At 68.9% G+C, this 57,222-nt stretch carries 49 protein-coding genes and 1 pseudogene (1 of these 50 only partly in view); 35 read left to right on the top strand and 15 right to left on the bottom strand.

Features of this window, described 5'->3' with window-relative positions; all coding sequences use genetic code 11:
• Nucleotides 1-243: the 5' end (the start) of a DUF4439 domain-containing protein gene (locus ACT3SQ_RS13625; protein ID WP_441443569.1), read on the bottom strand. It extends 840 nt beyond the left edge of the window; only the first 243 of its 1,083 coding nucleotides appear in the window; it begins with the start codon at nt 241-243; the stop codon falls past the left edge of the window.
• Nucleotides 244-368: 125 nt separating this feature from the next.
• On the opposite strand from ACT3SQ_RS13625, the gene rimP reads away from it, so the two are divergent.
• From rimP to truB, 7 genes are all read left to right on the top strand, one after another.
• Nucleotides 369-995, top strand: a complete 627-nt coding sequence (rimP, locus tag ACT3SQ_RS13620) for a ribosome maturation factor RimP (protein ID WP_441443568.1) — start codon at nt 369-371, stop codon at nt 993-995.
• A gap of 1 nt (nt 996) precedes the next feature.
• On the top strand, nt 997-1,983 hold the full coding sequence (gene nusA, locus ACT3SQ_RS13615; protein ID WP_441443567.1) for a transcription termination factor NusA: 987 nt from the start codon (nt 997-999) through the stop codon (nt 1,981-1,983).
• Nucleotides 1,984-2,054: 71 nt separating this feature from the next.
• Complete coding sequence (locus tag ACT3SQ_RS13610) at nt 2,055-2,429, top strand: YlxR family protein (protein ID WP_441443566.1); 375 nt, start codon at nt 2,055-2,057, stop codon at nt 2,427-2,429.
• Between the two features lie 95 nt (nt 2,430-2,524).
• A complete protein-coding gene (infB, locus tag ACT3SQ_RS13605; RefSeq protein WP_442331943.1) occupies nt 2,525-5,419 on the top strand; it encodes a translation initiation factor IF-2 in 2,895 nt (964 codons plus the stop codon).
• Between the two features lie 61 nt (nt 5,420-5,480).
• Nucleotides 5,481-5,651, top strand: coding sequence for a hypothetical protein (locus tag ACT3SQ_RS13600; RefSeq protein ID WP_442331944.1), 171 nt, complete (start codon nt 5,481-5,483; stop codon nt 5,649-5,651).
• Nucleotides 5,648-6,148 (top strand): 30S ribosome-binding factor RbfA, encoded by a 501-nt coding sequence (gene rbfA, locus ACT3SQ_RS13595; RefSeq protein ID WP_442331945.1) that lies wholly within the window; start codon nt 5,648-5,650, stop codon nt 6,146-6,148. Before ACT3SQ_RS13600 ends, rbfA begins: the two co-directional genes overlap by 4 nt.
• On the top strand, nt 6,145-7,098 hold the full coding sequence (gene truB / locus ACT3SQ_RS13590) for a tRNA pseudouridine(55) synthase TruB (protein ID WP_442331946.1): 954 nt from the start codon (nt 6,145-6,147) through the stop codon (nt 7,096-7,098). The genes rbfA and truB overlap by 4 nt, the downstream gene beginning before the upstream one ends.
• 113 nt (nt 7,099-7,211) lie before the next feature.
• Here the strand turns inward: truB and ACT3SQ_RS13585 are convergent, their stop codons facing one another.
• Nucleotides 7,212-8,747: a L,D-transpeptidase gene (locus tag ACT3SQ_RS13585; RefSeq protein ID WP_441443561.1), complete on the bottom strand. Its 1,536-nt coding sequence runs from the start codon at nt 8,745-8,747 to the stop codon at nt 7,212-7,214.
• A gap of 393 nt (nt 8,748-9,140) precedes the next feature.
• Here ACT3SQ_RS13585 and ACT3SQ_RS13580 point away from each other — a divergent pair, with 393 nt between their 5' ends.
• The 7 genes from ACT3SQ_RS13580 (at nt 9,141) to ACT3SQ_RS13550 (ending at nt 18,113) form a co-directional block, all read left to right on the top strand.
• Nucleotides 9,141-10,157 carry a bifunctional riboflavin kinase/FAD synthetase gene (locus ACT3SQ_RS13580; RefSeq protein ID WP_441443560.1) on the top strand — a complete coding sequence of 339 codons (1,017 nt, stop codon included), beginning with the start codon at nt 9,141-9,143 and terminating at the stop codon, nt 10,155-10,157.
• 153 nt (nt 10,158-10,310) lie between these two features.
• Complete coding sequence (gene rpsO / locus ACT3SQ_RS13575; RefSeq protein WP_441443559.1) at nt 10,311-10,580, top strand: 30S ribosomal protein S15; 270 nt, start codon at nt 10,311-10,313, stop codon at nt 10,578-10,580.
• 213 nt (nt 10,581-10,793) lie between these two features.
• Entirely contained in the window at nt 10,794-13,049 is a 2,256-nt protein-coding gene (locus ACT3SQ_RS13570) for a polyribonucleotide nucleotidyltransferase (RefSeq protein WP_441443558.1), read from the top strand.
• Between the two features lie 356 nt (nt 13,050-13,405).
• A complete protein-coding gene (locus ACT3SQ_RS13565) occupies nt 13,406-15,355 on the top strand; it encodes a serine/threonine protein kinase (RefSeq protein ID WP_441443557.1) in 1,950 nt (649 codons plus the stop codon).
• Between the two features lie 59 nt (nt 15,356-15,414).
• Entirely contained in the window at nt 15,415-16,749 is a 1,335-nt protein-coding gene (locus ACT3SQ_RS13560; protein ID WP_441443556.1) for a M16 family metallopeptidase, read from the top strand.
• A 136-nt stretch (nt 16,750-16,885) separates the two neighbouring features.
• The gene (gene dapB, locus ACT3SQ_RS13555; protein ID WP_441443555.1) at nt 16,886-17,671 is read left to right on the top strand and encodes a 4-hydroxy-tetrahydrodipicolinate reductase; all 786 of its coding nucleotides are present in this window, start codon (nt 16,886-16,888) and stop codon (nt 17,669-17,671) included.
• Nucleotides 17,672-17,684: 13 nt separating this feature from the next.
• Nucleotides 17,685-18,113, top strand: a complete 429-nt coding sequence (locus ACT3SQ_RS13550; RefSeq protein ID WP_441443554.1) for a hypothetical protein — start codon at nt 17,685-17,687, stop codon at nt 18,111-18,113.
• Nucleotides 18,114-18,229: 116 nt separating this feature from the next.
• Here the strand turns inward: ACT3SQ_RS13550 and ACT3SQ_RS13545 are convergent, their stop codons facing one another.
• The gene (locus ACT3SQ_RS13545) at nt 18,230-18,544 is read right to left on the bottom strand and encodes an AzlD domain-containing protein (protein ID WP_441443553.1); all 315 of its coding nucleotides are present in this window, start codon (nt 18,542-18,544) and stop codon (nt 18,230-18,232) included.
• Complete coding sequence (locus tag ACT3SQ_RS13540; RefSeq protein ID WP_444601203.1) at nt 18,541-19,419, bottom strand: AzlC family ABC transporter permease; 879 nt, start codon at nt 19,417-19,419, stop codon at nt 18,541-18,543. The genes ACT3SQ_RS13545 and ACT3SQ_RS13540 overlap by 4 nt, the downstream gene beginning before the upstream one ends.
• Before the next feature lie 74 nt (nt 19,420-19,493).
• On the opposite strand from ACT3SQ_RS13540, the gene ACT3SQ_RS13535 reads away from it, so the two are divergent.
• The 10 genes from ACT3SQ_RS13535 (at nt 19,494) to recA (ending at nt 32,332) form a co-directional block, all read left to right on the top strand.
• Complete coding sequence (locus tag ACT3SQ_RS13535; RefSeq protein ID WP_441443551.1) at nt 19,494-20,225, top strand: HAD-IA family hydrolase; 732 nt, start codon at nt 19,494-19,496, stop codon at nt 20,223-20,225.
• Nucleotides 20,226-20,397: 172 nt separating this feature from the next.
• Nucleotides 20,398-23,175 (top strand): asparagine synthase (glutamine-hydrolyzing), encoded by a 2,778-nt coding sequence (gene asnB / locus ACT3SQ_RS13530; RefSeq protein ID WP_442332495.1) that lies wholly within the window; start codon nt 20,398-20,400, stop codon nt 23,173-23,175.
• 55 nt (nt 23,176-23,230) lie between these two features.
• Nucleotides 23,231-24,139 (top strand): 4-hydroxy-tetrahydrodipicolinate synthase, encoded by a 909-nt coding sequence (gene dapA / locus ACT3SQ_RS13525; RefSeq protein WP_441443549.1) that lies wholly within the window; start codon nt 23,231-23,233, stop codon nt 24,137-24,139.
• Nucleotides 24,140-24,174: 35 nt separating this feature from the next.
• Nucleotides 24,175-25,869, top strand: a complete 1,695-nt coding sequence (locus ACT3SQ_RS13520) for a ribonuclease J (RefSeq protein WP_441443548.1) — start codon at nt 24,175-24,177, stop codon at nt 25,867-25,869.
• A 101-nt stretch (nt 25,870-25,970) separates the two neighbouring features.
• Nucleotides 25,971-28,871, top strand: a complete 2,901-nt coding sequence (locus ACT3SQ_RS13515; protein WP_441443547.1) for a DNA translocase FtsK 4TM domain-containing protein — start codon at nt 25,971-25,973, stop codon at nt 28,869-28,871.
• Between the two features lie 159 nt (nt 28,872-29,030).
• A complete protein-coding gene (pgsA, locus tag ACT3SQ_RS13510; protein WP_441443546.1) occupies nt 29,031-29,621 on the top strand; it encodes a CDP-diacylglycerol--glycerol-3-phosphate 3-phosphatidyltransferase in 591 nt (196 codons plus the stop codon).
• On the top strand, nt 29,618-30,244 hold the full coding sequence (locus ACT3SQ_RS13505; protein WP_441443545.1) for a CinA family protein: 627 nt from the start codon (nt 29,618-29,620) through the stop codon (nt 30,242-30,244). Before pgsA ends, ACT3SQ_RS13505 begins: the two co-directional genes overlap by 4 nt.
• Before the next feature lie 180 nt (nt 30,245-30,424).
• On the top strand, nt 30,425-30,730 hold the full coding sequence (locus ACT3SQ_RS13500) for a helix-turn-helix domain-containing protein (RefSeq protein ID WP_441443544.1): 306 nt from the start codon (nt 30,425-30,427) through the stop codon (nt 30,728-30,730).
• A gap of 1 nt (nt 30,731) precedes the next feature.
• A complete protein-coding gene (locus ACT3SQ_RS13495; protein WP_441443543.1) occupies nt 30,732-30,956 on the top strand; it encodes a DUF3046 domain-containing protein in 225 nt (74 codons plus the stop codon).
• A 257-nt stretch (nt 30,957-31,213) separates the two neighbouring features.
• Nucleotides 31,214-32,332, top strand: coding sequence for a recombinase RecA (recA, locus tag ACT3SQ_RS13490; protein ID WP_441443542.1), 1,119 nt, complete (start codon nt 31,214-31,216; stop codon nt 32,330-32,332).
• A 218-nt stretch (nt 32,333-32,550) separates the two neighbouring features.
• Here recA and ACT3SQ_RS13485 read toward each other — a convergent pair whose 3' ends face one another.
• From ACT3SQ_RS13485 to ACT3SQ_RS13465, 5 genes and pseudogenes are all read right to left on the bottom strand, one after another.
• Nucleotides 32,551-33,099, bottom strand: coding sequence for a GNAT family N-acetyltransferase (locus tag ACT3SQ_RS13485; protein WP_441445430.1), 549 nt, complete (start codon nt 33,097-33,099; stop codon nt 32,551-32,553).
• A gap of 136 nt (nt 33,100-33,235) precedes the next feature.
• A pseudogene (locus ACT3SQ_RS13480) lies at nt 33,236-34,591 on the bottom strand (RNA polymerase sigma factor); the annotation flags it as partial.
• Nucleotides 34,592-34,705: 114 nt separating this feature from the next.
• A complete protein-coding gene (locus ACT3SQ_RS13475; RefSeq protein WP_441445429.1) occupies nt 34,706-35,131 on the bottom strand; it encodes a universal stress protein in 426 nt (141 codons plus the stop codon).
• A gap of 55 nt (nt 35,132-35,186) precedes the next feature.
• Complete coding sequence (metX, locus tag ACT3SQ_RS13470) at nt 35,187-36,452, bottom strand: homoserine O-acetyltransferase MetX (protein WP_441445428.1); 1,266 nt, start codon at nt 36,450-36,452, stop codon at nt 35,187-35,189.
• Nucleotides 36,453-36,505: 53 nt separating this feature from the next.
• Nucleotides 36,506-37,681, bottom strand: a complete 1,176-nt coding sequence (locus tag ACT3SQ_RS13465) for a hypothetical protein (protein ID WP_441445427.1) — start codon at nt 37,679-37,681, stop codon at nt 36,506-36,508.
• Between the two features lie 147 nt (nt 37,682-37,828).
• Between ACT3SQ_RS13465 and ACT3SQ_RS13460 the strand changes: the two genes are divergently transcribed.
• Complete coding sequence (locus tag ACT3SQ_RS13460; protein WP_441445426.1) at nt 37,829-38,971, top strand: polyprenyl synthetase family protein; 1,143 nt, start codon at nt 37,829-37,831, stop codon at nt 38,969-38,971.
• A gap of 134 nt (nt 38,972-39,105) precedes the next feature.
• Here ACT3SQ_RS13460 and ACT3SQ_RS13455 read toward each other — a convergent pair whose 3' ends face one another.
• Nucleotides 39,106-39,459, bottom strand: a complete 354-nt coding sequence (locus ACT3SQ_RS13455) for an Rv2175c family DNA-binding protein (RefSeq protein WP_441445425.1) — start codon at nt 39,457-39,459, stop codon at nt 39,106-39,108.
• A 136-nt stretch (nt 39,460-39,595) separates the two neighbouring features.
• Between ACT3SQ_RS13455 and pknB the strand changes: the two genes are divergently transcribed.
• Nucleotides 39,596-41,734 (top strand): Stk1 family PASTA domain-containing Ser/Thr kinase, encoded by a 2,139-nt coding sequence (pknB, locus tag ACT3SQ_RS13450; RefSeq protein WP_441445424.1) that lies wholly within the window; start codon nt 39,596-39,598, stop codon nt 41,732-41,734.
• A gap of 135 nt (nt 41,735-41,869) precedes the next feature.
• Here the strand turns inward: pknB and ACT3SQ_RS13445 are convergent, their stop codons facing one another.
• The gene (locus ACT3SQ_RS13445) at nt 41,870-43,264 is read right to left on the bottom strand and encodes a class II 3-deoxy-7-phosphoheptulonate synthase (protein WP_441445423.1); all 1,395 of its coding nucleotides are present in this window, start codon (nt 43,262-43,264) and stop codon (nt 41,870-41,872) included.
• Nucleotides 43,265-43,333: 69 nt separating this feature from the next.
• Complete coding sequence (locus ACT3SQ_RS13440) at nt 43,334-44,068, bottom strand: lysophospholipid acyltransferase family protein (RefSeq protein ID WP_441445422.1); 735 nt, start codon at nt 44,066-44,068, stop codon at nt 43,334-43,336.
• Nucleotides 44,069-44,144: 76 nt separating this feature from the next.
• On the opposite strand from ACT3SQ_RS13440, the gene ACT3SQ_RS13435 reads away from it, so the two are divergent.
• Both ACT3SQ_RS13435 and ACT3SQ_RS13430 read left to right on the top strand, forming a co-directional pair.
• Entirely contained in the window at nt 44,145-44,918 is a 774-nt protein-coding gene (locus ACT3SQ_RS13435; protein ID WP_441445421.1) for an alpha/beta hydrolase, read from the top strand.
• Nucleotides 44,915-45,484, top strand: coding sequence for a hypothetical protein (locus ACT3SQ_RS13430; protein ID WP_441445420.1), 570 nt, complete (start codon nt 44,915-44,917; stop codon nt 45,482-45,484). The genes ACT3SQ_RS13435 and ACT3SQ_RS13430 overlap by 4 nt, the downstream gene beginning before the upstream one ends.
• 138 nt (nt 45,485-45,622) lie before the next feature.
• Here ACT3SQ_RS13430 and ACT3SQ_RS13425 read toward each other — a convergent pair whose 3' ends face one another.
• On the bottom strand, nt 45,623-46,561 hold the full coding sequence (locus ACT3SQ_RS13425; RefSeq protein ID WP_441445419.1) for an ROK family glucokinase: 939 nt from the start codon (nt 46,559-46,561) through the stop codon (nt 45,623-45,625).
• A 191-nt stretch (nt 46,562-46,752) separates the two neighbouring features.
• Between ACT3SQ_RS13425 and ACT3SQ_RS13420 the strand changes: the two genes are divergently transcribed.
• From ACT3SQ_RS13420 to ACT3SQ_RS13410, 3 genes are all read left to right on the top strand, one after another.
• Nucleotides 46,753-48,561 carry an AMP-dependent synthetase/ligase gene (locus ACT3SQ_RS13420; protein WP_441445418.1) on the top strand — a complete coding sequence of 603 codons (1,809 nt, stop codon included), beginning with the start codon at nt 46,753-46,755 and terminating at the stop codon, nt 48,559-48,561.
• Between the two features lie 111 nt (nt 48,562-48,672).
• Nucleotides 48,673-50,331, top strand: a complete 1,659-nt coding sequence (locus ACT3SQ_RS13415; RefSeq protein ID WP_441445417.1) for a DEDD exonuclease domain-containing protein — start codon at nt 48,673-48,675, stop codon at nt 50,329-50,331.
• Between the two features lie 51 nt (nt 50,332-50,382).
• Nucleotides 50,383-50,664 carry an Lrp/AsnC family transcriptional regulator gene (locus ACT3SQ_RS13410; RefSeq protein WP_441445416.1) on the top strand — a complete coding sequence of 94 codons (282 nt, stop codon included), beginning with the start codon at nt 50,383-50,385 and terminating at the stop codon, nt 50,662-50,664.
• Nucleotides 50,665-50,734: 70 nt separating this feature from the next.
• Here the strand turns inward: ACT3SQ_RS13410 and trpD are convergent, their stop codons facing one another.
• Nucleotides 50,735-51,817, bottom strand: a complete 1,083-nt coding sequence (gene trpD / locus ACT3SQ_RS13405) for an anthranilate phosphoribosyltransferase (protein WP_441445415.1) — start codon at nt 51,815-51,817, stop codon at nt 50,735-50,737.
• A gap of 236 nt (nt 51,818-52,053) precedes the next feature.
• Here trpD and ctaE point away from each other — a divergent pair, with 236 nt between their 5' ends.
• The 4 genes from ctaE to qcrB all read left to right on the top strand — a co-directional run bounded on the left by ctaE (nt 52,054) and on the right by qcrB (nt 56,440).
• The gene (ctaE, locus tag ACT3SQ_RS13400) at nt 52,054-52,788 is read left to right on the top strand and encodes an aa3-type cytochrome oxidase subunit III (RefSeq protein ID WP_441445414.1); all 735 of its coding nucleotides are present in this window, start codon (nt 52,054-52,056) and stop codon (nt 52,786-52,788) included.
• Between the two features lie 94 nt (nt 52,789-52,882).
• Nucleotides 52,883-53,683 carry a cytochrome bc1 complex diheme cytochrome c subunit gene (qcrC, locus tag ACT3SQ_RS13395; protein WP_442332231.1) on the top strand — a complete coding sequence of 267 codons (801 nt, stop codon included), beginning with the start codon at nt 52,883-52,885 and terminating at the stop codon, nt 53,681-53,683.
• A gap of 8 nt (nt 53,684-53,691) precedes the next feature.
• Nucleotides 53,692-54,756: a cytochrome bc1 complex Rieske iron-sulfur subunit gene (gene qcrA / locus ACT3SQ_RS13390; RefSeq protein ID WP_441445412.1), complete on the top strand. Its 1,065-nt coding sequence runs from the start codon at nt 53,692-53,694 to the stop codon at nt 54,754-54,756.
• 4 nt (nt 54,757-54,760) lie between these two features.
• Entirely contained in the window at nt 54,761-56,440 is a 1,680-nt protein-coding gene (qcrB, locus tag ACT3SQ_RS13385) for a cytochrome bc1 complex cytochrome b subunit (protein WP_441445411.1), read from the top strand.
• A 224-nt stretch (nt 56,441-56,664) separates the two neighbouring features.
• Here qcrB and ACT3SQ_RS13380 read toward each other — a convergent pair whose 3' ends face one another.
• Complete coding sequence (locus ACT3SQ_RS13380; RefSeq protein WP_444601202.1) at nt 56,665-56,940, bottom strand: hypothetical protein; 276 nt, start codon at nt 56,938-56,940, stop codon at nt 56,665-56,667.
• Between the last annotated feature and the right edge of the window lie 282 nt (nt 56,941-57,222).

Below are 57,222 nucleotides of genomic sequence, written 5' to 3'. Positions count from 1 at the left end.
GGTCTCGAACGCCTGCACGACGTGATCGGTGCCAGCCATCACCCGGTCCAGGAGCGTCAGCAGATCGATGCGGTAGAGGTCGTCGATCCCCGGCGGGGGCGGGGTGTACTCCTGGGGACCGCCGAGCGTGACCCGGCCGCAGCTCGCCAGGGGCAGCATCGCCAGCGCACCGACCGCGGCCCGCAGCACCGTGCGGCGCGCGGGAGAGGGGGCGGCGGAGCGGGAACGAGCGATGAGCGACACAGGAGGATTCTCGCATCGCAGCGGCTGAGGTGGGCGCGGGCGATGCGCGGCCACTATCCTGGTGCCAACGCTCCGGGCATCGTCCCGGGCACCACAGACACCCATAGCAGGAGGAGGCGAGGGCCATGAGCGCACTCGACGACCAGACCATCCTGCGGAAGACCGCCACCCGGGTGCTGGACACCCACGGGCTCGTGCTCGAGGACGTCGAGATCCGCGGGGGCGGTGCGATGCCGCAGGTGCGGCTGATCGTGGACCTCCCCGAGGACCAGCTCGGCAGCGTCGACCTCGAGACCGTCGCCGAGGCCTCCCGCGAGCTGTCCGAGCTGGTGGATGCCGACGATGCACTGCTGGGCAGCGCCCCCGTCCTGCTCGAGGTCACCACCCCGGGCGTGGAACGCGTCCTCTCCGCGCCACGGCACTTCCGCCGTTCGCGCGGACGCATCGTGTCCCTGTCCACTGCCGACGGGACGACCTACCGTGCGCGGATGCTGGCGCTCGAGGGGGACCTGCTGCTCCTGCGGCAGGAGCCCGGCCGCGACGACCGCGGAAGGCCCCTGAAGCTGCCCGAGGGCACCGTCGAGAGATTGCGCATCCCGCTCTCCGAGGTCACCACCGCGAAGGTGGAGATCGAGTTCGACCCGCCCGCAGACCTCGCGCAGCTGATCGCCGACGCCGAGACCGCTGCCACGGATACCGCTGCCGCAGACACCGCTGCCACGGACCACACTGCCGAAATGAAGGAGAGCTGAGATGGACATCGACATGGGTGCCCTGAGGGCCCTTGAGCGCGAGCGCGAGATCCGCCTGCCGGTGCTGCTGGACGCGATCCGTTCCGCGCTCCACGCGGCATATCTCCACACCGACCACCCGGTGCGGGACTCGGAGGTGCAGATCGATGAGAGCACCGGTGAGGTCGCAGTCATCGCCCGGGAGCGGGACGCCGAGGGGAACGTGGTCGAGCAGTGGGACGACACTCCCGAGAACTTCGGGCGCGTCGCGGCCTCCACGGCCCGCCAGGTGATCTTCCAGCGCATCCGCGATCTCGAGGACGAGGCGGTGCTCGGCGAGTACGCCGACCGCGCCGATGACATCGTCTCCGGCATCATTCAGCAGGGACGTGACCCGCGGATGGTGCTGGTGGACCTCGGTGAGGTCGAGGCCGTGCTGCCTCCGCATGAGCGCGTGCCGGGGGAGGACTACTCCCACGGTCGGCGCCTGCGTGCCTACGTCACCGAGGCCCGTCGCGGTCCCAAGGGCCCTCAGATCACCCTCTCGCGCTCCCATCCGAACCTGGTGCGGCGGCTGTTCGCGCTCGAGGTCCCGGAGGTCGCCGACGGCTCGGTCGAGATCGCCGGCCTGGCCCGCGAGGCCGGGCACCGCACCAAGATGGCGGTCTATGCGACGGCACCGGACATCAACGCCAAGGGCGCCTGCATCGGCCCGATGGGCGCTCGCGTACGCGCGGTGATGAACGAGCTCGGCGGCGAGAAGATCGACATCGTCGACTTCAACGAGGACCCCGCCCGCTATGTCGCCAACGCGCTCTCGCCGGCGCGGGTCACCAGCGTGACCGTGATCGATGAGGTGGGCCGGGCCGCCCGTGCGGTGGTCCCCGAGACGCAGCTCTCCCTCGCGATCGGCAAGGATGGGCAGAACGCCCGCCTGGCCGCGAAGCTCACCGGCTGGAAGATCGACATCCGCCCGGAGAACGCGCCCGAACCGCCGCCTGCGGCCTGAGGTGTGTCCCACGCCTCCCCACTGACGATGAGTCGGACCTGTTCCGCTACACTGGGGAGGCTGTTCGCCGAGTGGTGCCGCAGATCGTCCGACGATCGAGCATCCGCCCGAGCGGACGTGCTCGGAACTCAGGAGGTGGAGTGATCAGTCGCTCTGCCGCTCACGTCCCCGAGCGCACGTGTGTCGGCTGCCGTCAGGTGGCCCCGCGCGAGCAGCTGGTGCGTCTGGTCCGGGAGTCCTCTCCCGACGGCGTCACCCCACGCGTCCGCGTCGATCCTCCCGGATCGGCTTCGGGCCGCGGGTCGTGGCTCCACCCCGATGCAGCATGTCTCGACCTCGCCCTGCGGCGAGGCGGCTTCGCCCGGTCCTTCCGCGGCGCTGTCGACACCGGGCACCTAGCCCGGGACCTCGAGACCTTCGATCCCAACCGCACGTGGAACAGGTAGAAGAACCATGGACATCCGATGAGTACTCGCAAATGAGCACCCTCAGGAATTAATGGTCCGCGCCCTCTTGTCGGCCGGACCGAGACAGGAGAAATGTGGCTAAGGTCCGCGTCCACGAGCTCGCTAAAGAGCTCGGACACCCGAGCAAGGTCGTTCTGCAGAAGCTGCAGGACATGGGCGAATTCGTTCGTTCCGCCTCCTCCACCATCGAAGCGCCGGTAGCACGCCGTCTGCGTGAGGAGCTCCCCGTCCAGAACGGGGCAGACGCCTCCGCGACGAAGAGCGACTCCGGTGCATCCCCCAAGCCCTCCGGCGCTCCCAAGCCCGGTGCTGCACCCAAGCCCGGCGCCAAGCCCGCTCCGCAGAAGCCTGCCGAGCCTGAGCCCGCGCCGGCACCTTCTGCACCTGCCGCGCCGGCAGAGGCAGCTGCGCCGACGCCGGTTGCCGAGGCCCCTGCTGCGCAGCCCGCTCCGGAGACCCCTGCCGCAGAAGAGCAGGCTCCGACGCCGGCTGCGGACGCCCCCAAGCCCGGTGCTGCGAAGCCCGCTGCTGCCGCTCCCAAGCCCGGTGGAGAGCGTCCCGCTCCTCGTCCCGGCAACGGACGTCCCGGCAACAATCCCTTCGCCAGCTCGCAGGGCATGCCGCGTCCGGGTGCTCGCAAGCCGAGCCCCGGCGGCGCTCGTCCGCCCCGTGAGGGAGGCGGCCGTCCCGGCGCGCCCCGTCCCGGGAACAATCCCTTCGCCAGCTCGCAGGGCATGCCCCGCCCGGGCCAGCGCCCGCCGCGCCCCGGCGCGGACCAGGCAGGCCAGGCCGGTGCACGTCCGCCGCGTGAGGGAGGCGCTCCCCGTACCGCTGGCGCACCGCGTCCGGCGAGCCGTCCCGGGATGCCCACCCCGGGGATCATGCGTCAGCACTCCTCCGGCGGTCTCGCCGATGCCAACCAGGGCGGCGCCCCCGGCCGCGGCCGTGGTGGCCGTCCCGGTCCCGGCGGCGCTCCTGCCGGTGGCGGTCCCGCACGTCCCGGCGGCGGTCCTCGCGGTCGCGGAGGTCGCGGCAGCACCCAGGGTGCCTTCGGACGCGGCGGCAAGCCTGCCCGCTCCCGCAAGTCGAAGCGTGCGAAGCGCGCAGAATTCGAGCAGATGTCGGCGCCCGCACCGGGCGGCGTCTCGATCCCGCGCGGTGATGGCAGCACGCCGATCCGCCTGCGTCGCGGTGCCTCGCTCTCCGACTTCGCCGACCTCATCGACGTCAATCCCGCATCGCTGATCACGGTGCTCTTCGCGATGGGCGAGATGGCCACCGCCACCCAGTCCCTCGACGAGGAGACCTTCGACCTGCTCGGCACCGAGCTGGGGTACAAGATCGAGATCGTCTCCCCGGAGGACGAGGAGCGCGAGCTGCTCGGACAGTTCGACATCGACCTCGATGCCGAGCTCGCTGGCGAGGACTCCGAGGATCGCCTCCCGCGTCCGCCGGTGGTCACCGTCATGGGTCACGTCGACCACGGCAAGACCCGCCTGCTCGACACGATCCGCAAGGCGACGGTCGGCGCGGGCGAGGCCGGCGGCATCACCCAGCACATCGGTGCCTACCAGGTGGAGGTCGAGCACGACGGCGCAGAGCGCGCCATCACGTTCATCGACACCCCGGGCCACGAGGCGTTCACCGCCATGCGTGCCCGTGGCGCGGACGTCACCGACATCGCGATCCTGGTGGTCGCTGCGGATGACGGCGTGATGCCCCAGACCATCGAGGCGCTCAACCACGCCCAGGCGGCGAACGTCCCGATCGTGGTCGCGGTCAACAAGGTCGACAAGCCCGAGGCCAACCCGGAGAAGATCCGTCAGCAGCTGACGGAGTTCAACCTGATCGCAGAGGAGTACGGCGGCGACACCATGTTCGTCGACGTCTCCGCCCGCGAGAACCTCAACATCGAGGCGCTGCTGGAGGCGGTCCTGCTCACGGCGGATGCCGCTCTCGAGCTCACCGCGATCGCCGATAAGGACGCGCGCGGCGTGTCCATCGAGGCGAACCTCGACAAGGGCCGCGGTCCGGTCGCCACGGTGCTGGTCCAGCAGGGCACCCTGCGGGTCGGCGACGCGATCGTCTGCGGTTCCGGCCACGGCCGTGTCCGCGCGATGATCGACGAGAACGGCGAGACCGTCACCGAGGCGGGCCCGTCCCGTCCGGTCCAGGTGCTCGGCCTGACCTCGGTGCCCGGCGCCGGTGACTCCTTCCTGGTCGCCCAGGACGAGCGCACCGCCCGCCAGATCGCCGAGAAGCGCGAGGCCGCCAAGCGTGCCGCATCGCTCTCGAAGGTGCGCAAGCGCATCAGCCTCGAGGACATCAACCAGCACATGGCTGATGGCAAGGTCGAGACCCTCAACCTCATCCTCAAGGGTGACGCGGCGGGTGCCGTCGAGGCCCTCGAGGAGTCGCTGCTGGGCATCGAGATCGGTGACGGCGTGGACTTGCGCATCATCGACCGCGGCGTCGGCGCGATCACGATGAACAACATCAACCTCGCGGTGGCCTCCAACGCGGTCATCATCGGCTACAACGTGCGGGCCGAGGGCCTGAACGCTGACTACGCCGATCGTGAGGGCGTGGAGATCAAGTACTACAGCGTGATCTACAACGCCATCGACGAGGTCGAAGCTGCTCTCAAGGGCATGCTCAAGCCGGAGTACGAGGAGGTCGAGCTCGGCTCGGCGGAGATCCGCGAGATCTTCCGCTCCTCCAAGTTCGGCAACATCGCCGGTTCGATCGTGCGCAGCGGCATCATCAAGCGCGGTGCGAAGGCTCGCATCACCCGCAAGGGTGTGGTCATCTCCGAGAACATCGAAGTGGCCGGCCTGCGTCGGTTCAAGGATGATGTCACCGAGGTCCGCGACGGGTATGAGTGCGGTATCAACCTGGGCTCGTACAACGACCTCCAGCTCGAGGACCTCATCACCACCTATGAGATGCAGGAGAAGCCCCGCATCTGATGCCGGGACGGTCGGGCGCCCAAGCGGTGCCCGACCGTGACCCGCGAGGGAGGAGACCACGATGTCCGAGGTGTCCTCCCTGCTGTGCGCCCCGTCGGCCTCCTGCATCTCTGCGCAGGCCGCGGGGCGTCTCGCCGTCCACGGGGTGGATCTGTGCCCGGCCCCCTACGACAGCCCCCACCTCGAGGACCTCGCAGCCCTCGCCCCAGACCAGGAGAACGACATCCCATGACAGACCACCCCCGCGCCCTCAAGCTCGCTGATCGCATCAAGGTCATCGTGGCCACCATGCTCGACAACCGGGTCAAGGACCCGCGCCTCGGCTTCGTGACGATCACCGACGTGCGCGTGACCGGCGACCTCCAGCACGCGACCCTCTTCTACACCGTCTTCGGCACCGACGAGGAGCGGGAGGGCACCGCCGCCGCGCTGGTCAGCGCCACCGGCATGCTGCGCCGCGAGGTCGGTCGCCAGACCGGCGTGCGGCTCACCCCGACCCTCGAGTTCATCGCCGATGCGATCCCCGAGAACGCACGTGTGATCGAAGACCTGCTCAGCGAAGCCCGCGGCCGAGACGCCGAGCTCGAGAAGACCAAGGTCGGCGCGAGCTATGCAGGGGAGGAGGATCCGTACCGCAAGCCCCGCGAGGAGGAGGCGGAGGAGCTCGACGGCGCCGATCAGGACGACCCTCAGGGCGCCGACGACGAGACCGGCCGCGAGCAGGCGTGACCTCTGGCCCGCACGGGATCCTGCTGGTCGACAAGGCACCGGAGCGGACCAGCCACGACGTGGTCGCCCGGGTGCGCTGGCTGCTGGGCACCAAGAAGGTCGGCCACGCCGGCACCCTGGACCCGATGGCCACCGGTCTGCTGGTGCTCGGCGTCGGCCAGGGCACCCGCCTGCTCACCTACCTCGTGGGCCTCGGCAAGACCTATGAGGCGACGCTGAGGCTGGGCCGTGCCACCACGACGGATGACCGGGAGGGCGAGCTGCTCGGCAAGCAGCTCGACGCCTCCGCACTGCCGCAGCCGCTCATCGAGGAGCACCTGGGCCCGCTGCGCGGCGACATCGCGCAGGTGCCCTCCACCGTCAGCGCCATCAAGATCGATGGCAAGCGCGCCTATGCCCGCGCGCGAGCGGGAGAGGATGTGCAGCTCGCGGCCCGGCCGGTGAGGGTCTCCCGCTTCGAGGTGACCGCGCGTCGAGCGGTGGGGGAGCACCTCGACCTGGACGCTGTGATCGACTGCTCCTCGGGCACCTATGTGCGGGCGCTGGCCCGCGATCTCGGCGCTGCGCTCGAGGTCGGCGGGCATCTGACCGCACTCCGCCGCACCGCCGTCGGGCCGTTCAACGTGACGGACGCGGTGAGGGTGCCGGCGCGAGGCGAGGGCGATGACGTCGCGCTCCCGCTGCTCGGGCTCGGAGAGATCGCGTCCCTGGTGCTGGGCACGCTGCCCGTCGACGCGGAGCAGGCCGCCGCACTCGGCACCGGGAAGCGGATCACCACGACGACGGTGCCCACGGCTCCGCTCTGGCGGCAGCCCGGGGCACCGGCAGCTGCGGGGGAGGAGCGGCCGGTCGCAGCGCTCGACGGCTCCGGGCGCCTGGTCGCGATCCTCGAACGCGAGCAGGAGCGCTGGCGACCGATCCTGGTGGTGCCGGACGACGCTCGCTGCTGAGGCTCTGAGGTTGCTGAGCGACACGAAGAGCGACGAAGAAGGGCCCTTCCCGATCTTCTCGGGAAGGGCCCTTCTTCGCTGCGCGCGGCGGCAGGCGGGTCAGTGCAGACGGGTCAGTAGTGGACCACGGTCTTGGTGCCGATGCTCGCCCAGTCGTACAGCCACTTGGCATCCGAGACCGGCATGTTGATGCAGCCGTGGGAGCCGGAGTACCCGAAGGACGAGCGCCACGGCGCACCGTGGAAGCCGAACCCGCGGTGGAAGTACTGCACCCAGGGGACGTCAGGCGTGAGGTAGTACTTCTCGTGCCCCTCGGGGTAGTAGGCGGCGTTGGTCATGTCCTGACGGTCGTAGCGCAGGTAGATCTCGAAGGTGCCGGTGACGGTCTCATTGCCTTCCTTGCCGTCCACCATCGACCGCGGTCCCCACACCGCGGTGTCACCCACGTAGGCGGTGACCGTCTTGTTGCTGAGGTCGACGTCGATCCACTTCTCGCCGGTGGGATTGGCGGGAGTGGCGGCCTCGTCATCGGTGCCGTCCTTCTTCTCCTCGTCCTTCTCCGGCTTCGGGGCATCGACCTGCTCGACCTCGGACTCGATCTTCTTGGTCTCGAAGGCCGCCTCGAGCGGCGTGGTGCCCCGCAGCGCGGTGACCAGCTCCCCGACCACCGCGTCGGTGTTGGTGATCTCGAGACCGTCCTTCTTCTCGGAGATGACCTTGACGACCTCGCCTTCCTCGTCGATCTGCTCGATGCCGTTCTCCGGCTTCACCGCATCCTTGTCGGCGCGGGCGACGACCCACTCACGCACAGCCTCTTCGTCGACCGCGATCGTCAGTGCCTGGCCGGACTCGTCGGGGACCACGGAGATCCAGCCGTTGCGGCGCTCCGCGGAGACCTCATGGACCTTGTCATCGGCACCGGTGATCGACATCGGCTGCTCGAGCAGAGTCGCGATCGTGCCGACGACTTCCTCGGCCTCCTCGGTGGTGATCGCCGGGGCGATCTCCTCGATCGGCTGCTCGACGGTGAAGTCCTTCAGAGCGGGAGCGTTCTGGGTGACCGCGTCCACGAGGGTCTGAGGATCCAGGCCCTGGCCGTTGCGGCCGGGGACAGCGTTCCAGGTCTGCTGGTCCTCATCGAAGCTCACCTGGGCATCGACCGGGGTGGTCATGTCCGCGGGCACCAGGGTGTTCGCGAACTCCTCGACCTTCGCCCCGTCTACGGTGACGACGGGCTCCACGGCGTGCTCGCCCGACCAGGTCGAGGAGATCACGCCGGTGAAGGAATCGTCGCGGGAGACGGCGGCCTTGGCCGTTGCGGCGGCGTCCACGGTCACCCCGAGATCGGCCAGCGGCACGTCGAGCTGCTGCTCGCCTGCGGTCACTGCGACGGAGACGGATTCTCCGCGCTCGGTCACCAGTGCGGCGATCTCCTCCGGAGTCTTCCCCGCGACATCCTGGCCGAGCACCGTGGTGCCGGGCAGAGCGCGGCCGTCGAACTGCTTGGCGTAGGCGAGCGCACCGCCGGTGAGCACCACGGCTAGGGTGGCGATGATGGCCACCAGGATGAGGGTGACCCGCCGACGGCCCTGGCGGCCAGTGGGTCGGGACGGGCCGCCCAGCGCGGCCGTCTCGGTCACGTTCATCATGGATCCAGATCCGATCTCGGCGGCCGTCGTGACTGCTTCCGCGCGCGAGCCCGGAAAAGCACAGGGGTCCGTCCCCGGCGCCGCCTCGTTCCTCAGGGTAACGGAGGGTGCGCCTCTGCGCGCGAGGGGGCGAGGCTGAGGTTCGTCACAGCTCGGCATCTTTGTGTGCCAGTCACAGGCAGTTTCGTGACGCTTTCGGAATGGCTGTCGGAAAATGGGTGTCGGTGGCACTCTGTCGTGCGCTGGCTCGTGCGCTGGGTCGCGCACTCGGCGGCGGGCCGGTGCTCGGGCGCTACAGTGTGCACCGGCGTTCTTCGCCGCAGCGCCGATCCCCGGCGCCCCCTGCCCCAGGGTGCGACAGCGCACCCGGCCCTGGAAGGACATGACCGCGCCGTGACCCGCGTCCCCATCTGGCACTCCGTCGAGGAGGTGCCGGCCGCTCTCGGCGCGACAGCAGTGTCGATCGGCAACTACGACGGCGTCCATCGCGGTCATCGCTTCGTGCTGGACCAGCTCCGCAGGCATGCTGAGGCGCGTTCGCTCGCCCCCGTCGCCGTCACCTTCTGGCCCCATCCCCGGCATGTCATGGGGGACCCTGCGCAGACCCCGCTCCTCACCGGCCACGAGGACCGCGACCGGCTGCTGCTGCTGGCGGGCATGCACGGGGTCCTCGACCTCGAGTTCACGCTCCCGTTCGCGCAGCATTCCCCTGAGGACTTCGTGCGGCGCTTCCTCGTCGAGGGGCTGGGAGCGAAATGCGTCGTCCTGGGAGAGGACGCGCTCTTCGGACGTGCCAACGCAGGCGATATCAGCACCATGCGCGAGCTCGGCGAGCGGTACGGCTTCGAGGTCGTGACCGTCGAAGACCTCGGGCCGCAGGGGGCGGGCAGCGGACGCATCTCCTCCTCGGCGGTCAGGCGCGATCTGCTCGAGGGAGAGGTGCGGGCCGCGAACCTCGCGCTGGGCAGGCTGCACACCGTCACCGACGTGGTCCACCACGGATTCCAGCGCGGTCGGGAGCTGGGATTCCCCACGGCCAATCTCGGGCCGGCGCCCGCGGGCCTGATCCCCGCGGATGGCGTCTACGCCGGGTATCTCACCGTTACCGAGCAGGACCCCTCGCATCTGGGCGTCGAGCCGCTCGCCGGAGCCCCCGCCACGATCTCCATCGGCACCAACCCCACCTTCGAGCCTGACGGTGTTCCGCAGCGGGCGGTCGAGGCGTACGTTCACGGAGCCCATGACTTGGATCTCTACGGGGACACCGTGCGGTTCGAGTTCGTCGACTTCCAGCGCCCGACGCTCAAGTTCGACTCCGCGGAGGCGCTGGTCGAGCAGATGGCGAAGGATGTCGAGGTGACCCGCCACACTCTCGCCGCGGAGCGCCCCCATCCCGCCGTCGACGACTGATATCCTGCTCGGGCCGTGAATTCGGCCGCGGAGAGCGATCCGCCCCCACTGCGCACCACCCGTTCTGCGGGCAGCTGCGACCGGGGGACGCTCGTCCAGAGAGCCTGGGACAGACGGTCCCAAGGCGCCGCGCAGCGACCAGAGGAGAACCATATGGCCTTCGATACCGCCACCAAGCAGGCGATCATCACGGAGTACGCGACCGGCGAGGGCGACACCGGTTCGCCCGAGGTCCAGGCCGCGCTCCTGACGCACCGCATCAAGTACCTGACCGAGCACCTGAAGACCCACAAGCACGATCACCACACGCGTCGTGGTCTGATGCTGATGGTCGGTCAGCGCAAGCGCCTGCTGAAGTACCTGCAGGCCACTGACATCACGCGGTACCGTGCGCTGATCCAGCGCCTCGGCATCCGCCGCTGATCATCTCCGCCGCTCGCCCACAGGGCGGGCGGCGGTTTCATCTGCCCGCACTTGCGGGCACCCTGAGAACCCCGCCCCGACCAGGTTCGGTCCTCGGCAGTGGCCTGCGGACCGCTGGAGCACGGCTCTGAGGAGCCCCACCAGCGCACCGCGCGTGACTGACGAAGGCCGCACCGGCAGGGCAACCCCCTACCAGAGGAGATCCACATGGCCATGGAAGGCCCTGAAATCACCGCAACCACCGCAGTCATCGACAACGGCTCCTACGGGCGCCGCGAGATCCGTTTCGAGACCGGCCGTCTCGCCCAGCAGGCAGCCGGCGCCGTCGCCGTCTACCTCGACGACGACACCATGGTGTTCTCGGCGACCTCCGTGTCGAACAAGCCGAAGGATCACTTCGACTTCTTCCCGCTCACCATCGACGTCGAGGAGCGGATGTACGCCGCGGGTCGCATCCCCGGCTCGTTCTTCCGTCGTGAAGGCCGTCCCGGCACCGACGCGATCCTCGCCTGCCGCCTCACCGACCGCCCGCTGCGTCCGGCTTTCGTCAAGGGCCTGCGCAACGAGGTCCAGGTCGTCCTCACCGTGATGTCCAACGGTCCCGACGACGCCTATGACGTCGTCGGCATCAACGGCGCCTCTGCCTCCACCCAGATCTCCGGTCTGCCCTTCAACGGTCCGATCGGCGCCGCGCGCATCGCGCTCATGCCGAACGCCCAGGGCGGCGGCCAGTGGGTCGCCTTCCCGACCTTCTCGCAGCTGGACGAGGCCGTGTTCTCCATGGTCGTCGCCGGCCGCATGGTCGAGGACGATGTCGCGATCATGATGGTCGAGGCCGAGGCCACCGACAACGCCTGGACGCTCATCAAGGAGCAGGGCGCGATCGCTCCCACCGAGGCCGTCGTGGCCGAGGGCATCGAGGCCTCCAAGGTCTTCATCCGCAGCCTCTGCATCGCCCAGCAGGAGCTGGCCGCCACCGCCGCCAAGCCGGTGCGCGAGTTCCCGCTCTTCCTGGACTTCCAGGACGACGCCTACGACATCGTCGAGGCCGCTGCCACCGGGCGTCTCGCGGAGATCATGTCGATCGCTGCGAAGACCGAGCGCGAGGAGCGCACCGAGCAGCTGCTCGATGAGGTCGTCGCAGAGCTCGCCGGCGAGGGCCAGCAGCTCGAAGGCCGCGAGAAGGAGGTCAGCGGTGCGTACCGTGCGCTGACCAAGCAGGTCGTGCGCAAGAAGGTCCTCACCGACGGCGTCCGCATCGACGGCCGCGGCCTGCGCGACATCCGTGCGCTCTCCGCTGAGGTCGAGGTCCTCCCGCGGGTCCACGGCTCTGCCCTGTTCCAGCGCGGCGAGACCCAGATCATGGGTGTCTCCACGCTGAACATGCTCAAGATGGAGCAGCAGATCGACTCCCTCGGGCCGGTCACGCGCAAGCGCTACGTGCACCACTACAACTTCCCGCCGTACTCCACCGGCGAGACCGGCCGCGTCGGCTCCCCGAAGCGTCGCGAGATCGGTCACGGCATGCTCGCCGAGCGCGCCCTGGTGCCGGTGCTGCCCACACGCGAGGAGTTCCCCTACGCGATCCGTCAGGTGTCCGAGGCTCTCGGCTCCAACGGCTCCACCTCTATGGGCTCGGTCTGCGCCTCGACCCTGTCGCTGCTGAACGCCGGTGTGCCGCTGCGCGCCGCCGTCGCCGGCATCGCCATGGGCCTGATCTCGGACACCGTGGAGGGAGAGACCCGCTACGCGGCGCTCACCGACATCCTCGGTGCAGAGGACGCCTTCGGCGACATGGACTTCAAGGTCGCAGGGACCAGCGAGTTCATCACCGCCATCCAGCTCGACACCAAGCTCGACGGTCTTCCGACCTCCGTGCTGACCGGTGCGCTCTCGCAGGCCCATGAGGCTCGCTTGGCGATCCTCGGTGTCCTGAACGAGGCGATCGATGCTCCCGACGAGATGAGCCCGTACGCCCCGCGCGTCCTCGCGGTCACCATCCCCGTCGACAAGATCGGCGCGGTCATCGGCCCGAAGGGCGCGATGATCAACCAGATCCAGGACGACACCGGCGCGGACATCACCATCGAGGACGACGGCACCGTCTACATCGGCGCCACCGATGGCCCCTCCGCTGAGGCCGCGCGCTCCGCGGTCAACGCGATCGCCAACCCGATGGTTCCCGAGATCGGCGAGCGCTATCTCGGCACCGTCGTGCGCGTCGTCGACTTCGGCGCGTTCGTCTCGCTCACCCCGGGCAAGGACGGACTGCTTCACGTCACCCAGCTGCGCAAGCTGAACGGCGGCAAGCGGGTCGACAACGTCGAGGACGTCGCCAAGGTCGGTCAGAAGATCGAAGTGGAGATCCGCGAGATCGACTCCCGCGGCAAGATCTCCCTCGGTGTGATCGAGGACGAGGCGGAGTCCACCGACTCCGCCCCGGCCGCTGAGGAGAACACCGCGGAGTGATCCGCCCGTCGGCCTCGGCTGACGGCACCGGGAGGGGAGGCATCCAACTGGATGCCTCCCCTCCTTCTTTCTGTGGCGGGGCCGCACCTCTACTCCGGGACGGCGTCGCCCCTCTTCCCTGCGACAGGGTCGCGCGGCCTGGCAGGCTCTCCCTCTCCTTCTCCCTCTCCGGCAGGGCGTCCGGCTCTCGTGGAGTTCACTTCGACACCGGGAGGCGGCGGCCCGTTGCTCGGTATACTGCCGATGTTCGCGGGTGCATGTCTCAGGGGGCGTCGTCCAATGGCGGCGGCGATGCGCAGGCCGGCCCGCGGCGAACTTTCCGAACTGCCGGGCCACCCGTGTGAGGACTCCATTCCATGACCGATATGCCGCTGGGCAGCCGTTACACGCTCGGTGAGCGCCTGGGATCCGGGGGGATGGGCGAGGTCTTCCGGGCCCGGACCCGTGAGGGCGACGAGGTCGCCGTCAAGATCCTCCGGGCGCAGCTGGCGGGTGAGCCGGAGATCCTCAGCCGCTTCATCCAGGAGCGCTCGGTGATGCTCCAGGTGCGCAGCCCGCATGTCGTGGCGGTGCGGGACATGGTGGTCGAGGGGGAGACGCTCGCGATCGTCATGGATCTCGTGCGCGGCCGCGATCTCGCGGTCGTGAAGCGTGAGCTGGGGACCTTCCGACCTGCCGAGGTGGCTCGTCTCGGGGCTGCGATCGCCGAGGGCATGCGAGAGGTGCATGCGAAGGGGATCGTGCATCGGGATCTCAAGCCCGCGAACATCCTGCTCGACGAGATGCAGAGCCCGCCAGCACCGAAGGTCGCCGACTTCGGGGTGGCCCGCATCTGCGAGGACGGGGAGGACAACTCCGTCACCGTGCAGGCGGGGACCGGCGCCTACATGTCGCCGGAGCAGATCCGTGCCCGGGACCTCGAGCCCAGCTCCGACGTCTACTCCCTCGGCGTGCTGCTCTACGAGCTGCTGTGCGGGGTCACCCCGTTCCGCGGCAGCCTGATGGAGGTCTTCCGCCTGCACCAGGAGGCGCTGCCGGGCCGCCCCGAGGGGATCCCGGATGCACTGTGGGACCTGGTGATGCGGATGATGTTGAAGGAGGCTGCGCGACGCCCGGCCATGGCGCAGGTGAGCGAGGAGCTCACCAGCCTCCAGCCCCACCTCGAGCAGCTTCCGGCAGCTCCGCGCGTCAGTGCGCCCCCAGCCCCGATCGCCCTGCCGCCTACCGGGGTCATCGATGACGCCACCCGTGTGAACCCGCAGTCCGGCCCCTCTGCGCAGCAGGCACCGGCGGCCTACGCGGCCTCACCGGGGCCGGGGCCGGGGTCCCCGGGCTACGGGCCCGCGGGCTACGGCTCGCCGAGCTACAGCTCGCCCAGCTACAGCTCGCCGGTCACCGCGCCGACCATCCCGCAGGCCGCGGCCGAACAGCCGCCACGACGCAAGCGACGCTGGGTGCTCCCCGCGCTGGTCGCCGTGGTGCTGGTGGCGCTGGTGCTCGGCATCGGCGGCGTCGGCGTCTATCGGATGCTCGACGGCGGCGCAGAAGCGGAAGCAGGCGCGGCCACCACCGAGGCGGAGCCGTCGGCCGCGTCGGAGAGCACCCCGCAGGAGCTGCCCACCGAGGACGAGGACACCGAGGAGCCGGTGGAATCGGCCTCGCCGACCACCGAAGCGCCCACGATGCCGGATGTGATCGGGGAGACGTCCCAGGCGGCCGAGCGGGGCCTTCCGGAGGATGTCGAGGTCACCATCGAGGAGGTGGAGGTCGAGGATCCCGGTCAGGACGGATACGTCATCGCCACCACCCCCGAGCCCGGGAAGCCTGTCGGAGATTCGGTGACGCTGCAGGTGGGGCGCGCGGCGTCCTCAATCCCGCTCACCCAGATCTCCTTCATCGGGGAGGAGGGGGTCTCCACCGAGTCCGGTCCGGTGCCGATGGATGGACCCGTGCACCCGAACTCGATCACAGCCCAGGTCAACAGCTGGGAGGACGTCCACCGCAGCTCCTACAACCTGGGCCGGAAGTTCGACCGGCTCACGTTCACCCTCGGGCTGTCGGACACCGACAAGTATCCCGACGCCTCGCGCACCGTGGAGATCTACCTCGACCAGGTCAAGGTGTGGTCAGGCTCGGTCACCTTCAAGGAGTACCTTGAGGTCGACCTCCCGGTGAAGGACAAGCTGCGGCTGGACATCGTGTACACCGTGCAGGATGACGACCATCCGGTGTATCTCGCCACCCCCACCCTGTACGGCACCGAGGAGAACATCGATGCCGCTCGCCAGGAGGCTGAGGAGGGCTGAGGCGGCGGCCGGGGGACCGCTGGGTCCACCGACCCCTCCGAGCGTGGAACAATCGATCGATGCCTGTTGACCTCGCTTATGACGATCCCTCCTCCGATGTGCTGCTCGATCCCGCCACCGGCGTGCGGCGCAGCATCCTGCCCGGAGGAGTCCGGCTGCTGACCCAGACGGATCGGAGCGTGCGCAGCGCGACTATCGGTCTGTGGCTGCCGGTGGGCTCCCGTGATGAGACCCCTGCCCACGCCGGGTCGACCCACGTGCTCGAGCATCTGCTGTTCAAGGGCACCCGTCGGCGCAGCGCGATGGACATCGCGGCCGCCTTCGACGAGGTGGGCGGAGACTCCAACGCGGTCACCGCGAAGGAGCACACCCTCTACTACGGACGGGTCCGCTCCTCCGACGTGCCGATGGCCGTGGACGTCCTCACCGACATGATCACCGCGAGCACGCTCGAGGAGGATGCGCTCGTGACCGAGCGCGAGGTCATTCTCGAGGAGCTCGCGATGGCCGAGGACGACCCGAACGACGTCGGGTACGAGACGTTCCTCGCCGACGTGCTGGGACCGGACACAGCCCTCGGCCGCCCCGTCGGCGGGACCGTGGACACCGTCTCCGCGCTCGGCATCGAGGATGTGCGCGCCCACTTCCGTGAGCACTACCGGCCGGACAACCTGGTGGTCACCGCCGTCGGCGACATCGAGCACGAGGAGCTGGCCGGTCTCCTGCAGGCCGGGCTGCGACGCGGCGGCTGGAACCTCGAGGAGGGCGTGGCGCCGACGTGGCGCAGCCGCCCTGAATACTCGGTCGAGAGCGATCCGGGCATTCTCACTGATGTCTCCGCCCTGCAGCCCCACCGCCTGCACCGCCCCACCGAGCAGAACCACATCTACCTCGGGGGACACGGCCTCACCGCCCTCAGCGAGGACCGCCATGCGCTCTCGGTGCTGATGTCGATCCTCGGCGGAGGGATGTCCTCCCGCCTGTTCCAGAACGTTCGCGAGCGTCACGGACTCGCGTACTCGGTGTACTCCTTCAGCGCCGGGTACCGGGACGCCGGACTGTTCGGGTTGTACGCCGCCTGCCGGCCTTCGCGCACCACCCAGGTGGTCGAGCTGCTCGCGGAGGAGCTGGCCCGGATGGGGAGCGCGGGCATCGACGAGCAGGAGCTCGCTCGGGCGAAGGGGCAGATCACCGGGTCCTTCGCCCTCGGCCTCGAGGACACCAGCTCGAGGATGGGACGCCTGGGCACCATTGAGCTGGTCCATGGCCGCTACACCGGCGTCGACGAGACGCTCGAGCGGATCGGCCGGGTCGGGGTGGAGGATGTCCGTGCCCTCGCCGCCCGGTTCTCCGACTCCTTCAGCACCCGCGTCGAGGTCGGTCCCGAGAGCTGAGCGCCGGCACAGCCCCGTACCCCGCAGCCCGGTCCTCGAACGCCCGGACCGTTCCGTCCCTCGCCGCCCGTTCCGTCCTACGTCGCCCGTCGCCACCTTCGCCGCCCGTTCCGCCGCTTACTCAGGAGAGAACCCCATGACTGCCTCCCCGTCCCCTGCTTCGTCCTCGCAGCGTCCCACTCGGGTCGCCGTGCTGGGAGCCTCCGGCCGGATGGGTGCCGCCGCCTGTCAGGCCGTCGAGGACGCCTCCGATCTCGAGCTGGTGGCGCGCATCGGCCGTGGCGATGACCTCGCAGCGATCAGCGAGGCGAAGGCAGAGGTCGCGATCGACCTGACCGTCCCGTCGGTCACCGCGGAGAACGTGCGCTGGCTGGTGGACCACGGCATCCACGCGGTGGTCGGCACCACTGGCTGGACCGAGCAGTCGCTCGCTGCGCTGCGGGACCAGCTCGCCGAGCACTCCGAGGTCGGGGTGCTGATCGCCCCGAACTTCGCGATCGGTGCCGTGCTCGCCATGCGCTTCGCGGAGGTCGCCGCGCGCTACTACGACAGCGCCGAGATCATCGAGATGCATCACGAGAACAAGCTCGACGCCCCATCGGGCACCGCCCGTCACACTGCGGCCGCGATCGCCCGGGGCCGCGCCGCCGCCGGCCTGGGCGCGGTGCCGGATGCCACCGAGAAGGATCCGGACGGCGCACGCGGCGCGGTGATCGATGGGATCCACGTGCACGCCGTGCGCCAGCGCGGCCTGGTCGCCCACGAGGTAGTGCAGTTCGGTGGGGTGGGAGAGCAGTTCGTGCTGCGTCACGATTCCTTCGACCGCGTCAGCTTCATGCCCGGGGTGCTGCTGGGCGTGCGCGAGGTCGCCGCACATCCGGGGCTCACCGTGGGCCTGGACGGCTACATGGATCTCGGCTGAGCAGGCCCCGCCGATGAGAGAGAAGATCTTCGTCGCCGTGCTGGTGCTGATCACCGCGGCCTATGCCTGGGGTCTGGGCTGGATCGCCTGGGGCTTCGTGCGCGCCGGGAGCGCCGTGGGCTACGGCCTGGCCCTCGGCATCGGCATCCTGCTGCTGCTCACCATCTGGGTGACCTGGCGGGAGATGCTGTTCGGGATGGGCGCCGGGCGCCTGGCCCGGAGCTACGAGCCGCCGGCGGAGGCCGACGGCGACGACCCGCGTGCCGAGTTCGAGGCCGCCCGCACCGCGCTCCAGGACGGTGACGAGCAGGACTGGCGCGCCTGGTTCCGCCTCGCGCTGGCCTATGACGCGATGCGGGACCGCAAGGGTGCCCGGATGGCCACCCGTCGCGCCATCGACGAGCACCGACGCCGACCGCAGAGCACTATCGCTGATCGCTGATCGCTGATCGCTGATCGCTGATCGCTGATCGCTGATCGCTGACCGCTGACCGCTGAGCAACGACGCTGTCTGGGGTCGTGAGCACCGCGGCTGGCCGGGGCTCGAGCGATCGAGGTCTAGCCCCAGCCGAGCGCCCGCAGACCGGCCGCGACCGCCGCAGCCCCGACCACGACCACCAGGAACGGTGCTCGCAGGCACAGCAGCACCACCGCCGCGCCGAGGCCCGCCAGTCGCGCATCGAGCACGATGTCGCTGCCGCTGGTCGCGGTCTGCGTGGCGACCAGAGCCCCCAGCAGCGCGATCGGCAGCAGCGTCGTGATCCGGGAGACCTGCGGGCGCTCGAGCACGTCCGGGGGAGCCTGATAGCCCACCCATTTCTGTGCGAACGAGAGCACCGAGGCGGCGATCACCGCGATCCACAGCATGCTCATCGTGATCCACCTTCCGATCGTTCCTCGTCGCTCGCAGGCTCCTCAGCGGGCTCAGCGGGCTCAGCGGGCTCAGCGGGCTCAGCGGGCTCAGCGGGCTCAGCGGGCTCAGTGTGTTCTGCGGGCTCAGCATCCGGCGCGGTGTCGACCTCGATCTCGTGGTGCACCAGGCGCCGACGCGAGGGCAGCAGCCCCGCGACCACCGCCACCAGCGCCGCGGCCAGCACAGGCAGCCCGGAGGGGAGCGCGGGGGTGGTCACCAGCGCCACGAAGGCCGCGGCCACGGCGACTGCGACCGCCTCGCCACTGCGCAGGCGCGGCCACAGCAGCGCGATGAACGCTCCCGCTGCGGCTGCATCCAGCCCCCACGCCCCCGGATCCGCGACATGCTGTCCGGCCAGTGCACCCACCAGCGAGAACAGATTCCAGAAGACGTACACCCACACACCTGCGGCCCAGAACCCGGCCCGCTTCTCCGTGGTCGTGGTGCCGCCTGCCGCCAGTGCGGCGGACTCGTCGATCGTCAGGTGCGCCCGGGCGAGGCCTCGGAAGCCGCCCTGGGGCAGGGACGGAGCCAGGATCAGTCCGTACAGGGTGTTGCGGATCCCGAGCAGCACGGCGGCCAGCGCCGCCCCGATCGCCGAGCCCCCACCGCCCACCACCCCGATGAAGGCGAACTGGCTGCCGCCGGTGAACATCACCGCCGAGAGCACCATCGCCTGCCAGACATCCAATCCGGATGCGGTGGCCAGGGCTCCGAAGGAGATGCCGTACAGGCCGGTGGCCACCCCGATCGACAGCCCGGTCCGGCGGATGGTGCGCAGACGCTCGGCGATGGCGGGGCCGGGGCTCATCGAGGTCGGTGAAGCGGTGGTCATGATGCTCGACACTCTACGGTCACCTGCGCGGATGCTGCCGTCCTGTCCCGTGATCGGTATGAGATTCTGGAGGCATGACGTCTTCTTCTGTCCCCTCCCATGCTGTCCCTTCGGAAGGGCAGGCACTGCCGATGCGCACCTCTGCGCTGCTGCTGGACATGGATGGGACCCTCATCGATTCGGGCCCGTCGGTCGAACGCTCCTGGAACCAGCTGCTGCGCGAGCTCGGCACAGATCTCACCTTCGGCGCGGAGCAGCATGGCAAGCCAGCCCGTCAGGTCCTCGGCGAGCTGCTGCCGGAGCTCGATGAGGCGGCGCTGGACGCCGCTCACCGCCGGATCGAAGAGCTCGAGATCGCCGATGTCGCGGAGATCGTCGTGCTGCCGGGCACCGAAAGGCTGCTGCGCGAGCTCGATGAGGCCGCGGCACAGATCGGTCGCGCCACCTGGACCATCGTCACCTCCTGCACCAGGCCGCTGTTCGAGGCGCGCTGGGCCCGCACCGGCCTGCCGGTCCCCGCGGGTCTCGTCACCGCCGACCAGGTCAGCAAGGGCAAGCCGGATCCCGAGCCTTACCTGCTGGGTGCTGAGCGGCTCGGCATCGATCCCGCCGACACCACCGTGATCGAGGACTCGATCGGAGGCCTGCACTCCGGTGCTGCGGCCGGATCCCGCACCATCGCGGTGACCAGCACCACGCCGGCCAGCGACCTCGCTCCGCTGGCAGATGCGCTGGTCACGTCGTTGGACGACCTCGAGCTCCGGGTCGATGGGGCCGAGCTGGTCCTCTCACGCCGCGGCAGCTGAATTTCACGTCGCGCCTGCCTCGGCGGGTCTTGACCCGTTGATAAGCTCGGGCGGCCGAACCCGGTCCGTCCGCGCGCCTGGAGTCCTCGGGTGCGTCCCTGATGCCCCTCCCTCTCTGTGCCGAGCGCCCTGACTGCGGGCGGCAGCCGTCCCCCTCGAAAGGACTCGTCCCATGTGCGGAATCGCCGGTACCTACGGATTCGGTGCTGACACCGAGGACATCGCCCGCCGGATGAGCGGCGCGCTGGCCCATCGCGGTCCCGACGGCGAAGGACTCTTCGTCGACGACCAGACCGGGCTGGCCCATCGCCGACTGGCCATCATCGACCGTGAGCACGGCGCTCAGCCGATGACCACGGCGGATGGCCGCTACACGATCATCTACAACGGTGAGACCTACAACTACCTCGACCTGCGCTCCGAGCTCGAGGGCCTCGGCCACGTCTTCCGGACCGACTCCGACACCGAGGTGCTGCTCGAGGCACACGCGGAGTGGGGCACTTCCGCCTACGACCGCTTCAACGGCATGTTCGCCTTCGCGATCCATGACGCGCACACCGGCACCGTCACGGTCGCTCGCGACCACTTCGGCATCAAGCCCCTCTACTACTGGGTCGACCCCGCCACCGGCACAGGCACAGATGCTGGCACCCCCAGAGTCGTCTTCGGCTCCGAGATCCGCTCGCTCCTGGCAGCCCGCGTGTTCGAGGCCGCGCCGGATGACCGCGCGGTCTACCGCTACCTGAAGTTCCGCGTCCAGGACGACGACTCCCAGACCTTCTTCGCGGGCGTGAACCGGCTGATGGCCGGTGAGGTGCTGGAGATCAGCGCCGACGGCACCGCGACCTCCTCCTTCACCCGGCTCAAGGACGAGCTGCGCGAGATCGCCGCGCGTCCCAGCCGCCCGTACGACCAGCAGGTCGTGGACGAGTACCGCGAGCGCTTCCAGGAGTCGGTGCGCCTGCGCCTGCAGTCCGAGGTGCCCGTGGGCACCTCGCTCTCCGGTGGCCTGGACTCCTCCGCGGTCGCCGCCGTGATCGCCCGCCAGCTGCGCGAGCAGCCCGAGGACGAGCGCTACAGCGCCGTCGGCACCCGGCAGAACACCTTCTCGGCCGTCTTCCCGAACTCCTCGAACGATGAGGAGCGCTATGTCGACGCGCTGCTGGAGGAGAACCGCGGGCAGATCACCGCCCACAAGATCCTGCCCCAGCCCGCGGCCTTCCTCGAGGACCTGCACGACTTCGTGCGCACCCAGGAGGAGCCGATCATCTCCACCGGCCCGTACGCGCAGTACGCGGTGATGCGCGAGGCCAGCAAGCACGTCACCGTGCTGCTGGACGGCCAGGGCGCCGACGAGATGATGGCCGGGTACAACCCGTACTTCTATGTCTACCTGCGCCAGCTGCGCCGCCAGAAGCGCTTCAAGGAGCTTGCGAGCGAGGTCGTCGGCTCCCGCGACATCCTCCGCAAGCTCGCCCGCACCAAGTTCTCCGGCCGCACCTCCGTGCCGATCGAGGCGCTGCTGAACTCCGGCTTCGTCGCCGAGCACAGCCACGAGAAGGTCACCTCGATCCAGGACGACCTCAAGGAGCGACTGCTCGAGGACACCTTCAAAGCCTCCCTGCCGTCGCTGCTGCGCTACGAGGACAAGAACACGATGCGCTTCAGCATCGAGGGTCGCGTCCCCTTCGTGGACAAGGAGCTGCTGAAGTTCCTGTTCTCCCTCGACGAATCCGCGATCATCCATGATGGCTGGAACAAGCGGATCCTGCGCGAGTCGATGGACGGGATCCTCCCCGACATGATCTCCAAGCGCCGCAACAAGATCGGCTTCACCACCCCCGAGGGGGAGTGGTTCCGCACGATCGCGCCGGAGCTTCGAGACGTGTTCGCCTCGGCATCCTTCGCCTCGCGTCCCTACTTCGACGCCCCCAGCGTGCTGGCGCTGTTCGACGACTACATCGCCCACCCCGAGAACCACGGCACGCTGATGTTCTGGCGCCTGCTGAACGTCGAGCTGTGGATGCGCACCTTCTTCGACGATGCCGAGGGCGCCACCCTCGCGCTCGGCGGCTCCGCGCAGACCGGTGCCCAGGCCGCCCCGACCGTGCCCGCCCCGACGGCAGGTCCCGGCGAGGCTGACCAGGCAGAGGAGACCGAGGCGCCCAAGAGCGACTACGTCGCCAACCCGGACAAGCAGCTCGATCTCGTCTCCACGACAGACCGCCGCAGCTGGCGTCGACTGCCTCTGCAGACCGAGCTGGTGGCTCGCGGCGACGACATCGAGAAGCTCGCCCGTGAGCGCGTCGAACGTTTCGCCGCCGGACTCCCCGCCGGGACCGTGCCCGCCGGAGCGCCCTGGTACTTCGTGATCAGCGAGAAGATCATCGCGATCGCGCAGGGCCGCTCCTGGTTCACCTGGGAGGTCAAGCCCCGCCGCTCGGCGAAGGTGCTCAGCCGCTTCGTCACGCGCACCCCGGCCGGTATCGGCCTGGGCGACCCCACCACGATGGAGCTCGCGATCCGCGAGGTCGGACTGCCCCGGGTGCTCGCGGCCTCCGCGGCCGGCGCCGCGGGCAAGGTGATCGGTCGGAAGGGTCTGTTCTACGAGGTCGTCGGCGCGAACGTGCGGGCGATCGACGGACCGACCCCGTACTCGGCGTTCCCCTCGAACGTCTCCGCCAAGCTGCCGCCGAAGGATCCGGATGCGGTCTCCGCACGGATCTCCGCGGCGATCCGCAGCGCGGACATCCCCGCCGAGCTGCGCGAGAGCTTCGTGGGAACCGTGGTGATGGATGCCAACGACATCGGCCGCAATGTCCTGGGCTCCGACGTGTCGACGCCGCACGAGCACCTCGAGGCGACCTTCGCGGACAACCCGCTCGGCCAGGGCCGTCAGCGCACCCCGCTGGCGATCCTCGTCGATCTCGGCATCGCGTCACAGCAGTGAGCAGCCGCGGGCCTGGTCTAGGCTCCGGGCAGCAGAACATTCTCGGGAGGAGACCATGACCAGCACCGAAACGCGCTCTGCGCGACCGTTCGGCGCGGTGGGGACCGCGATGGTCACCCCGCTCACCGAGGACGGCCATGGCGTGGACCTGGAGTCCGCGCAGAAGCTGGCCGACCATGTGGCCCGGCACGGCAACGACATGATCGTGGTCTCCGGCACCACCGGGGAGGCGCCCACCCTCACTGACGTCGAGAAGCTCGAGCTGGCTCGCGCGGTGAGGGATGCCGTCGGCCCCGAGGTCACCGTGGTCGCAGGGGTCGGCACCTACGACACCGCCCACTCGATCGACCTCGCGCGGGAGCACGCCAAGCTCGGGATCGACGGGCTGCTGGTGGTCACTCCGTACTACTCCAAGCCCAGCCAGGCCGGGATCATCGCGCACACCACCGCGATCGCGGATTCCACGGACCTGCCGGTGATGCTCTATGACATCCCGGGCCGCACCGGCACCCCGCTGAGCTTCGAAACCCTGCTGCGCCTCGGCGAGAACCCGCGGATCCTCGCAGTGAAGGACGCCAAGGCTGATCTGCAGCAGGCGAGCCGGGTCATGGCGCAGACGGACCTCGTCTACTACTCCGGCGAGGACGGGCTGAACCTGCCCTGGATGTCCATCGGCGCTGCCGGGATGGTGTCCGTGGTCGGCCAGGTCGCCGGCGATCTCGAGCGGGAGATGGTCGAGGCCGTGGATCGGGACGATCTGCCCGCCGCGCTCGCCGCGCACCGCGCGCTGGTCCCGGTGGTCGAAGCGATCATGAACCACATGCCCGGTGCCGTGGCCGCGAAGGCCGCACTCCACCTGCAGGGCGTGCTGCCGCATGCTGCGATGCGCGGCCCGCACGTCCCGGCCGACACCGACCAGCTGCGCATGCTCTCGGACGCACTGGACGCCGCTGGCCTGCTCTGAGCAGAATCACCCCTCTGACCAGCGCGGAGCTGCCGATGTCCACTGCCTTCTCCCAGCGTCCCGACCTGCCGCCGGAGCTCGAGCCCGGCACTCTGCGGATCACGCCGCTCGGCGGGCTCGGAGACGTCGGCCGCAATATGACCGTCCTCGAGTTCGACGGGCGTCTGCTGATCGTCGACTGCGGAGTGCTCTTCCCCGAGGACTCCCAGCCCGGCGTCGACCTGATCCTCCCCGACTTCGATCTCATCGCCGATCGCCTGGCCGACGTCGAGGCGATCATCCTGACCCACGGCCATGAGGACCACATCGGGGCGGTGCCCTACCTGCTGCGGCGGCGGCCCGACATCCCCCTGGTGGGCAGCAGGCTCACGCTCGCCTTCCTCGAGGCGAAGCTGAAGGAGCACAGGATCCGTCCCGTCACCACCGTGGTGGCGGAAGGACAGCAGCTGGACTTCGGGCCCTTCGACTGCGAGTTCGTAGCGGTCAACCACTCGATCCCCGACGCCCTCGCGGTGCACGTGGCCACCCCGGCCGGCACGGTGCTCCACACAGGCGACTTCAAGATGGACCAGCTGCCGCTCGATGGCAGGATCACCGATCTGCGCGCCTTCGCCCGGCTCGGCGAGGCCGGCGTGGACCTTTTCATGACGGACTCCACCAATGCGGAGGTCCCGGGGTTCACCGTCGGGGAGCAGGAGATCGGCCCCACCCTCGAGGCGATCTTCGCCCGCGCCCGGCAGAAGATCGTGGTCGCGTCCTTCTCCAGCCACGTCCACCGTGTTCAGCAGGTGCTGGACGCCGCCGCGCGCCATGGCCGCAGAGTCGCCTTCGTCGGCCGTTCGATGGTGCGGAACATGGGCATCGCCGCCGAGCTCGGCTACCTCCACGTCCCGCCGGACACGATCATCGACGCGAAACAGATCGGCAGCCTCCCCGAGGAACAGGTCGTGCTGATGTGCACCGGCAGCCAGGGCGAGCCGATGGCGGCGCTGGGACGCATCGCGAAGGGCGACCACCAGGTGAGCGTGGGCCCGGGTGACGTCGTCATCCTCGCCTCGTCCCTCATCCCGGGCAACGAGAACTCCGTGTTCCGGGTGATCAACGGGCTGATGGCGCTCGGCGCCGAGGTGATCCACAAGGGCTCCGCCACGGTCCACACCTCAGGGCACGCCAGCGCCGGGGAGCTGCTGTACTGCTACAACATCGTGCGGCCCCGCAACGTGATGCCGATCCATGGCGAGGTGCGCCATCTCATCGCGAACGGGAAGCTCGCCGAGTTCACCGGGGTCCCGCGCGAGCGGATCGTGCTGGCCCAGGACGGACATGTCATCGATCTGAAGAACGGCATCGCCGCCACGGTCGGCGCGGTGCCGAACAGCTATGTGTATGTGGACGGCTCGAGCGTCGGCGAGATCTCCGAGGCCGACCTCCAAGACCGTCGCACGCTCGGGGGTGAGGGCTTCATCTCTCTGTTCGCCGTGGTCAGTGCCGAGACTGGAGCGCTGATCGTCGGGCCGGAGATCCACATCCGTGGGATGGCCGAGGACCACGGCGTCTTCGAGGAGATCCGGCCGGAGATCGTCGCGGCGCTGGAGAACGCGATCGCAGAGCAGTCCGAGCGCAGGGACACCTATCGGCTGCAGCAGGTGATGCGTCGGGTGGTGGGACGCTATGTCTCCCGGCGATTGCGGCGACGACCGATGATCGTCCCCGTCGTCATCGAGTCCTGACCCTCCCGTCCGGGGCGAGCCGGCTCTGAGACCGCCCGTGTGACGAGGCCGGGGGCCCCGCCTCCCGAGTGCGGGGTGGCGCGGAATGTAGCATCGGGCTCATGGCGACACGTACGTCTTCCCCCGCACGTGCGTCGAAAGGCTCCTCTCGGACCGCTGCTGCCGGCACCTCGCGCACCACCGGCTCCGGGGCGAACGACCCCTCGACGCTCCCTCTGCCGGTGCGCGCTGTGCGCTCCGGCTATCTGGCGATCGCTCGCATGGTCGGCGGAATGATCCGCTCGATCGGCGTGCAGCGATGGGAGGTCGCCCCTGAGCAGCGACGTGACGGCTATGCGCTGTTCCTCCTGCTCATCGCGATCCTGGTCGCCGTCGTCGAATGGTGGCAGTCCACGGGACCGGTGCTCGGTGCCGTGCACACCGCGGTGGCCGGCACCTTCGGGATCTCCTCGATGGTGATCCCGCTGCTGGCCGCCGGCTGGTCCCTGCGCATGTTCCGACGCCCGGATCAGGTGCGCGCCAACTCCCGCATCGCGATCGGCATCGCGATCCTGCTCACCGCGATCTCGGCGATCGCCTCGGTCTCGGCACGGCTGCCCGCTCCGGCGGACGGAATCGACGCGCTTGCCCGCGGGGGAGGGGTGCTGGGCTTCCTGGCCGCCGCCCCGCTCGAGGCGCTCCTCCCGCCGGTCGCGGTGGTCGTCATCCACTCACTCCTGATCGCCTTCGGGATCCTCGTGCTCACCGCCACCCCGGTCGAGTCGATCCCCTCGCGCCTGCGCGACGTCTACGACGTCGCCGTGGGCCGCAGCGAGGAGGAGGACGCGGAGCGGGTCGCCTTCGGGCTGCGCCCCCGCCGGGTGGACCCCGCGATGCACGAGCAGGCGACCGAGGCCCAGACCACCGGCAGGCCCCGCCGTCGCAGCCGTCGGGAGAAGGCCGAAGCGGCCGAGCGCGATCACGAGAACTTCGGCTACGTCGGCGACGAGGCCTTCGAACAGGGCGTGGACGAGGACGCCGCGACGGCGGCGACGGCGAAGAAGAAGAGCCGCCGCACCGCCCAGCGCCGCAGCGCCCCCGCCGACGCCGCGGATGTCTACGACGTGGTCGAGGACGAGAACCACCGCGCCAAGACCTTCCCGGGCAAGGGCGCGGCGGGCCCCGATGCCACGACGCCGCTGCCTTCGGCCGCGAAGTCCGCCGCCGCCAGGACCACCCCGACCAAGGCTGTGCCGACCAAGCCGGCACAGGAGGAGAAGGCGGAGCTGGTCCCGCCACCGATGGGCGACCTTCCCCGCGCCGGCGAACAGCTGGAGCTCGCCGGAGACATCGTCTACACGCTGCCGGACTCCTCCTTCCTGCTGGAGGGTCCGCCCCACAAGACCCGCTCCGAGGCCAACGACCATGTGGTCGCCGCACTCGGCGAGGTCTTCGAGCAGTTCAACGTCAATGCCGAGGTGGTCGGCTTCTCCCGTGGTCCCACGGTGACCCGCTACGAGGTCGAGCTCGCTCCGGGCACCAAGGTCGAGAAGGTCACGGCCCTGGACAAGAACATCTCCTACGCCGTGGCCAGCGCCGACGTGCGGATCCTCTCGCCGATCCCCGGCAAGAAGGCCATCGGCATCGAGATCCCCAACACCGACCGCGAGACGGTCGCGCTGGGCGACGTGCTGCGCAGCTCCGTGGCGCGCCGCAACGAGCACCCGCTGGTGATGGGCGTGGGCAAGGACGTCGAGGGCGGCTACGTCGTCGCGAACCTCGCCAAGATGCCCCACCTGCTCGTCGCCGGTGCCACCGGAGCCGGCAAGTCCAGCTTCGTGAACTCCATGATCACCTCCATCCTGATGCGTTCCACGCCGGAGGAGGTGCGGATGGTGCTGGTGGACCCCAAGCGCGTCGAACTCACCATCTACGAGGGCATCCCGCACCTGATCACTCCGATCATCACCAACCCGAAGAAGGCCGCCGAAGCCCTCGAGTGGGTCGTCAAGGAGATGGACGCCCGCTACGACGACCTCGCCGCCTTCGGGTTCAAGCACCTCGACGACTTCAACAAGGCCGTCCGGGCCGGAGAGGTGAAGCTGCCCGCCGGCAGCGAGCGCCGCCTCGCCCCGTACCCCTACCTGCTGGTCGTGGTCGACGAGCTCGCGGACCTGATGATGGTCGCCCCGCGCGACGTCGAGGCGTCGATCCAGCGCATCACGCAGCTCGCACGAGCTGCCGGGATCCACCTGATCCTGGCCACCCAGCGCCCCTCGGTCGACGTCGTCACCGGCATCATCAAAGCCAATGTGCCCAGCCGTCTCGCCTTCGCGACCTCGTCGCTGCAGGACTCCCGGGTCATCCTCGACTCCGTCGGCGCCGAGAAGCTGATCGGTCAGGGCGACGCCCTGTTCCACCCGATGGGCAAGGCCAAGCCGATGCGTGTTCAGGGCGCCTGGGTCAACGAGTCCGAGATCCACAAGGTCGTCGACCACGTCAAGACCCAGATGAAGCCCAACTATCGCGAGGACGTCCAGGTCGTCGCGGCCAAGAAGCAGATCGACGACGACATCGGCGACGATCTCGACGTCCTGCTGCAGGCAGCGGAGCTCGTGGTCACCACCCAGTTCGGCTCCACCTCGATGCTGCAGCGCAAGCTCCGGGTGGGCTTCGCGAAGGCTGGTCGCCTGATGGATCTGCTCGAGTCCCGCGAGATCGTGGGCCCCTCCGAGGGATCCAAGGCCCGCGACGTGCTGGTCCATCCCGACGAGCTCGGCACCGCCATCGCCCGCATCCGCGGCGAGGACGTCCCGGCGGATGGCGAGGATGAGCCCTATGCCGCCGATCAGGCCGTCGACCTCGAACAGGAGGATCCGGAGCCGGTCGCCGAGGGTCACGGCGGGGATGATCGCTACGCGAACGATCCGCTGGCCGATGACGGCTCCGAGCCCGCGATCGACTATCACGATGACGGGGACGAGGAGCAGAGCGAGGACGTCTGGAGCCTCACCGGCCGCTGAGCCGGCGAGCGACCCCGCAAGCCACTCCGTTCACTCGCCCCGCCGTCCACCCACCCCGCCGTCCGCCCACCTCACCAGCGATCGTTCAGCCTCGACCGCCCACCTCCACCTTCAGCCCGCATCACCGATGCGGACCCCGCCCCACAGCCAGGAGCCCCGATGACCACCCCGCGCACCGAAGAGGTCCCGCTCTGGAACATCGCCAACATCCTCACCATGGTGAGGTGTGCGATGGTCCCGCTGCTGGTGGTGCTCGCGATCCTGTACGCAGACTCGGTGCCCGGCAGATTGCTGGTCGCCGGAGTGTTCGTGCTCGCGATGATCACGGACTTCGCGGACGGCTATCTCGCGCGCAGCCGGAACCTGATCACCGACTTCGGCAAGATCATGGACCCGATCGCAGACAAGGCGATGACCGGGGCAGCGCTGATCATGCTCTCGGTGTGGGAGTACGTGCCGTGGTGGATGACAATCCTGATCCTGGTGCGCGAGTTCGGCATCACGATCATGCGCTTCACGATCCTCAAGTACGGGGCGCTGCCGGCGAACATGGCCGGCAAGGCCAAGACGATGGTCCAGACCATCGCCATCACCTTCTGCCTGATCCCCTTCGAATTGTGGTGGACCCCGGCCCGCTGGATCGGCCTCGCGCTGGTGCTCCTGGCCGTGGTGCTGACCGTCTGGTCCGGAGTCGTCAACCTCAAGGACGGCCTGCGGCTGCGTCGTGAGGCCCTGGCCGGGAACGCATGAGCACGTCGCCGGGCTCGTCGTCGCACGACGCAGCCGTCCAAGGGGGAGACACCGGGAGCGGCGCTGGAACCGCTGGCCGGAACGGGAACGGGACCGGGTCCGGCAGCAAGGGTGAACGACCCGTCGATCCTGCCTCCCTCATCGCCCGCGCCTCCGCACGGGGATGGTGGATCGCGACCGCCGAGTCGCTGACGGCCGGCGGACTGGTGGCCCGCCTGGTGGACGCGCCCGGGGCCAGTGCGGCGATCGCCGGGGGAGCGGCCTGCTATTCCTACGAGGCCAAGACCCGTGTGCTCGGGATCGACCCTGACCTGCTCTCCGCCACCGGTGCGGTGACTGCAGAGGTCGCGACCGCGATGGCGGAAGGAGCGCTCAGCCTGTACGGCGCCGATATCGCCGTGTCCACCACCGGGGTGGCGGGCCCCGGCCCTGACGAGAGGGGGGTCGCCCAGGGCACGGTGTTCCTGGGCCTCGCCCAGCGCGGCGCGAGAACCGTGACCCGTGAACTCCGTCTCAGCGGGGGGAGAGCCCAGATCCGGTCCCGGACCGTCGATGCCGCACTCGTGCTGCTGGACGAGGCGCTCGCGGAGCAGCAGCCGCCCAGCTCAGCCAGTCAGCGCTGATCGCTCCTCCCCATCGTCCCGCCATGCACACCCTCCAGGGAATGATCGGGCGTGGCCCACTACACTCTGGGGAACAGTTTCTCGGGTGCGGGCGTTGTGCCTTCTGTGATGACATCGACGTACCGCATTCCCGAGGTGCACCATCAGTTCACCCACAGTCAGAGGAAAGGAGGCAGGTCCATGATTCTGTTCCGCCAGGAGCTGGGAGACGTGCTGCGCGACGCGCGCCGTACCCAGGGCCGCACGCTTCGGCAGGTATCCTCCGACGCCCGTGTGTCACTGGGCTATCTCAGTGAGATCGAGCGCGGCCAGAAGGAGGCCTCCAGCGAGCTGCTGGTCTCCGTGACCGATGCGCTCGGTCTCCCGTTGTCCTTCGTGCTGCGCGAGGTGTCCGAGAGGATCGCGATCGCTGAGCAGGTGACGATCCCCGATACCGTCCCCGAGGGTCTGGTCGACGGCACGAAGCCGCTGGTCGGCGCTCGCTGAGGTGCGACGCAGCGAGTTCACCGAGCTGGCCGACCATGTCTTCGGGCCGGCACTCGCACGCATATACACCCAGGACCTCGTGCTCGAGGAGATCGGCGGACTGACCGCCGAGCAGGCTCTCGAGCACGGGGTCCCCGTGCGTTCGGTGTGGGCAGCCCTGTGCGATGCCATGGACGTCCCCGACTCCGCGCGGTGGGAGATCCCGCTCGCGCAGCGGCGGCGCTGAGCAGGCCCGAGCTCTCGAGCAGATCCGTTCACGACACACCGCACGACACGCCGCGATCTGGTTCGCGTTCGAACGTCTGTTCGGTAGTCTGTTCCTCGACGGTCCTCCCAGCACCCGCTCCACACACCGACCTCTCCTCCCCAGCGCCCCTCCATCCACAGGGGTCACGGACAGCGGTCGAATGTCGGGGTCGGCGCCTAGTGTGGCCGCACTGGTCACCGCGTCGGTACTCCCGGCCCTCAGGAAGGAACAAGCACATGGCTGCACCGAAGTCATCCAAGCCCCCGGTCACGAAGTCGTCCGCAAAGGACCGCAGCTCCTCGCTCGACAGCGCACTCGCGCAGATCGATCGGCAGTTCGGCAAGGGCTCGATCATGCGCCTGGGCGACGACACCCGCCCGCCGGTCGAGGTCATCCCCACCGGCTCGGTGGCGCTGGACGCAGCATTGGGTATCGGCGGTCTGCCCCGCGGGCGCATCGTGGAGATCTACGGCCCGGAGTCCTCCGGCAAGACCACGCTCGCCCTCCACGCCGTGGCCAACGCGCAGCGCAACGGCGGCATCGCGGCTTTCATCGATGCCGAGCATGCGATGGATCCGGAGTACGCGAAGAAGCTCGGCGTCGACACCGACGCACTGCTGGTCTCCCAGCCGGACACCGGTGAGCAGGCCCTGGAGATCACCGACATGCTGATCCGCTCCGGCGCACTGGACATCGTCGTCATCGACTCGGTCGCCGCACTGGTGCCCAAGGCAGAGATCGAAGGCGAGATGGGCGACTCGCACGTCGGCCTGCAGGCTCGCCTGATGTCGCAGGCGCTGCGCAAGCTCACCGGTGCGCTCTCCGCCTCGGGCACCACCGCGATCTTCATCAACCAGCTGCGCGAGAAGATCGGCGTGTTCTTCGGCAGCCCGGAGACCACCACCGGTGGCAAGGCGCTGAAGTTCTATGCCTCGGTGCGTATGGACATCCGCCGCATCGAGACTCTCAAGACCGGCACCGACGCCGTGGGCAACCGCACCCGGGTCAAGGTCGTGAAGAACAAGATGGCTCCGCCCTTCAAGCAGGCCGAGTTCGACATCCTCTACGGCGAGGGGATCTCCCGCGAAGGCGGCCTGATCGACCTCGGCGTCGAGCACGGCCTGGTCCGCAAGTCCGGTGCCTGGTTCACCTATGAGGGGGATCAGCTGGGGCAGGGCAAGGAGAACTCCCGACAGTTCCTCAAGGACAATCCGGACCTGGCCGCGGAGATCGAGGAGAAGATCCTCCGCACCCTCGGAGTGGGCAAGTACGCCGCCGAGCCCGAGGCGCCGGCGACCGAGGCTCCCCTCGGCGAGGACGAGTTCCTCGACGAGGATGTCCCCGCCACGATCTGATCGATGGCACCTCAGCACGCACGCGGCGGGGGGCCCGCCCCCCCCCGCCCGCCCGCCCCCCCCCGGGTGGCACAAAAACCGCCCCCCCCCCCCCCCCCCCGGGGGGGCGCCCCCCCTTCTCGTCTGCCTGTCCGCCCCACTGCGGGGACGCCCTGCAGGCGCGCACTGCGGGTAGGCGCGCTCAGGTGGGTCGTGCAGCAGCCCAATCGCTCAGCAGGTCAAACGCGCAGCAGCTGTTCGGCGTGGATCGCGTACTCGACCCAGTAGGTGCTGCGGCCCTCTCGGGCCTCCCGGGCCCCAGTGGCGGCGAAGCCGAGACGCTCATAGAGACCCTGAGCCGGAGTGTTGGTGTCGTCGACATCCAGCCGCAGGTCCGGTCGCCCGAGCTCGAGGGAGAGACGAGCGGCACTCGCGAGGAGGACACGGGAGAGTCCAGTGCCGCGAGCAGCAGGACGGACCCAGAGCGAGACGATGTAGGCGCGGTCCGCGGGGATCACATGCTCGGGGGTGTAGCCGGCAGGGAGCAGGGCGATCCCGCCGAGCACCGATCCCCCGCGTCGGGCCTGGAGATGGACTCGCGGTCCGGCGATCTCCCGGCGCCATTGCCGCTCGTCTCGGCGGCGGGCCTCTGCCGGATCCGCCCAGAACGCCTCGGGGTCGGCGGCGAGCATGTCCAGCCGCAGATCCCGATGGCTGGCCCAGTCCTCGCCGGTTACGCGATGGATCCGCACCGTGGTGGCGGCGTCCGTGCCCGTGGTCGTCCTCATTGCCGGTGCTCCGTCTCCCGGGTTCGTGCCGATCGCTGCTACGTGCTGATCACTGCTGTGTGCGAGCGTCCGCCGAGCGGCGGACAGAGGACGGGCCCGGTTCTAGTGGAACCGGGCCCGTCCTCACTGCTGAACGTCAGTCGAGGTAGTCGCGCAGCACCTGCGAGCGCGAGGGGTGACGCAGCTTCGACATGGTCTTGGACTCGATCTGACGGATCCGCTCACGGGTCACGCCATAGACCTTGCCGATCTCATCGAGCGTCTTGGGCTGACCGTCCTCGAGCCCGAAGCGCATCGAGACCACTCCGGCCTCACGCTCGGAGAGGGTGTCCAGCACCGAGTGGAGCTGCTCCTGCAGCAGGGTGAAGCTCACTGCATCGGCCGGGACCACGGCCTCGGAGTCCTCGATCAGGTCGCCGAACTCGCTGTCGCCGTCCTCACCGAGCGGGGTGTGCAGGGAGATCGGCTCGCGACCGTACTTCTGGACCTCCACGACCTTCTCGGGCGTCATGTCCAGTTCCTTGGCGAGCTCCTCCGGGGTGGGCTCCCGGCCGAGGTCCTGCAGCATCTGCCGCTGGACGCGGGCGAGCTTGTTGATGACCTCGACCATGTGCACTGGGATGCGGATGGTGCGGGCCTGGTCCGCCATGGCGCGAGTGATGGCCTGGCGGATCCACCAGGTGGCATAGGTGGAGAACTTGTAGCCCTTGGCATAGTCGAACTTCTCGACCGCGCGGATCAGGCCGAGGTTGCCCTCCTGGATGAGGTCCAGGAACAGCATCCCGCGACCGGTGTAGCGCTTGGCCAGGGAGACCACGAGGCGCAGGTTGGCCTCGAGCAGGTGATCCTTGGCGGCGCGGCCGTCCTGGGAGATGATCGCCAGCTCGCGACCGGCCTTGGTCTTGGTGATCGACTCGTCGCCCTTGAGCTTCTGCTCGGCGTAGAGACCGGCCTCGATGCGCTCGGCCAGCTCGACCTCCTGCGCAGCGTTCAGGAGTGCGACTTTGCCGATCTGCTTGAGGTAGTCCTTGACCGGGTCGGCGGTGGCGCCGGCGGTGACGACCTGCTGGGCGGGGGCGTCATCCTCAGCGGCGTTGAAGACGAAGCCGCCGGACTCCTCGACCTTCGTGTCGGTCGCGGACCTGGCCTTCTTCGCCTCGGTCTCCTCCGACTCCTCCTCGGTGTCGGAGTCGGCCTCGGCGGCCTTGGGTGCGGCGGCCTTCTTGGCGGCCGGCTTCCGGGCGGCGGTCTTGCGTGCAGGGGCCTTCTTGGCGGGGGTCTTCGGTGCGGCGGTGTCAGCGGTCTCGACAGCGTCGGTCTCGACGGCCTCGGAGCTCTCCGCTGCCTTCGTGGCCGCGGCGCTTGTCGAGCGCTTCGCCTTGGAGGCGGTCTCAGCAGTACTGGAGGAGGTCACAGAGTTCCTTCTTCCGGCGGCGGCCCGGCATGGGCGGTCCGCCACACTCGGGCGATCGGTCTTCTCGGCGCGGCTCGCGGTCTCCGCTCCGTGTCACGTCACCGGTATCTACCGGTTTCACGGCGCACGAACGCACGGTGCCGTCAAGCCTGTTGAGTATAACGCCGCTCGCAGTGGTTTATTCCCACCCGCTCAGGCGCCTGTGACGCCACCGACCCCACTCGCGTGGTGGTCGTCCTTGACGGCGAGCACCGGACAGGCCGCGCCGAGCACGACCCGACGCGCCGAGGCGCCCAGGTTCAGCTTCCCGATCGGCGGCTTCCGGCGGAGCCCGATCACGACCAAGCTCGCCGCGACCTCGTCCACGACCGAGAGGATGAACTCCCCGATATCGCTCTCGAGGCTGCTCCGCACGGCGACGTCGGCCTGCTCGGTGCCGAGCGCGCGCAGTTCGTCACGCACCTCGTCCTCGGTGGCGGCAGTAATCCCACGCTCAGCGTCGTGATAGAGATGTGAGGCGATGACCAGCCCCTCCCCCGTGCGCGCTCCATAGCGGAGGGCGGCCTTCAGCGCGGCCCGTCCCTGACCCGACGGGGAGTACCCCACGACGATGCTCATGCGACGTCTCCTCCCTGCGACCGTGCAACGGTGCAGTCACACCGGCTGACCCAGCTTAGTCGCCGATGAGGGTGCCGATCCACTCCTCGAGTCCCGGATGGGCGAGCAGGAATGCATCATGCCCGACAGGCGAGGTGGCCACCTGCCACTGCGCCTGGGGGACGTGCTGGGCGATCTCCTCCACCAGAGCCGGCGGGAAGAGCCGATCAGAATCGATCGCGACCACCAGTGTGCGGGCACGGACACGGCCCAGGGCCTGTGCCACGCCTCCGCGACCTCGGCCGACGTCATGGGTGCTCATCGTCTGCGCGAGCGTGATGTAGGAGTTCGCGTCGAACCTGCGGGCGAGCTTGACCGCATGGTGATCGAGATAGCTGGTCACCTGGTGCCTGCCCCGGCCGTCATAGGGGTCCTCTCGCCCCTGGGCCTGATTGCCGAAGCGGCTCTCGAGCTCTTCCGCCGTGCGATAGGTGGTGTGCGCGATCCGCCGGGCGATGCCCAATCCGGACTTCGGCCCCTGCCCGCTGCCGCCGTCGTAGTAGTCCCCTCCCTGGTACTCCGGGTCCAGCTGGATCGAGGCGATCTGAGCGTTGTTCCAGGCGATCTGGTCCGCGGTCGCCCGAGCGGAGGAGGCGATGACGCAGAGCCGCTGCACCTCGTCGGGGTGGGAGACGCCCCATTCGATGGCGCGCATCCCTCCCATCGAGCCGCCGATCACGAGCGCCCAGTGCTCGATGCCGAGCTGGTCCCGCAATCGTCGCTCGGCATCAACCTGATCGCGGGTGGTGATGATGGGGAATCGCGAGCCGTAGGGGAGGCCGTCCGCACCTGGCGAGCTGGGCCCGGTGGTGCCCTGGCATCCACCGAGCACGTTCGGTGCGATCACATGGAAGCGGTCGGTGTCGATCGGCCGGCCGGGGCCGACCATCTCCTCCCACCAGCCAGGGCTGGGGTGGCTACCTCCGGCCGGGCCTCGTACGTGGGAATCACCCGTCAGTGCATGGAGCACCAGCACGGCGTTGCCACGGTCCTGGTCCAGCTCCCCCCAGGTCTCGTAGGCGATGGTGACATCGTCGAGGATCTCCCCGTTCTCGAGCAGGAGCGGGCCGATCTCGGCGAACTGACGGTCACCAGCTCCCCTCTCCGGGCGCCAGGCGCCCGACGCCGAGGCTGGATCCGCGGGAGCCGAGTCCGTCGGAACGGAATCCGTGGAAGCCGAGTCCGTCGGAGCGGAGTCCGTGGGAGCGGACGGCGCGTGCAGGGCCCCGTCGCGGGCGGGGATTCTCGCATCGACAAATCGGTGCTCTCCGAGGACGGTCATCGGTGCTGCTCCTTCGGTGGCCTCCCCCGCGCAAGGCATCGTGGCGGCCCGGGTCAGGCGCTGGGCCACCAGGCAGGGAAGATCGGCGTATCGGTCATCCGTGAGAGCAAGGGTGCCAGAGTCGACTCCGGTTCCTGTTCCCGGAGCTCATCGACGAGACTGCCCGCAGTGGCGAAGCGGTGGTTCCACCATGCCAGCAGCACCAGCAGCGCGGTCAGGGCTCGCCATGCTGACCGGGCGATGCGGCGCTCTGCCGGCAGTGCCGCCACCATGGCCGCCGCGGCGATGCGCCGGAGCTTCTCGAGCCCCATGTACCACCTTCCACCTGCGCAGACGTCGTCGTGCGGCCGCCACTCCCGATCACTGACCAAGGTCTGCAGGAGGGTCTCGCGGTCGATGACGCGAGTGTCGCCATGCTCGACGAACTGGGCCAGCAGCTCCCAGTGGAGCCGCTCGACGGCGATGGCGGACAGCAGCGACGCGATCTGTTCACACTTCGTCATCCGTTCTGCCGGAGTGAGGCTGAGGGCACCGCCGCCGAGCCTGTCCAGTGCGGAGAGCGCCGCTGTGAAGAGCTTGCCGGGGTCCGCTTCCGAGGAGAGGTCGAGTGCAGGGAGCCGAAGGCCGCGACCGATCTCCTCCAGCATCGGGTTCGGAGCGTCGTGGTGCGGGATGGCGCGCCCGGTGAGGACGGCCGACGCCGCCGCGCGGGTGTCGGAGAACGCGCGCAGCGGTCCGGTCGCCGTCACGCCGACGTCCCCTGCTCCTCCCTCGTGCAGATTCCTCTCCAGCTCCCAGGAGGTCGACCCCGCCGCGCCGTGGAGGGACAGGAGCTGGAACATGGGCGCGGGCGAGGACTCGGACTCCAGCGTCCGGGCAGCGGCGTGAAGGAGCTGCCCTGCACGACGCATGACCTCGTGGATCACGGGCTCCAGCAGATCCTGGTATCCGTCACCGAGCACGATCAGTGCATGCACGACGGGGCCGCCGCGATCGCGCATCAGCGCCAGGTGGCGCTCGAGGTTCTCACCGCCCCCGGGTCCCAGCAGGTCGGCCAGTGCCGAGCGGGTGATCATCGGTGGGGAGCTGGCGCCACCGGAACTGGCGAGGATCAGCGAATCCACGGGAGGCTCACGCAGGCACAGCCTGGCTTCTGCGAGCAGCTCGGCGGGGTCATGGACGTCGAGGACGTGGCGGCCGTGATCGGCAGGGGTGATGTGAGTGGTCATGTCTCAGACCTTCACCGATCTGTCGCCGCCACAGGTGCGAACCTGGCTCCTTGGGGATGGACAGCCGCTGTGGAGGAACCGTCCGACGGGAGGGCCGCACAGCTGCGCGTGGGAAGATCGTGACGCCCGCCAGAAAGGAAGTTCCCGATGCCCCCTTCCCACACGCCGCCCCTCGGCGACCGCCTGCACGCGCTCGACGAGCTGCTGGTGGAGCGGGTCGCCGAGGTCACCCGCGCCGAGCTGGCCGCGCATCGGCGGCACCTCGAGGAGATCTCGCCGGAGGCCGCCGGACTGATCGACGCCCTCACCGGCTACCTCGAGGGAGGGAAACTGCTGCGCCCCCGCTTCTGCTTCTGGGGCGGCGTGGCGACGCTGGGCCGGGAGCCGACGCCCACGGAGGTGGACGCATTGGCCCGACTCGGCGCTGCGATCGAGCTGATCCAGGCAGCAGCGCTGATGCATGACGACGTCATCGATCACTCCCCGATGCGGCGCGGACGACCGGCTCTGCATATGCAGGCCGAGCAGGAACATCGCAGTGCAGGCCTGGCCGGTGCCCCAGAGGAGTACGGGATCGCGACCGCGATCGTGCTGGGCGATCTCGCGTTGAGCTGGTCCGAGCAGATGGCCGCCGGGGTTCAAGGAGCTCCCGTCCCGGTGACCCGCGCCCGCCGTGAGTTCGATGCGCTGCGCACGGAAGTGATGTCCGGGCAGTACCTCGACATCCTCCACCAGGCCGGAGGGTTCTCCTCAGCCCCCGATGCGGAGCTGGCCGCGCTCTCCGTCATCCGGTGGAAGACGGTGCCGTACACGGTGCTGCGGCCGGTGCGGATCGGTGCCGCTTTTGCAGGGGCGCCGGACCAGGCGCTGGATGCCCTCTCAGCCTGGGCGATCGAGGTGGGGACGGCTTTCCAGCTGCGGGATGACCTGCTCAGCGTGGTCGGGGATCAGGACGAGACCGGCAAACCGATCGGCGGAGACATCGTCGAGGGCAAGCGCACCGTACTGCTGGCGCGCACGCGGCAGGCCGCTGACGCCAGTGGCCGAGCGCTGCTGGACGAGGTCGTCGGCAACCCCGAGGCGGACGAAACGCAGATCAGCGCAGTCCACGCGCTGATGGTGTCCACCGGCGCCGTCAGCTCCGTGGCCGACGAGGTGCGCCGACGGGCGGCACGGGCCCGTGCGCTGCTTCTGGACACGCCAGAACTGGGTGAGCTGGGCGCCCAGGGCCGCGCAGGCCTCGAGGCGCTCGCGGACCTCGCCACGGATGTGGACTCGCTGCCCGCCTGACGGAGTCTGAGAAGCAGGGTCCTGCGCCGAGGTGTCTCTGCACCGGCAGGCCTCTGCGCCGCCAGATCTCGGCGCTTCCGGTCCTCTGGGTCGGACGGACAGAAAGAGGTCAGAAAAGGGTCGTCAGAGAAGGGTCAGAGCGCGAGTGCGAGCGCTCGCCGGCGGACCTCGCCGCGCTGGCCCTTGCGCAGCTGATCGATCGGCCTGCCGGGCAGCGTCTCGTCTTCGGTGAACAGCCAGCTCAGCACTTCTGCGTCCTCGAAACCGCCGTCTCGCAGCACGGTGATCGTCCCCGCGAGATGCGGGATGAGCTCGCCGTCACCGATCAGCAGCTCCGGCACCATGCGCACCACGGGGTCTCCGCGGCGCACCGCGATCAGCTGACCTTCCTCGATCAGGCGCCGCACGCGCGAGACCTCCACGTCCAGTCGCTCGGCGACGTCGGGGAGGGGAAGCCAGTTGGTGATGAGGGAATCGAGTTCGTCCACTCCCCCAGGGTGCCACGCACGGACCGCACGCGCATCCCTGCGGCCGCCGACGCTCCCGGTCGTGCATCACACCACCACCGGTCTCGTGCGTGTGTCGGTCCCGGTTCCAGCAGCGTTGCGGACCTAGATTGGCTCCGTGAGCTCGGCAACGTCGACTTCCCCCGGCATCAGCCTGCTCCTCGACGACCGCTATCGGGTCGAGGAGCCGATCGCGCGCGGCGGAATGGCGACGGTGCATCGCGGGCATGATCAGCGTCTGGACCGTGTCGTGGCTCTGAAGATCATGCACCCCCACCTCGCGATGGACGAGGATTTCCGGCGCCGCTTCGGCCGGGAGGCACGCTCAGCGGCCCGTCTCGCCCACCGCAATGTCGTGGGCGTCTTCGACCAGGGCGAGGACGAGGACCGCATCTACCTGGCGATGGAGCTGGTGGAGGGCGAGACGCTGCGAGCGCGCATCGTCGACCAGGAGCGGCTCACGATCCACGAGAGCCTCGCCATCACCGCCCAGGTGCTCGAGGCGCTGGTCGCCGCGCACGAGGCGGGCATCGTCCATCGGGATATCAAGCCCGAGAACATCCTCATCGACCGCAGCGAGCTGGTGAAGGTCGCAGATTTCGGGCTCGCCCGGGCCATCGGCTCGAACAACTCCTCCGCGAGCGCCACCCTGCTGGGCACCGTGGCCTACATCAGTCCTGAAGTGGTGACCCGGGGGCACGCGGATGAGCGCAGCGATCTCTACTCCCTCGGGGTGGTGCTGTTCGAGATGTTGACCGGGCGCCAGCCGTTCCTCGGCGAGCAGCCGGTCCACGTTGCCTTCCAGCACGTCCACGAGGACATCCCGGCACCGTCCACGCTGGTCTCGGGGATCCCCCGCGAGCTGGATTCGCTGGTGACCTGGGCAGCAGCGCGCCCGGTGGAGCAGCGACCGGCGTCCGCGTCGGACCTGCTCCGGGCAGTGCGGGAGCTGTCGACCACGCTCCCCTCCGCGGTGCTGGAGACCAGGCCGGAACCGCTCGGCGACACAGACACCTCCGATGTGCCGCGGTTGACCACCTCCCTCGACGAGGTCGCCTCCGAGCTGGGACATGGTCCACGGGCATTCCCCGCAGCGCTGCTCGCCCCGGGGGAGGACGACGCAGGCCCTGCCGACGATGCTGCAGAATCGCCCGCAGTGTCGGCTTCCGCGACCATCTCGGCTTCCACCACTGTGTCCGCCTCCCCCATCGCTGCAGGCTCGAGCACTGACGCAGTCTCGGGCGCTGGCGCGGAGGCGGGACCCGTCGGGGAGCCCGAAGAGGGTGACGAGACTCCGCGCGTGGTGACGATGCGAGCACCGCGCACCCCTCGGGGACGACATCTCCCCAGAGGAGCCCGTCGGCGCTCCCGATTGATGCGACTGGTGGCTGTCCTGAGCCTGATCGCCGTCATGGGCATGGGGGCGTGGGGCGGAGGCGACTGGTACCTGAACACCGGGCCCGGCGCGGACCGCACCATCCCCCTGATCACCGGCGCCACGCTCGGAGATGCCGAGTCCGCGCTGACTGCTGCAGATCTTGCGGTTCACACCGAGGAGCGCTTCGACGACACCATCCCGGCCGGTCACGTCATCTCCGCCTCGCCTTCGACCGGGACCACCGTGAAGAAGGGGACGAATGTGGAGGTGGTGGTCTCCAAGGGTGAGGAGACCTTCCCCGTCCCTCAGGTCGTGGGCAGCGACCTCGAGAGCGCCCGCGCCCAGGTCGAGGACCTCGGCCTGGTGCTCGTGGAGGACGATCCGGAGTTCTCCGAGACGGTCGCGGAGGGCGAGATCATCTCGCAGTCGGCCACCGCAGATGCGCTGCCCGTCGGCGGCGAGGTGCACGTGGTCCTCTCCCAGGGACGCCAGCCGATCGCGGTCCCAGATCAGACCGGCAACAGCGCCGGCGTCGCCCGCGCCGCGCTCGAAGCGGCCGGCTTCAAGGTGACCACTGCACAGGCGCATTCCGGGAGCGTGCCGAAGGGTGCCGTCATCTCCCAGTCCCCGGCCTCCGGGACCCGGTTCCTCGGAGACACCATCCATCTCGTCACCTCGCTGGGTCCGGAGATGGTGATGGTCCCGGACGTCTTCCGCCAGCCGGAGGCCGATGCGAAGGCGACGCTCGAGGCGGCCGGATTCGCGGTGAACGTGGTCCATGACAAGGGCGATCCGGTGTTCGGACTCGTCTACGAGCAGTCAGCCGCTGCAGGCGGCGAGCTGGAGAAGGGCTCGACCATCACTCTGAAGGTCTTCTGATCCTGCTGCAGGTCTTCTGAACCTGCTGCCTGATTTTGCTCGCTGACCCCTCTCACTGCCTTTGGTGCAGAGAACGACGACGCCGGTGCCCTCCCAGCCTGGGAGGGCACCGGCGTTGCGTGATCAGAAGCCGGTTCAGCGGCGGGAGAGCATCTCCGAGACCAGGAAGGCGAGCTCGAGGGACTGCTGATGGTTCAGACGCGGGTCCACGAGGGTCTCGTAGCGGCGCGTCAGCCCCTCCTCGTCGATCGAGCCCGCGCCGCCGAGCACCTCGGTGACATCGTCGCCCGTGAGCTCCATGTGCAGGCCGGCGGGGATGGTGCCGAGCCCCTGATGGACTTCGAAGAAGCCGACGACCTCGTCGAGGATGTCCTCGAAGCGCCGAGTCTTGTAGCCGTTGGACGAGGTGATGGTGTTCCCGTGCATCGGATCTGTCACCCAGGCCACCTGGGCGCCGGAGTCACGCACCCCTTCGACCAGTGCCGGCAGACGATCACGGATCTTCCCCGCGCCCATCCGGGTGATGAAGGTCAGTCGCCCCGGCTCGCGCTCCGGATCGAGCTTGTCGATCAGCCGCAGCGCATCGTCGACGGATGCGTCGGGACCCAGCTTCACGCCGATCGGGTTGCGCAGTCGGGCCATGAAGTCCACGTGTGCCCCGTCGAGCTGGCGGGTCCGCTCACCGATCCAGAGGAAGTGACCGGAGCAGCCGTAGATCTCCCCGGTGCGGGAGTCAATCCTCGACAGCGCCTCCTCGTAGTCGAGCAGCAGCGCCTCGTGCGAGGCATAGAACTCCACCACCTTGAGCGCATCGAAATCCGCTCCGATGGCATCCATGAAGCGCACGGCCTTGTCGATCTGCCCAGCCAGCTCCTCGTAGCGGTCGTAGCCGGCACCGGAGGTGAAGCCGCGGTTCCAGGAGTGCACCTCACGCAGGTCGGCGAAGCCGCCGCCGGTGAAGGCACGCAGCAGGTTCAGGGTCGCAGCGCTCGTGGTGTAGGTCTTCCACAGCCGCTTCGGATCCGGGATCCGTGACTCGGGGGTGAAGGCGAACTCGTTGACAGCGTCCCCGCGATAGGTCGGCAGGGTCACGCCGTCACGCGTCTCCTCGTCAGCGGATCGCGGCTTGGCGAACTGCCCCGCCATCCGACCCATCTTCACCACCGGCACCGAGGCGCCGTAGGTGAGCACCGCGGCCATCTGCAGGATGGTGCGGATCTTGTTGCGGATGCGATCCGCGGTGGAATCGGCGAAGGTCTCCGCGCAGTCGCCACCGGCGAGCAGGAACGCCTCTCCCCGTGCGGCAGCAGCGATCCGGTCGCGCAACACATCGACCTCTCCGGCGAAGACCAGGGGCGGAGCGGACCGCAGATCGTCGAACACAGTTGCGCGTGCGGCGTCGTCGGGCCACACCGGCTGCTGCACCCGCGGATACTCGCGCCAGGCGCCGAGTGCTGCCAGGCCGTCGTCAGCCGAGGACAGGGAGAACGCATGCGCGCGGGCAGGGGCATCGGGGCTGAATTGAGTCACCTGCACAGGGTATCCAGTCCCCGCTCCAGCGGTGCGCGGATCCCACCAGCCGGTCCTCACACTGCGGCGTCACACTGCGGCGTCGGACTCCGCTGCTGCCGGGGAACCGCCCGCAGCGGCGCGCATCCGCTGCTTCACGACGTTCGCGTACTCCCCGGATCGTTGCTGGTCGGAGAGGGCGTGGATGCGATCCATCACCGCGTCGGTCACGGCTCGCAGAACTTTCGCCTCCTCCACTCCCTGGAGCGCGGCCGTGATCGTCTGCACGTCCACGGGCTCGCCGACGATGGCATGGATCCGGGGGCGGCGGTGCGGGAAGATCTTCCGTCCGCGTTGCGCTTCGAAGGCGCCCCTCATCGCGACCGGGATGATGGGCGCTCCGGTGACCAGCGCGAGACGAGCCACTCCGGTCTTGCCCCGGTAGAGCCGACCGTCCGGGCTGCGGGTCCCCTCGGGATAGATCCCGAGCACCTCGCCGCGTTCGAGCACCGCCAGACCGGCTTCGATCGCTGCCTTCGAGGCGCTGCCACCGCTGCGGTCCACGGGCATCACGTGCAGCCCTCGCATGACTGCTGCCACCAGACGGTTCACCGGGGAGCCGCCGGAGAAGATATCTGATTTGCCCAGGAAGTGAACACTGCGCCGCACCTGGCCGGGCAGGAAGACGGTGTCCGAATAGGCCTGGTGATTGGATGCCAGGATCACCGGCCCCTGGTCCGGGATGTTCTCGATGCCGCTGATGGTCGGGTTCCACAGCACCCGCACCACCCCCATCACGAAGGGCTTGGCAATCTCGTACAGCACTGGTGTACTCCTGGATCGGTGCTCCGACGAACGGCGAACGGACTGAACTGGTGGATCTGGATGCGACGATGTACCCATGGCGTTCAGCGAACTGTCCCGCCCCTGGAGCGTGCGGGCTCACTCTAACTCGCGTGGCGGTCTGCTCCTGTGCCACGGATTCACCGGTTCCCCCCAGTCCATGCGGCCCTGGGCCGAGGACCATGCCGAACGGGGCTGGGCGGTCGAGCTGCCGCTGCTGCCCGGGCATGCCCGCACCGAGCGGGAGCTCGCCGAGACGCGCTGGCAGGACTGGTACGGATGCGTGCGTGATGCGGCGCTGGACCTCTCCCAGGAGCAGGGCCCGATCGCTGTCGGCGGCCTGTCGATGGGAGGCGCCCTCGCTCTCGCACTCGCGGCCGACCCACAGCTGCGAGGACGCATCGCGGCCGTCGTGGCGGTCAACCCCGGGATGACGCTGCCGCCGGCGGCGAACTTCGCAGAGCTGATCGCGCCGGTGGTACGGACGTTGCCGGGCATCGGCTCCGATATCGCCCTTCCCGGCGCAGTCGAGGAGGCGTACGGGAAGATGCCCCTGCGCGCGGTCGCGCAGCTGCGACGGTTCTTCCGCCGCACCCGCCAGCAGCTGGGTGCGGTGGAGGTGCCGCTGCTGCTGGCCACCTCGAGCGTGGACCACACCGTCCCGCCCACGGACAGCGACATCGTCGCGGCCGGGGTGCGCGGGCCCGTGGAGCGTCTCGCGCTGCCGCGCAGCTATCACCTGGCACCACTGGATCACGACGCGGAGCTGCTGTTCGAGACCTCCGCACGCTTCCTGGACCAGCAGGTCGCAGGCTCGGGAGGTGGAGGATGACCCCCGATTCCGGCAAGGCCCGCGACCCCCGGGACGTGGACGCCGAGTTCGCCAGGATGCTCGAGGGCGAAGGCCTGGTGCTGCGACCGGGTGACGCTCCGCGCGAACCTGCTGCCGCCGCCCACCGCGACACCGAGGACGAGACGCCGCCGGACCCGCAGGAGGGCGACTCCCTGTGGTCCTTCAGCGCTGACTCGCCTGCGGAGCCGCCCAGCCCGGAATCGATCGCCAGGTCCCGGGCGCAGCATCCCGCAGCCGGGCTCGGCGACCCCACCGCCGGACTCCGAGGCGCCGCCGGCCCGCGGGAGCTGGATGACGACGAGGTCATCTATGGGGACTTCGAGCCCCCGGATCCTGATCTTCCGACGCCGTCAGAGGCAGCGCTGTGGTCCTGGACCGCGATGCTGGGCGGGTTCGTGCTGATGCTGGTCACCACGGTGACACCCTCCCTGCCCAGCTTCCTGGGCTGGATCGGCGGGCTCGCCGCACTGGGCGGGCTGGTCTCCCTGCTGCTGCGCGCGCCCCGAGAGCACCGCGACGACCCCCACGACGGGGCTGAGGTCTGATCGACGTGCTGTGAGCTCGCGAACGGCAGGAGACCAGACAGACCCATAGAGCCTGATCGACGTGCTGTGAGCTCGCGAACGGCAGGAGACCAGACAGACCAATAGAGCCTGATCGACGTGCTGTGAGCGACCGACGCCTCAGGCGCGAGCGAGATCCGCGGCGCCCACGATCCCGGCCCGGTTGCCCATGCTCGCGACCACGAACGGGGCCAGCGGCCGATGCGCCCGTGCGGTGAGGTTCTTGGAATAGGCCCCGCGTGCGGGGTCGAGGAGCAGATCCCCGGCGGCCGCGACGCCGCCGCCGACGACCACGATCTCAGGATCGAGCAGGGCCGCGATCGAGGCCACCCCGGTCCCGAGCCAGGTCCCGATCTCGGCGATCAGCTCCTGAGCGCCGGGATCACCCTGCTGGGCGAGCCGAGTGATCATGGGTCCGTCGATGTCCTTCCGCACCCCGCCGGCGGCCTGTACCAGGGGTCCCAGCAGCGGGTCCCCGGCGGAGGCGCGACGCTTCGCGGTGCGCACCATGGCGGTGCCCGCGGTGTACTGCTCCAGGCATCCGCGCCGGCCGCACCCGCACCACTGGCCGTCGGGCACGGCGGTCATGTGAGCGACCTCCCCCGCGAACCCTGCGGTCCCGCGCACGAGATGGCCATCCATCACGAGCGCGCCGCCCAGTCCGGTGCCCACGGTGACCATCAGCATGTGCTTCGCCTCGGTCGCGGCCCCGAAGCGATACTCGGCCCAGCCCGCGGCGTTCGCGTCGTTCTCGATGACCACCGGCAGTCCGGTGAGCCGCTCGAGCTCGTCCGCCAGCGGATGCTGACGCCAGGCAAGATTCGCGGCGAAGTTCACGGTGCGTCGGTCCGCCCCCACGAATCCGGCGGCGCCGACGCCCACCCCGACGACGTCGTGCTGGGCGCGCAGCTCGGCCACCGCGTCCGCCACTGCCGCCTCGATCAGCGCAGCGTCTGTGGCCGGAGTGCTGCGTGTGGTGGCGGCGATGATCTCGCCGTCCTCGTCGACCACCCCCGCCGCGATCTTGGTCCCGCCGATATCCACTCCGATGGAGAGCATGCCGCTCCTGTCCGCTTGCGCTGTGCCGTTGGCGGTGGCCGTCACGGGACCACCCGTGTCCATGTCCCACCTGCCTGTCGTGGCCCATCGTAAGCGTCTCCTGCCGTAGAATCGTATCGACCCCACCAGCGCTTCCGTACAAGCGTCCGGTACGCCGGCTGCACGCCACTGGCCGGATCAAAGGAGATTCGATGAAGCAGTTCACCTCCCCACCGCAGCATGAGAGCCGCCCCGAAGAGAACTCGACGGATCTGCTGCTCGGCAGGTTCCGCTCGAACCCTTCTGTGCCGATCTACGAACTCGTCCAGGACGACGGCACCTACTCTCCGGTGAGCACCGCAGATTTCATCGCCGAGGTGAAGCTCATCGCCAAGGGGCTGATCGCCTCCGGCATCGCCACGGGCGACGCCGTCGCGATCCTCTCCCGCACCCGGTACGAATGGGCACTCCTGGACTGGGCGATCTGGTGGACCGGCGGCGTCAGCATCCCGATCTACGAGACCTCCTCCCCCAGCCAGATCCAGTGGATCGCCTCGGACTCCGCGGCAACTTTCGTCGTCGTCGAATCCACCCGCCACAAGGAGGACGTGGAGTCAGTGCGGGGAGATCTCCCCCAGCTCGCGAACATCGGGGTGCTCGATGACGGCATCCTGGAGGAGCTGAAGGCCCGAGGCACCAACGTGAGCGACGAGGACCTCGAAGCCCGTCGCACGTCGCGCAGGATGGACGACATCGCGACCATCATCTACACCTCGGGGACCACTGGTCGCCCCAAGGGTGCGGAGCTCACCCACGCGAACTTCGTGGACACCACGCGCAGCGCCATAAACCTGCTCGGCAAAGAGGTGCTGCCTCCCGGATCCAAGCTGCTGATGTTCCTGCCGATGGCGCACGTCTTCGCGCGCCTGATCTCGGTGCTCGCGGTCGCCCAGCCGGTCACCACCGCCTTCACCGCGGACACGAAGAACCTGCTGCCGGATCTGGCCGCCTTCAAGCCGACGTTCCTGCTGGCCGTGCCGCGCGTGTTCGAGAAGGTCTACAATGGCGCGGAGGCGAAGGCGATCACCGGTGGCAAGGGCAAGATCTTCACCGCCGCCTCAGAAACCGCCATCGCCTATTCCAAGGCGCTCTCGGCGGGCAAGGTGCCCTTCACCCTGAAGGCCAAGCACGCCCTGTTCGACAAGCTGGTGTACGGCAAGCTGCGCCTGGCGATGGGCGGTCATGTCTCGTGGGCCGTCTCGGGCGGCGCTCCGCTGGGAGCGCGGCTGTCCCACTTCTTCCGCGGCATCGGCGTGACGATCCTCGAGGGCTACGGTCTCACCGAGTCCACTGCGCCGATCAGCGTGAACCTGCCCTGGGATGTACGCCCCGGCACCGTCGGCCCGCCGCTGCCCGGCGCGACCGTCGCGATCGATGAGAGCGGCGAGATCCTGGTCAAGGGCGTGATGATCTTCAAGGGGTACCACAACAACCCCGAGGCCACCGCCGAGTCGCTGCAGGATGGCTGGTTCCATACCGGGGACCTCGGCACGCTCGACGAGCACGGCAACCTCACCATCACGGGTCGCTCCAAGGAGGTCATCGTCACGGCAGGTGGGAAGAACATCTCCCCTGCCCAGCTCGAGGACCAGCTGCGCTCCCATCCCCTCGTCAGCCAGTGCGTGGTGATCGGCGATCAGAAGCCGTTCGTCGCCGCGATCCTCACGCTGGACGCCGAGATGCTCAGCACCTGGCTGAAGAACAACGGACTCCCCGACATGAGCGTTGCTCAGGCCGCACAGGACGAGCGCGTCCGGGCCGAGCTCCAGACCGTCGTGGACCGTGCGAACAGCTCCGTCTCACGAGCTGAGTCGATCCGCGCCTTCGAGGTGATCGATTCGGACTTCACCGAGGAGAACGGCTACCTCACCCCGTCGCTGAAGCTCAAGCGCAACGTCGTCGTCAAGGATCTCGAGGAGATCATCGACAGGATCTACTCGGGATCGAAGCCGACGGGCTGATCCTCGAGGGGGCGCGAGCGCTTCCGAATCTCTCACGGCCCCGATGGGCGGGTGACGCTGCGCATCTGCAGCAGCTGCCCGGCTGTCGGGGCCGCGTCATACCCTTCGACCATGTCTTCACGCGGCCAGTTGAGCTTCGATGATCTCGGTACCCCACTGGCAGAGGCCACCCTCGTGGTCGTCGACCTCGAGACCACGGGCACCGATGCCACGAGCGACGCGATCACAGAGATCGGAGCCGTGAAGGTCCGAGGCGGGGAGGTGCTCGGAGAATTCCGCACCTTCGTGGATCCCGAACGGCCGATCCCTGCCTTCATCGCCTCCCTCACCGGGATCACAGATGCCTCCGTCTCGGGCGCGCCGTCGATCCGCATCGCTCTGCCGATGTTCCTGGACTTCGTCGGCGGTGCCGCGCTGGTGGCGCACAACGCCCGCTTCGACATCGGATTCCTCAGCGCTCAAGCAGCGGCCTGCGAGATCAGCTGGCCGCGGCCGCAGGTCCTCGACACCCTCACCCTCGCCCGCACCGTGTTCCGACGGGACGAGGTGCGCAACCACAAGCTCTCGACGCTCGCCGCCCACGTCGGGGCGAGCATCACCCCGGACCATCGAGCACTGTCCGATGCCCGCGCCACCGTCGACGTCCTCCACGCGATCATCGAACGGCTCGGCCCAGCCGCGACCACTCTCGAGGACCTCAGCTCCGCCCACCGCCGGGTGAGCCCGGCCCAGCTGCGCAAGAAGCACCTCGCCTCGGCGATCCCCAGAGTCCCCGGGGTCTACCGCTTCCTCGACGCCCAGGGGGCAGTGCTCTACGTCGGGACCTCGCGGAACCTGCGATCGCGGGTGCGCACCTACTTCACCGCCGCGGAAACCCGTCGCAAGGTGCTCGACATGCTCCCTCGCGCAGAATCGATCGGAGTGATCGAGTGCGCCACGCCCACCGAGGCAAGAGTGCGCGAGCTGCGGATCATCGCGCAGGAGAAGCCGCCGTCCAATCGCCACGGCCTCACCCCGGAGAAGGCGCACTGGCTGCGTCTCGGAGCTGATACGGAAGGTCTGCGCGGGGCGCGACTGGCCAGGACCGAGGAGGACGGCTCTGCCCAGATCGGACCGCTGACCTCTCGGCATGACATCGAGCCGCTGCGTGGGCTGCTCACCGACGCGATTCAAGGGCGCGGCGCCGCCCTCGAAACAGGTGCACGGGGCGTTCCCGCCCCAGACCCTGGCCACCATGAGCGGCTCCGGCGCGCCATGCTGGATGATCCCCGAGAGGTGCTCGATCACGTCGCGGCGCGGCTGCGTGCTCACGTCGAATCCTCACGGTACGAGGACGCGGAGAAGCTGCGCAGGCTTGCTCTCACCTATCTCGCAGCAGCTCACCGCGCCTCCCGCCTGCGCGCCCTCGCAACCGTTCCGCTGCTGATCTGCGCACGGCCGAGTGCAGAAGCTGTGATCGGCGGGCGAGGCTGGGAGCTGCTCGCCGTGCGGCACGGACGCTTCTCGGGGACCACTCTCGTACCGGCGCACAAGGATCCCCTGCCCTTCGCGCGGTCACTCGCACTCACCGGGATCGGTGAGGCGGAGCTGGCCGCACCGCTGTGCCAGGGCTACCACCAGGAGGCCGAGATCATGCTGGGCTGGCTGGAGGGGGAAGGGGTGCGCACGGTGCTGACCGACGGGGCATGGCAGGTCCCTGCTCGTGCGCGTTTCGACCAGGAGCATCTCGCCCGGCGCTTCTCGCGGACCGGCGAGGGTCCAGCGGCATAGGCTCGGGGGAAAGCACCCTGGCGCACTCGGCGCCCCATCGAAGGAGTAGCAATGATCACAGCCATCGTCTCGATCGTCGTCGAGCCCAGCCGGATCCCCGAGGTCGCCGAGGCGGTCGTCGACATCCCGGGGATCGAGCAGGTCTATTCGGTCACCGGTGACGTGGATCTGATCGCCGTGGCGAGGGTCCGTGCGCACGAGGAGCTCGCGACCGTGATCGCCGATTCCCTGAGCAAGGTGGACGGCGTGCTCGACACCACCACCAACATCGCATTCAAGACCTACTCGAAGCGCGATCTGGACGCCGCCTTCGACCTGGGCATCAGCGGCTGATCGCTCCGGCTCGGGCCGAGCGGGCCCGGCACCCACGCCCGGCATCCACACGTGGCTGCGATGCCGGAGCTCAGCTCTGGCCCTCGGCCGCTTCCTGGGAGGCTGCCGCCCAGCGGAGGATGAGCTCTGCCGGACGACCCGAGTCGAGGGTGCGCCCGACCTCGTCGAAGGCGGCGGTGAAGCGCGCTTCGAATCCTTCCGATGCCGGCTGATCGATGCCGTCGAAGGCGAGCACGCCGGCTGCGGCGTTCAGCAGGACGGCGTCGCGGATGGGGCCCATCCGCCCACTGCGCTCGCCGGCGTAGAGGTCCCGTGCCACCTGAGCGTTCTCCTCGGCCGTCCCTCCCCGCAGGGCGTCGTGGCCGCTGCGAGGGACCGACAGCAGCTCCGCGGGGTCCAGCACATGCTCGCGCACCTCGCCGCCGCGCACCTCCCAGACATCCGACGGTGCTGTGACCGACAGCTCGTCCAGCCCGTCTTGCCCGCGGAAGACCAGCGCACTCGTATTCCGAGCGGCGAAGACCCCGGCGACGGTGGGGGCGATCCGAGCGTCCGCTACTCCCACTGCACTCGCCCGCGGGCGCGCAGGGTTCGTGATCGGACCCAGGATGTTCATCACGGTGGGGATGCCGAGTCCCCGGCGCGCCTCTGCCGCGTACTTCATCGAGGGGTGGAAGACCTGGGCGAACAGGAAGGTCATACCGATCCGCCCCACCAACTCCTCAACCATCGACACGGGCAGTTCCAGGCGCACGCCCAGCGCTTCGAGCACATCCGCGGAACCCGACTTCGAGGTGGAGGCCCGGTTCCCATGTTTGACGACGGTGCGGCCTGTCGCAGCGATCACCACCGACGCCATGGTCGAGATGTTCACGGTCTGGGCCAGATCCCCACCGGTGCCGACGATGTCGATCGACCGCGCCGGAGCATCGACCGGGCGGGCATGCGCGATCATCGAATCGGCCAGCGCCTCGAGCTCTGCGCTGGTGACACCCTTGGATTGCAGCGCGACCAGGAAACCGGCCAGCTGCACGGGACTCGAGTTGCCCGACATCACCTCGTCCATCGCCCAGACCGCCGCGGCACGGTCGAGCTCCTCGCCACGCACCAGATGTGCGGTGATCTGGGACCAGGTGGGGGTGTTCTCGCTCATGTGCTGATGATGTCATCATCACGAGCCTGATCGTCGACCTGATCACGGTGCGGATCACAGAACGGTCACGTCCCCGCACATGCCGGTCCACCTGCGCGGATCGGTCGCGTGTCCCGGTTCGTGACACGGCGTCAGGAGGGATATGCTGGCACGGTCCGCCCGGGGCGCAGGCCCCGCGTTGTGCCCGCTCGTCGTGTACTGGCACACCGATTCTGACCACACGACATAATGGTGACGTGACTACTGCGACCCTGCCTGTGCGCTCCGCCCCCGCTGCCGCCCCAGCGGTCGGCCGCCCGAACCCGACGCAGATCGGCACCCTCGTCTGGCTCGCCAGCGAGCTGATGTTCTTCGGCGGCCTGTTCGCCATGTTCTTCACGCTGCGATCCATGGCGCCGGATACCTTCACCGACGGCCAGTCGAACTTCACGCACGGCTTCGCGCTGCTGAACACCTCGATCCTGGTCTTCAGCTCGGTGACATGCCAGATCGGTGTCTACATCGCTGAGGGCCGGTGGCCGAACGGAACCACCTTCACCCCGCGCAAGCGCCGTGAGGGCTCACTCTTCAACATCGCCGGCTGGGGAATGATCGAGTGGTACACGCTCACCTTCATCCTCGGTGCGATCTTCGTCTCCGGCCAGGCCTACGAGTACACCGAGCTCGTCCACCACGGCGTGACGATGTCGTCCTCGCCGTTCAGCTCCGTGTTCTACCTCTCCACCGGATTCCACGGCATCCACGTGATCGGCGGGCTCATCGCCTTCCTGATGGTTCTCATGCGGGCCTACGCCTCGGAGAACTTCACCGCGCACGAGCAGGTCTCGGCCATCTGCATCTCGTACTACTGGCACTTCGTCGACGTGGTGTGGATCGTGCTGTTCTTCATCGTCTACATGCTCGATCCGATCCTCTCGCTCGGGAACTCCGGTCACGTCATCCCGGTCGACTTCAACTGGAGGGTCTTCTGATCCCCGGCGACGCCCGAGCTCCTTCGCTCGTGGCGTCCTCCTCGCCTGGTACTCCCCGCTCAGTCCGTCCCCTCCACGAATCGAGGTCCGAACCGTGAAGGCTCTCGCCGCACGTCGTCATCACCCGATGGCGCTACTCGTGATCCTGCTGCTCGCGCTCGTCGCGACCGGCGGGCTGTACGCGGCCCTGCAGCCGCAGACGGCCCAGGCCGAGGCCTACACGCAGGACGACATCGACGCCGGCGAGGCGCTCTTCCTCGCCAACTGCGCCACCTGCCACGGCCGCAACGCAGAGGGCCTCATCGACTCCGAGGGCAGCACCCTCGGCCCGTCGCTGATCGGTGTGGGCGCCGCCGCGGTCGACTTCCAGGTGGGCACCGGCCGTATGCCGATGCAGCACTCGGGTGCGCAGGCCGCCCGCAAGCCCCCGCAGATGAACGACGAGCAGACCAGCCAGCTGGCCGCCTACGTCGCTTCGCTGGGCCCCGGTCCTGCGATCCCGGCCGACGAATGGCTCGACACCAGCAAGGGCGACGCCACCAAGGGTGGCGAGATCTTCCGCATCAACTGCGCCATGTGCCACAACGCCGCCGGTGCCGGTGGTGCGTTGACCCGCGGCAAGTACGCCCCGCCGGTGACCGGCGTGGAGCCCAGGCACATCTACGGAGCCATGGAGACCGGCCCGCAGAACATGCCGGTCTTCAACGACAACAACCTCTCCCCCTCGGACAAGCGTGACGTCATCACGTACCTCGAGACCCTCGAAGAGAACGGCTCCCCCGGCGGTATCTCCCTGGGCTCGCTCGGTCCGGTGACCGAGGGTCTGTACGTGTGGACCATTGTCCTGTCCCTGCTCCTGGGCTGCGCTGTGTGGCTGGGGGCGAAGGCCAAGTGAATGCGAGCATGAACAACAATCTCGACGGCAGCTCCCCTGCCCGTGGCGTCAGCGCCATCGCACCCAAGGAGGGTGGCGGCTTCCCGAACCCGGGCCTGCCCCCTCACGTCCACCGCCAGGCGGATCTCTCGAAAGCTGCGGAGAAGCGCGCCGAGCGACTCGTTGCTGGCATGTTCGTGCTCAGCGTCGTGGGCACCGTCCTCTTCATCGCGGCGTACTTCCTGGTGACCCCGACGGGGATCAACCTCTTCGCTGAGGACGGCACCCCGAAGGCACTCTGGTGGTCGAACCTCACCACCGGCCTGGGCTTCGCGATCGCGGTGTTCTTCATCGGTGCAGCCGCCGTGCACTGGGCCAAGACCCTCATGCCCGACGAGGAGATGGTCGAGGAGCGGCACGACATCCGCAGCTCCGACGAGACTCGCGAGATCGCCGCCGGCATCATCACCGACGGCCTCGCCGAGTCCGGCGTCGCACGCCGCCCGGTGATCGTCACCGCCATGGTGGCCGCACTGGCCGCGCTGCCGATCGCCGTGCTCGCACCGCTGTCCACCCTGGGCCCCCTGCCGGGCGGCAGGCTCCACCACACCTTCTGGGGTCAGAACAGCGGACAGCGTCTGGCCCGAGACCACGACGGCACGCCGATCAAGCTCTCGGACGTCGCGATGAACTCGATCTTCCACGTCATGCCCGAGGGCCTGACCCACGAGACCGATCACTTCCTGGAGGAGCGCGCGAAGGCTGCTGCTGTGCTCGTCCGCATCGACCCAGCGCTCAGCAAGAACCCGGAGAGCATGGCGATGGGCGTCGAGGGCATCCTTGCGTTCTCGAAGATCTGCACCCATGTGGGCTGCCCCGTCGCTCTCTACGAGCAGCAGACCCACCACATGCTGTGCCCCTGCCACCAGTCCACCTTCGACGTCACCGACGGCGCAAAGGTGATCTTCGGCCCGGCACACCGTCCGCTTCCCCAGCTGCCGATCGAGGTGGACGACGAGGGCTACCTGGTGGCCCCCGGTGACTTCACCGAACCGATCGGGCCCAGCTTCTGGAACATCCACAAGGAAAAGTGATCTAGTGACGACCACGACTCCCAGTACCCGGAAGCAGACTTCCGACGCAGAGAACTCCTCGCGCGTGTACAAGCTCGGCGCGGTAGGCGGCGACTGGCTCGACCAGCGCGTCGCCGGCGGTGGCCTCGTCAAGTTCATGGCCCGCAAGATCTTCCCCGACCACTGGTCGTTCATGTTCGGCGAGGTGGCGCTCTACAGCTTCGTCATCCTGCTGATCTCGGGAACGTTCCTGACGATGTTCTTCGACCCCTCCATGGAGGAGGTCATCTACAACGGACCGTACGAGGCGCTGCAGGGCGCCATGATGTCCCGGGCCTTCGAATCCACCCTCGAGATCTCCTTCGAGGTCACCGGCGGTCTGCTGTTCCGGCAGATGCACCACTGGTCCGCGCTCGTGTTCATGGTCGCGATCTTCGTGCACATGTTCCGGGTGTTCTTCACCGGCGCATTCCGCAAGCCGCGTGAGCTGAACTGGCTCGTCGGCTTCTCGCTGATGGTGCTCGGGATGGTCGCGGGCTTCTCCGGCTACTCCCTCCCCGACGACGTGCTCTCCGGCAACGGCCTGCGAGTGATCGACGGCCTGATGAAGGCCATCCCGGTCGTGGGTACGTATCTGTCGATGCTGCTCTTCGGTGGCGAATTCCCGGGCACTTCCGTCATCCCGCGGCTGTTCACCATTCATATCCTGCTGGTGCCCGCGATGATTCTTGGATTGATCGCGATCCACCTGGTGCTGCTGGTGCTGCACAAGCACACCCAGTACCCCGGGCCTGGTCGCACCGAGCGCAATGTCGTCGGCTTCCCCGTGTTCCCGGTCTACGCGGCGAAGGCAGGCGGATTCTTCTTCCTGGTCTTCGGCGTCATCACGTTCATCTCGGCGACCACCTCCATCAACGGTGTGTGGAACTACGGGCCGTACGATCCCTCGCCGGTCTCGGCAGGTTCGCAGCCTGACTGGTACATGCTCTGGACCGACGGCGGATTGCGCCTCATTCCGGGCTGGGAGTCGACGATCTTCGGCTACGTGCTCTCCTGGAACATCCTGATCCCGATGGTCATCTACGGGGCCCTGCTGGGCGTGCTTGCCCTGTACCCGTTCATCGAAGCGTGGGTGACCGGCGACGATCGCGAACACCACCTCAACGATCTGCCGTACAACACCCCGGTCCGCACCGGAATCGGTGTCGCCTGGATTATGACCTACCTGATCCTCGCCCTGGCCGCGACCAACGACCTCATCGCGATCGCGCTCCAGCTGTCGATCAACGACCTGACCTGGGCTCTGCGCATCTCGTTCTTCGTGGTGCCGGTGCTGTCCTTCTACATCACGAAGAGACTGTGCCTGTCGATCCAGCGTCAGAAGCGGGAGCAGGCGCTGCATGGCGAGGAGTCCTCGCGGATCGTACGCACCGAGACCGGCGACATGATCGAAATTCATACGCCGCTCAACGAGTTCGATCGCTGGGTGCTGGTCCAGCACGACGACTACCGCCCGCTCACGGCTGGCAAGGGTGTCTCCTCGCTCCGCGCGAAGGCCACCAGCTTCTTCTTCAAGGACCGGATCTCACCGGTCACGCCCACGGAGCTCCGCGCGGCGCTCGAGCACGCGGGCCATGAGAAGCACGTCATCGACGAGGTCACCGCCGGGGACTACCGCACCCCGGCCGAGAAGACACAGCACTGAGCCGCTTCCGGCATCACTGAGCTCCATGACGAAGGGCCCCGAGGATCTTCTCCTCGGGGCCCTTCGTTATGGATGGGCCTGCCGGATCAGGCGACCGGGCGGACCCATCGTCCATCCCGGCTCTCCCAGCACTCCCCCATCTCCTGGCGTGGACCACAGCTTCCCGGAAGGCACGAGTTGGGCGAGCGCGGTGAGGCCGGACACCCCCCGCGATCCTGCGGCACTCACTCCAGATGTGGATTCACGGGGCGGGCGGCTCGCTTCTGCCTCCGCCCCGCGGCCGCGTCGGTGAGATAGCGCGCGGTCAACAGACCGAGGCTGCGGTTCGCGCGACGCAACAGGCGCACGGAGCGCAATGGGGCGACAGCCGGATCCAGTCCTGCCTCGGCAAGCACGTCCCGCGCCCACGCGACTGCCTCCTCGAGACCGTTCTCTCCTGGGAAGAGGCGGTGCAGCTCCTCCTGTGCCCGGCCCGCCGGATCTGCCACCCCGCCGATCATGTTCACTCCCCTGGTTCATCCCCGGTGCCTGCACTCCAGGCAGCCCGACACCGGAAGACTCCGGTGGGCTCACACGCTACACGGCCGGTTCGCGGGGCTGTTGATGACGCTCGCTGAACTTCCCCAGTTGTGCTCACCGAAATTCCCCAGTCTGGGTCGCTCCGTCGCATGAGGCGGGTCTCCCTGGATGCTGGTGGTCTCTGACCACTCACCAGCCTTCCAGGGAGGCCCAACGCTCATGCTCTCAGAGAGGAGCAGCGTGGACATCCACGCTCTGCACCG

The organism is Brachybacterium sp. AOP42-C2-15 (assembly GCF_052377065.1).
GTDB lineage: Bacteria > Actinomycetota > Actinomycetes > Actinomycetales > Dermabacteraceae > Brachybacterium.
Note: the sequence above shows the minus strand (reverse complement) of the source record. Positions and strands in the feature narration are given on the sequence as shown.

Excerpts from the sequence above, each read along its gene's own strand:
- rimP (WP_441443568.1), top strand. The coding sequence starts at position 369 with ATGAGCGCACTCGACGACCAGACCATCCTGCGGAAGACCGCCACCCGG.
- nusA (WP_441443567.1), top strand. The coding sequence starts at position 997 with ATGGACATCGACATGGGTGCCCTGAGGGCCCTTGAGCGCGAGCGCGAG.
- ACT3SQ_RS13600 (WP_442331944.1), top strand. The coding sequence starts at position 5,481 with ATGTCCGAGGTGTCCTCCCTGCTGTGCGCCCCGTCGGCCTCCTGCATC.
- rbfA (WP_442331945.1), top strand. The coding sequence starts at position 5,648 with ATGACAGACCACCCCCGCGCCCTCAAGCTCGCTGATCGCATCAAGGTC.
- ACT3SQ_RS13585 (WP_441443561.1), bottom strand. The coding sequence starts at position 8,747 with ATGATGAACGTGACCGAGACGGCCGCGCTGGGCGGCCCGTCCCGACCC.
- rpsO (WP_441443559.1), top strand. The coding sequence starts at position 10,311 with ATGGCCTTCGATACCGCCACCAAGCAGGCGATCATCACGGAGTACGCG.
- ACT3SQ_RS13570 (WP_441443558.1), top strand. The coding sequence starts at position 10,794 with ATGGAAGGCCCTGAAATCACCGCAACCACCGCAGTCATCGACAACGGC.
- ACT3SQ_RS13565 (WP_441443557.1), top strand. The coding sequence starts at position 13,406 with ATGACCGATATGCCGCTGGGCAGCCGTTACACGCTCGGTGAGCGCCTG.
- ACT3SQ_RS13560 (WP_441443556.1), top strand. The coding sequence starts at position 15,415 with ATGCCTGTTGACCTCGCTTATGACGATCCCTCCTCCGATGTGCTGCTC.
- dapB (WP_441443555.1), top strand. The coding sequence starts at position 16,886 with ATGACTGCCTCCCCGTCCCCTGCTTCGTCCTCGCAGCGTCCCACTCGG.
- ACT3SQ_RS13550 (WP_441443554.1), top strand. The coding sequence starts at position 17,685 with ATGAGAGAGAAGATCTTCGTCGCCGTGCTGGTGCTGATCACCGCGGCC.
- ACT3SQ_RS13545 (WP_441443553.1), bottom strand. The coding sequence starts at position 18,544 with ATGAGCATGCTGTGGATCGCGGTGATCGCCGCCTCGGTGCTCTCGTTC.
- ACT3SQ_RS13540 (WP_444601203.1), bottom strand. The coding sequence starts at position 19,419 with ATGACCACCGCTTCACCGACCTCGATGAGCCCCGGCCCCGCCATCGCC.
- ACT3SQ_RS13535 (WP_441443551.1), top strand. The coding sequence starts at position 19,494 with ATGACGTCTTCTTCTGTCCCCTCCCATGCTGTCCCTTCGGAAGGGCAG.
- asnB (WP_442332495.1), top strand. The coding sequence starts at position 20,398 with ATGTGCGGAATCGCCGGTACCTACGGATTCGGTGCTGACACCGAGGAC.
- dapA (WP_441443549.1), top strand. The coding sequence starts at position 23,231 with ATGACCAGCACCGAAACGCGCTCTGCGCGACCGTTCGGCGCGGTGGGG.
- ACT3SQ_RS13520 (WP_441443548.1), top strand. The coding sequence starts at position 24,175 with ATGTCCACTGCCTTCTCCCAGCGTCCCGACCTGCCGCCGGAGCTCGAG.
- ACT3SQ_RS13515 (WP_441443547.1), top strand. The coding sequence starts at position 25,971 with ATGGCGACACGTACGTCTTCCCCCGCACGTGCGTCGAAAGGCTCCTCT.
- pgsA (WP_441443546.1), top strand. The coding sequence starts at position 29,031 with ATGACCACCCCGCGCACCGAAGAGGTCCCGCTCTGGAACATCGCCAAC.
- ACT3SQ_RS13505 (WP_441443545.1), top strand. The coding sequence starts at position 29,618 with ATGAGCACGTCGCCGGGCTCGTCGTCGCACGACGCAGCCGTCCAAGGG.
- ACT3SQ_RS13500 (WP_441443544.1), top strand. The coding sequence starts at position 30,425 with ATGATTCTGTTCCGCCAGGAGCTGGGAGACGTGCTGCGCGACGCGCGC.
- recA (WP_441443542.1), top strand. The coding sequence starts at position 31,214 with ATGGCTGCACCGAAGTCATCCAAGCCCCCGGTCACGAAGTCGTCCGCA.
- ACT3SQ_RS13485 (WP_441445430.1), bottom strand. The coding sequence starts at position 33,099 with ATGAGGACGACCACGGGCACGGACGCCGCCACCACGGTGCGGATCCAT.
- ACT3SQ_RS13475 (WP_441445429.1), bottom strand. The coding sequence starts at position 35,131 with ATGAGCATCGTCGTGGGGTACTCCCCGTCGGGTCAGGGACGGGCCGCG.
- metX (WP_441445428.1), bottom strand. The coding sequence starts at position 36,452 with ATGACCGTCCTCGGAGAGCACCGATTTGTCGATGCGAGAATCCCCGCC.
- ACT3SQ_RS13465 (WP_441445427.1), bottom strand. The coding sequence starts at position 37,681 with ATGACCACTCACATCACCCCTGCCGATCACGGCCGCCACGTCCTCGAC.
- ACT3SQ_RS13460 (WP_441445426.1), top strand. The coding sequence starts at position 37,829 with ATGCCCCCTTCCCACACGCCGCCCCTCGGCGACCGCCTGCACGCGCTC.
- ACT3SQ_RS13435 (WP_441445421.1), top strand. The coding sequence starts at position 44,145 with ATGGCGTTCAGCGAACTGTCCCGCCCCTGGAGCGTGCGGGCTCACTCT.
- ACT3SQ_RS13430 (WP_441445420.1), top strand. The coding sequence starts at position 44,915 with ATGACCCCCGATTCCGGCAAGGCCCGCGACCCCCGGGACGTGGACGCC.
- ACT3SQ_RS13425 (WP_441445419.1), bottom strand. The coding sequence starts at position 46,561 with ATGCTCTCCATCGGAGTGGATATCGGCGGGACCAAGATCGCGGCGGGG.
- ACT3SQ_RS13420 (WP_441445418.1), top strand. The coding sequence starts at position 46,753 with ATGAAGCAGTTCACCTCCCCACCGCAGCATGAGAGCCGCCCCGAAGAG.
- ACT3SQ_RS13415 (WP_441445417.1), top strand. The coding sequence starts at position 48,673 with ATGTCTTCACGCGGCCAGTTGAGCTTCGATGATCTCGGTACCCCACTG.
- ACT3SQ_RS13410 (WP_441445416.1), top strand. The coding sequence starts at position 50,383 with ATGATCACAGCCATCGTCTCGATCGTCGTCGAGCCCAGCCGGATCCCC.
- trpD (WP_441445415.1), bottom strand. The coding sequence starts at position 51,817 with ATGAGCGAGAACACCCCCACCTGGTCCCAGATCACCGCACATCTGGTG.
- qcrA (WP_441445412.1), top strand. The coding sequence starts at position 53,692 with ATGAACAACAATCTCGACGGCAGCTCCCCTGCCCGTGGCGTCAGCGCC.
- ACT3SQ_RS13380 (WP_444601202.1), bottom strand. The coding sequence starts at position 56,940 with ATGATCGGCGGGGTGGCAGATCCGGCGGGCCGGGCACAGGAGGAGCTG.